Origin of the sequence: Methylobacterium sp. UNCCL125 (genome assembly GCF_900116795.1) — a bacterium.
Classification (GTDB): Bacteria; Pseudomonadota; Alphaproteobacteria; order Rhizobiales; family Beijerinckiaceae; genus Methylobacterium; species Methylobacterium fujisawaense.
Genome location: NZ_FPBW01000011.1, coordinates 165,862 through 210,301, shown reverse-complemented (window position 1 = coordinate 210,301; position 44,440 = coordinate 165,862). Strand labels below are relative to the sequence as shown.

Annotated in this window: 35 protein-coding genes and 1 tRNA gene (1 of these 36 cut by a window edge); 15 read left to right on the top strand and 21 right to left on the bottom strand. The window is 71.1% G+C overall.

The genetic code is table 11. The features are described 5' to 3' along the window. The first annotated feature begins 605 nt into the window (after window positions 1-605). Complete coding sequence (locus tag BM396_RS13555; protein WP_043388210.1) at window positions 606-1,544, top strand: LysR family transcriptional regulator; 939 nt, start codon at window positions 606-608, stop codon at window positions 1,542-1,544. 23 nt (window positions 1,545-1,567) lie between these two features. Here BM396_RS13555 and BM396_RS13550 read toward each other — a convergent pair whose 3' ends face one another. Then, on the bottom strand, window positions 1,568-3,052 hold the full coding sequence (locus BM396_RS13550; protein ID WP_081948867.1) for a DUF2252 domain-containing protein: 1,485 nt from the start codon (window positions 3,050-3,052) through the stop codon (window positions 1,568-1,570). Window positions 3,053-3,315: 263 nt separating this feature from the next. Between BM396_RS13550 and BM396_RS13545 the strand changes: the two genes are divergently transcribed. The 6 genes from BM396_RS13545 (at window position 3,316) to BM396_RS13520 (ending at window position 12,173) form a co-directional block, all read left to right on the top strand. After that, window positions 3,316-4,968, top strand: a complete 1,653-nt coding sequence (locus BM396_RS13545; RefSeq protein WP_043388211.1) for an acetolactate synthase large subunit — start codon at window positions 3,316-3,318, stop codon at window positions 4,966-4,968. 43 nt (window positions 4,969-5,011) lie between these two features. After that, entirely contained in the window at window positions 5,012-6,187 is a 1,176-nt protein-coding gene (locus tag BM396_RS13540) for an iron-containing alcohol dehydrogenase (protein WP_043388212.1), read from the top strand. Window positions 6,188-6,366: 179 nt separating this feature from the next. Continuing rightward, window positions 6,367-7,197, top strand: coding sequence for a poly(R)-hydroxyalkanoic acid synthase subunit PhaE (locus BM396_RS13535; RefSeq protein ID WP_043388213.1), 831 nt, complete (start codon window positions 6,367-6,369; stop codon window positions 7,195-7,197). Beyond that, window positions 7,190-8,320, top strand: a complete 1,131-nt coding sequence (gene phaC / locus BM396_RS13530; RefSeq protein ID WP_051976326.1) for a class III poly(R)-hydroxyalkanoic acid synthase subunit PhaC — start codon at window positions 7,190-7,192, stop codon at window positions 8,318-8,320. The genes BM396_RS13535 and phaC overlap by 8 nt, the downstream gene beginning before the upstream one ends. 375 nt (window positions 8,321-8,695) lie before the next feature. Next, on the top strand, window positions 8,696-10,708 hold the full coding sequence (locus tag BM396_RS13525; RefSeq protein ID WP_043387975.1) for an acyl CoA:acetate/3-ketoacid CoA transferase: 2,013 nt from the start codon (window positions 8,696-8,698) through the stop codon (window positions 10,706-10,708). Further along, window positions 10,701-12,173: an NAD-dependent succinate-semialdehyde dehydrogenase gene (locus BM396_RS13520; protein ID WP_051976304.1), complete on the top strand. Its 1,473-nt coding sequence runs from the start codon at window positions 10,701-10,703 to the stop codon at window positions 12,171-12,173. Before BM396_RS13525 ends, BM396_RS13520 begins: the two co-directional genes overlap by 8 nt. Before the next feature lie 77 nt (window positions 12,174-12,250). On the opposite strand, the gene BM396_RS32780 is transcribed toward BM396_RS13520, so the two are convergent. From BM396_RS32780 to pedF, 9 genes are all read right to left on the bottom strand, one after another. After that, complete coding sequence (locus BM396_RS32780; protein WP_043387974.1) at window positions 12,251-12,538, bottom strand: hypothetical protein; 288 nt, start codon at window positions 12,536-12,538, stop codon at window positions 12,251-12,253. Between the two features lie 66 nt (window positions 12,539-12,604). Continuing rightward, window positions 12,605-13,531 (bottom strand): efflux RND transporter periplasmic adaptor subunit, encoded by a 927-nt coding sequence (locus tag BM396_RS13510; RefSeq protein ID WP_043387973.1) that lies wholly within the window; start codon window positions 13,529-13,531, stop codon window positions 12,605-12,607. After that, a complete protein-coding gene (locus BM396_RS13505; protein ID WP_043355775.1) occupies window positions 13,528-13,737 on the bottom strand; it encodes a DUF1656 domain-containing protein in 210 nt (69 codons plus the stop codon). The genes BM396_RS13510 and BM396_RS13505 overlap by 4 nt, the downstream gene beginning before the upstream one ends. Further along, window positions 13,734-15,785 (bottom strand): FUSC family protein, encoded by a 2,052-nt coding sequence (locus BM396_RS13500; protein ID WP_043387971.1) that lies wholly within the window; start codon window positions 15,783-15,785, stop codon window positions 13,734-13,736. The genes BM396_RS13505 and BM396_RS13500 overlap by 4 nt, the downstream gene beginning before the upstream one ends. Then, on the bottom strand, window positions 15,782-16,273 hold the full coding sequence (locus tag BM396_RS13495; protein ID WP_081948821.1) for a MarR family winged helix-turn-helix transcriptional regulator: 492 nt from the start codon (window positions 16,271-16,273) through the stop codon (window positions 15,782-15,784). Before BM396_RS13495 ends, BM396_RS13500 begins: the two co-directional genes overlap by 4 nt. Window positions 16,274-16,664: 391 nt before the next feature. Continuing rightward, on the bottom strand, window positions 16,665-17,324 hold the full coding sequence (locus tag BM396_RS13490; protein ID WP_043353911.1) for a response regulator: 660 nt from the start codon (window positions 17,322-17,324) through the stop codon (window positions 16,665-16,667). A gap of 175 nt (window positions 17,325-17,499) precedes the next feature. Continuing rightward, a complete protein-coding gene (locus BM396_RS13485) occupies window positions 17,500-19,269 on the bottom strand; it encodes a PQQ-dependent methanol/ethanol family dehydrogenase (protein ID WP_043387970.1) in 1,770 nt (589 codons plus the stop codon). Between the two features lie 493 nt (window positions 19,270-19,762). Beyond that, entirely contained in the window at window positions 19,763-20,623 is an 861-nt protein-coding gene (locus BM396_RS13480; RefSeq protein ID WP_043387969.1) for a substrate-binding periplasmic protein, read from the bottom strand. Continuing rightward, complete coding sequence (gene pedF / locus BM396_RS13475; protein ID WP_236961383.1) at window positions 20,613-21,041, bottom strand: cytochrome c-550 PedF; 429 nt, start codon at window positions 21,039-21,041, stop codon at window positions 20,613-20,615. The genes BM396_RS13480 and pedF overlap by 11 nt, the downstream gene beginning before the upstream one ends. A gap of 218 nt (window positions 21,042-21,259) precedes the next feature. Between pedF and BM396_RS13470 the strand changes: the two genes are divergently transcribed. From BM396_RS13470 to BM396_RS13450, 5 genes are all read left to right on the top strand, one after another. Then, the gene (locus BM396_RS13470; RefSeq protein WP_043387968.1) at window positions 21,260-22,495 is read left to right on the top strand and encodes an ABC transporter substrate-binding protein; all 1,236 of its coding nucleotides are present in this window, start codon (window positions 21,260-21,262) and stop codon (window positions 22,493-22,495) included. Next, window positions 22,492-23,499: a YVTN family beta-propeller repeat protein gene (locus tag BM396_RS13465; protein ID WP_043387967.1), complete on the top strand. Its 1,008-nt coding sequence runs from the start codon at window positions 22,492-22,494 to the stop codon at window positions 23,497-23,499. Before BM396_RS13470 ends, BM396_RS13465 begins: the two co-directional genes overlap by 4 nt. Window positions 23,500-23,827: 328 nt before the next feature. After that, on the top strand, window positions 23,828-25,993 hold the full coding sequence (locus tag BM396_RS13460; protein ID WP_051975969.1) for a 4Fe-4S binding protein: 2,166 nt from the start codon (window positions 23,828-23,830) through the stop codon (window positions 25,991-25,993). Continuing rightward, window positions 25,990-26,967: an FAD:protein FMN transferase gene (locus BM396_RS13455; protein ID WP_043380821.1), complete on the top strand. Its 978-nt coding sequence runs from the start codon at window positions 25,990-25,992 to the stop codon at window positions 26,965-26,967. The genes BM396_RS13460 and BM396_RS13455 overlap by 4 nt, the downstream gene beginning before the upstream one ends. 144 nt (window positions 26,968-27,111) lie before the next feature. Beyond that, complete coding sequence (locus BM396_RS13450) at window positions 27,112-28,242, top strand: serine hydrolase domain-containing protein (protein ID WP_043380573.1); 1,131 nt, start codon at window positions 27,112-27,114, stop codon at window positions 28,240-28,242. 195 nt (window positions 28,243-28,437) lie between these two features. Here the strand turns inward: BM396_RS13450 and BM396_RS13445 are convergent, their stop codons facing one another. The 4 genes from BM396_RS13445 to rpoN all read right to left on the bottom strand — a co-directional run bounded on the left by BM396_RS13445 (window position 28,438) and on the right by rpoN (window position 34,757). After that, window positions 28,438-29,589, bottom strand: coding sequence for a M20 family metallopeptidase (locus tag BM396_RS13445; RefSeq protein WP_043380575.1), 1,152 nt, complete (start codon window positions 29,587-29,589; stop codon window positions 28,438-28,440). A 168-nt stretch (window positions 29,590-29,757) separates the two neighbouring features. Beyond that, window positions 29,758-31,584, bottom strand: a complete 1,827-nt coding sequence (glmS, locus tag BM396_RS13440; protein ID WP_043380577.1) for a glutamine--fructose-6-phosphate transaminase (isomerizing) — start codon at window positions 31,582-31,584, stop codon at window positions 29,758-29,760. Between the two features lie 147 nt (window positions 31,585-31,731). Then, window positions 31,732-33,108, bottom strand: a complete 1,377-nt coding sequence (glmU, locus tag BM396_RS13435) for a bifunctional UDP-N-acetylglucosamine diphosphorylase/glucosamine-1-phosphate N-acetyltransferase GlmU (protein ID WP_043380579.1) — start codon at window positions 33,106-33,108, stop codon at window positions 31,732-31,734. 74 nt (window positions 33,109-33,182) lie between these two features. Then, window positions 33,183-34,757, bottom strand: a complete 1,575-nt coding sequence (gene rpoN / locus BM396_RS13430) for an RNA polymerase factor sigma-54 (protein WP_043380582.1) — start codon at window positions 34,755-34,757, stop codon at window positions 33,183-33,185. A 427-nt stretch (window positions 34,758-35,184) separates the two neighbouring features. Between rpoN and BM396_RS13425 the strand changes: the two genes are divergently transcribed. Beyond that, window positions 35,185-35,904, top strand: a complete 720-nt coding sequence (locus tag BM396_RS13425; RefSeq protein WP_043380584.1) for a Crp/Fnr family transcriptional regulator — start codon at window positions 35,185-35,187, stop codon at window positions 35,902-35,904. A gap of 452 nt (window positions 35,905-36,356) precedes the next feature. Here the strand turns inward: BM396_RS13425 and BM396_RS13420 are convergent, their stop codons facing one another. From BM396_RS13420 to BM396_RS13395, 6 genes are all read right to left on the bottom strand, one after another. Then, window positions 36,357-36,728, bottom strand: a complete 372-nt coding sequence (locus tag BM396_RS13420; protein ID WP_043353125.1) for a hypothetical protein — start codon at window positions 36,726-36,728, stop codon at window positions 36,357-36,359. 4 nt (window positions 36,729-36,732) lie between these two features. Further along, entirely contained in the window at window positions 36,733-36,963 is a 231-nt protein-coding gene (locus tag BM396_RS13415; RefSeq protein WP_043353127.1) for a hypothetical protein, read from the bottom strand. Between the two features lie 119 nt (window positions 36,964-37,082). Continuing rightward, complete coding sequence (locus BM396_RS13410) at window positions 37,083-38,672, bottom strand: OpgD/OpgG family glucan biosynthesis protein (RefSeq protein WP_043380586.1); 1,590 nt, start codon at window positions 38,670-38,672, stop codon at window positions 37,083-37,085. 88 nt (window positions 38,673-38,760) lie between these two features. Continuing rightward, the gene (locus BM396_RS13405) at window positions 38,761-39,426 is read right to left on the bottom strand and encodes an SCO family protein (protein WP_043380589.1); all 666 of its coding nucleotides are present in this window, start codon (window positions 39,424-39,426) and stop codon (window positions 38,761-38,763) included. Window positions 39,427-39,680: 254 nt separating this feature from the next. Then, on the bottom strand, window positions 39,681-41,252 hold the full coding sequence (locus BM396_RS13400; RefSeq protein WP_043353146.1) for a putative bifunctional diguanylate cyclase/phosphodiesterase: 1,572 nt from the start codon (window positions 41,250-41,252) through the stop codon (window positions 39,681-39,683). A gap of 255 nt (window positions 41,253-41,507) precedes the next feature. After that, on the bottom strand, window positions 41,508-41,939 hold the full coding sequence (locus tag BM396_RS13395) for a helix-turn-helix domain-containing protein (protein ID WP_043353136.1): 432 nt from the start codon (window positions 41,937-41,939) through the stop codon (window positions 41,508-41,510). 560 nt (window positions 41,940-42,499) lie between these two features. On the opposite strand from BM396_RS13395, the gene BM396_RS32775 reads away from it, so the two are divergent. Further along, window positions 42,500-42,646 carry a hypothetical protein gene (locus tag BM396_RS32775; RefSeq protein WP_158713268.1) on the top strand — a complete coding sequence of 49 codons (147 nt, stop codon included), beginning with the start codon at window positions 42,500-42,502 and terminating at the stop codon, window positions 42,644-42,646. A 516-nt stretch (window positions 42,647-43,162) separates the two neighbouring features. Here BM396_RS32775 and BM396_RS13390 read toward each other — a convergent pair. Continuing rightward, window positions 43,163-43,239 (bottom strand) — tRNA-Pro (locus BM396_RS13390). Between the two features lie 152 nt (window positions 43,240-43,391). Between BM396_RS13390 and BM396_RS13385 the strand changes: the two genes are divergently transcribed. Continuing rightward, a protein-coding gene (locus tag BM396_RS13385; protein WP_043353138.1) for a glycosyltransferase family 4 protein crosses the window boundary here: on the top strand, window positions 43,392-44,440 show its 5' portion. 232 nt of this gene lie beyond the right edge of the window; the window shows 1,049 of its 1,281 coding nt (coding positions 1-1,049); the start codon lies at window positions 43,392-43,394; its stop codon lies off the right edge, out of view.

Genomic DNA, 44,440 nt, shown 5'->3' with positions numbered 1-44,440 from the left:
CCAGCGCCCCGGTCCTGCGACTCCCTGTTAGCGGTCTCGGGCGAGGCCCAGGCACGCCGTGCCCGCACCTCCGGAACCCGCATCAGCGCCGTGGCCTTCCAGCCGCCCCCCGCCTCGTAGTGGGCGGGTCCGCAGGTCGCTCAGGGTCGGCCCAGAGGCGGGTCGGCGCGGGGGCATTTCCTCGACCCCGCCGGGCAAACTGCCGCCCGGTCTCACGCCCGCTTCCGAGACACGCCCCGCACCGGTCCGCCGCCCGGGGCGATGGCGGCTGAAAGCCACCGACGCGGGCGCCGCCCCGCCCCCGGACCCGCCCGGTCAGCCACCGGGCGGGTCCCCGAAGGACGCCCCGGGATCGCTCCCGGGCCGCCGCGGACAGGTGCGGTCAGGAAGCACAAAATAGGAACATTGTCAAGGTGCGGGCGGCGTGGCGCGCGGGACAGGGCCTGTGCCCGAGCCGTCATTCCGGGGCGCCGCGGGCGCGCCGGAAATCCGGTGTCGCGGTCGGCGCGTCCGGATCCCGGGCTCCGCGCAGCAGCACCGGGATGACGGGGAAGCGGCCGCGTCTGCTATGTCGGCGGTCCGAATCCTCATCGATCGCGCCGCCCGTGGCCATTGACCATATCGATCTCAGCCGGATCGACCTGAACCTGCTGGTGGCCCTGGATGCGCTGCTCGACGAGCGCAGCGTCACGCGGGCGGCCGCACGGGTGGGGATCGGTCAGTCGGCGATGAGTTCGAGCCTCGCCCGCCTGCGCCGCCTGTTCGACGACGAACTCCTGACCCGGGCGCCGGACGGGATGCGGCCGACACCGCGCGCCCTCAAGATCGCCGAGCCGCTGCGGGCCACCCTCCGGCAGGTGCAGGCGCTGGTGCATCGGGAGGAGCGGTTCGACCCGGCCACCGTCGAGCGCAGCTTCACGGTGAGCTTGCCGGACAGCGTCGAAGCGCTGCTCGGGCCGCGGCTGATCGCGCAGCTCCGCCGGGACGCGCCCGGCATCCGGCTCCTGCTGCGCTCGGTCGACCGGACCCGGATCCTCGACGAACTCGACGCCGACCAGGTCGATCTCGCCATCGGCCTGTTCTCCGAGGGGCAGCTCCACCACAAGCAGCGCCTCCTCTACCGCGACAGCTACGTGGTGCTGTTCAACGCCGCGCTGATCGGCCTGGAGCCGCCGATCGGGCTGGACGACTACTTGCGCTTCCCCCACGTGCTGACATCCCTGCGCGAGACCGCCCACGGGGTGGTCGACGACGCCCTCGCGTTGATCGGCCGCTCGCGCATCCTGGCGGTGACGACCCCGCGCTTCCTCGTCGTCCCGTTCATGGTCCGGGCGGCGCCGGTGATCGCCACGATGCACGCCCGGCTCGCCACCTCCTTCGCCAACGCTCTCGCGCTCAGCGTCAGCCCCGTGCCGGTGCCCCTCGACGACGTGGCCGTGTCGATGCTGTGGCACGCCTCGTACGACCACGACCCGGCCCATCGCTGGCTCCGGGATCTGCTGGTCCGGCTGGCCCACGAACCGCCCGCCCCCGGCATCCTCTGAGTTCGGCGCTCACAGCTTGGCGCTCACAGGCAGGGATCGTCCGCGGTCTCCAGGCGGCCGCTCGCGATCGCCGCGCGGAACAGCGCGAAATCGGCCGCATTGCGCTCCGCATAGGCCGCGGCCCAGTCGGCGATCGCCGCGCAGAGGTCGTCGTGTTTGCCGCTGCCGCAATAGCCGGCGATCGCCGCCGCATCGCCGGTCCGCGCATGGGCGCGGGCGAGGAGCGTGCCGTAGGCGTACGAGAAGGTCAGGAGCGGCGCGCCGGACATCCGCGCCAGCGGGATCGCGCCCTTCAGATTCTTCATCTGCCGGACGTAGAACGGGCGGCCCGCGATGCTGGTCCAGCCGAGCAGCGGATCGCCCACCGCCTGGAGCAGGCGCTGGCCGTAGATCACGCGCTCGCCCTCGTGCCCGGAAAAGGGCGCCGGCACCCGCGGCAGGTACGGCGCGTGCGCCGGACGGACCGCCTCCTTGACCTGGAGGAAGAGTGCGTCCGCGTCGGAATTGCCGAACAGCAGCGCCAGGTAGGCGCGGGTCCCGACGCTGCCCACGCCGACGACCCGATGGGCGACATCGACCACGTGGTAACGGTCGAGCATGAAGCGCCGCTCCCGCGGCAGGGTCTCGGCGTAGCGCTCCAGACCGGTGACGACGCCCTCGCGGGTCGCCTCGTCCACGGGCGTCAAGATCGGCGGATCGGTTTGCAGGCGCCAGCTGCCGTCGGTGCGCCGCTCGGCGACCTGGGCGAGGAGGCTGCGGTTGTTCCGCCGCCGCGCCTTGTCGACGGCCCGCCGCACCACGGCCCGGGCCTCGGCATCCATCTGCAATCCGGCGATGTGCGGCGCGTCGGCACGCGTGGTCTGGTACCAGACGTCGAGGGAGCCCTGCGGCGCCAGGCGCCGCATCGTGTGCTGGTAGCCGGAGACCGCCTCCATGACGGAAGCGCGCCGCTCGGCCGCCGGCGCGCCCGCATCCGCGATGGCGACCGCGAGGCCGGCCGCGAGGCGCTTGAGATCCCATTCCCACGGGCCGATCGTGACCTCGTCGAAATCGTTGAGGTCGAGGACGACGTCGCGCTGCGGCGTACCGAACAGGCCGAAATTGTCCGTGTGCGCGTCGCCGTTCATCACCACGTCGATGCCGCTGCGCGGCCCGCGCGACAGGTCCCAGGCCATGACATGGGCGGCCCCGCGCAGGAACGCGAAGGGCGAGGACGCCATCCGGGCGACCCGCAAGGGGATCAGATGCGGCTGACGGCCCTTATGCGCGGCCTCGATCAGGGCGATCGGGTCGGGCCGGTCCGGACCGGGATCCAGCGTGGCTTGGCTCGCATGGGGCACCTCGGCGCGCAGCCGCTTGCCGGCCTTGCGGCGCTTGTCCCAGGCCTCGACGCCCACGCGGAGGTCGATCCGCGGAAACTCCGCGACCGGCGCGAGCACCGAGTCCATACCCGGGGCGTCGGAGACGCCGGTTTCCGGGGCAGTCCTGTCGCTCTCGATGCGATCCATCGATGTCCCATCGCGGCATGCAGGGCGGCCGCGGCCGTACGGGTCTCCCCCCCGAGCCGGGAGCGATTTCCATACGGTAGCATCGGCCCCGCTCTGTGACGTCCCGGGCCCGAACGGCCCTTGACCACTCTATAGGCGAGCCCTCTAACGAACCGAGTATTCGCGGGGCGTTTCCGGGTGCCGGGCCGTTCACAGCGTCGCGATCAGAGTTCCGGAAGTGGACGGGGCGTTCCGGGAACGCCGTTGCATCAGCGAGACTTCGCATGCCCAAGGGTTCAGATCTCCTTGTCGCCGCCCTCGAGAACGAGGGGGTCGACCGAATCTTCGGGATTCCCGGCGAGGAGAATCTCGACGTCGTCGAATCCCTGCGCAACTCCGAGATCGAGCTGATCCTGACCCGCCACGAGCAGGCGGCGAGCTTCATGGCCGCCACCCATGGCCGCCTCACCGGCCGCCCCGGCGTCTGCCTCTCGACCCTGGGTCCCGGCGCGCTGAACTTCTCCACCGGCGCCGCCTATGCCCATCTCGGCGCGATGCCGATGATCATCATCACCGGCCAGAAGGGCATCCTGTCGTCGCGGCAGGCCAAGTTCCAGATCGTCGACGTGATCAGCTCCATGAAGCCGATCACCAAGATGGCCCGGCAGATCGTCTCGGCCTCCTCGATCCCCACCATCGTGCGCGACGCCTTCCGGGTCGCCACCGAGGAGCGGCCGGGCCCGGTGCTGCTGGAGCTGCCCGAGGACATCGCGGCCGAGGAGGCCGAGGCCCACCTCGTGCCCTCGCACCCGATCGACATCCCGGTGGCCCATCCCACCGCTATCGCGCGCGCCGCCGCCATGATCCTGAAGGCCGAGCGCCCGCTGATCATGCTGGGCGCCGCCGCGAGCCGCCCCCGGGCCACCGGCGAACTCGGCGGCTTCGTGCAGCGGACCCAGATCCCGTTCTTCACCACCCAGATGGGCAAGGGCACGGTGGCGAGCGGCACGAACCTCTACATGGGCACGGCGGCGCTCTCCGAGCGCGACTACGTCCACGAGGCGATCGACCGGGCCGACCTGATCATCGCCATCGGCCACGACACGATCGAGAAGCCGCCCTTCTTCATGGGCCAGCACGACCAGAAGGTCCTGCACATCAGCTACATGCCGGCCAATGTCGAGCAGGTCTACTATCCCGACGCCGAGGTGGTGGGCGACCTCGGCCCCACCCTGAAGCTGCTCGCCGACCAACTCGACGGCAAGCTCCCCAACGCCGGCGCCCTGCTCCACCTGCGCGAGCACATCCTCAACCACATCGCCGACCGGGCCGGCGAGGACCGCTTCCCGGTGACGCCGCAGCGGCTCGTGCGCGACGTGCGCCGGGTGATCCCCGAGGACGGCATCGTCTGCCTCGACAACGGGATGTACAAGATCTGGTTCGCCCGGAACTACCGGACCTACGTCGCCAACACGCTGCTCCTCGACAACGCGCTGGCCACGATGGGCGCGGGCCTGCCCTCGGCCATGATGGCGGCGATGCTCTACCCGAACCGGCGCGTCATGGCGGTGTGCGGCGACGGCGGGTTCATGATGAACAGCCAGGAGATGGAGACCGCGGTCCGCCTCAAGCTCAACCTCGTGGTGCTGGTGCTGGACGACGCGGCCTACGGGATGATCCGCTGGAAGCAGGCGGTCGACAAGTTCGCCGATTACGGGATGACCTTCAGCAACCCGGACTTCGTGCTCTACGCCAAGTCGTACGGGGCCACCGGCCACCGGGTCGAGTCGGTCAACGACCTCGTGCCGACCCTCGACCGGGCCTTCGCGGCGGGCGGCGTCCACCTCGTGGCGGTCCCGATCGACTATTCCGAAAACACCCGCGTGCTGGTCGACGAGCTGCGCGCCAAGGTGAAGGATTTCGAGCCGGCCGAGTGAGGCTGGTGTCGCAGTTGGGTCGGGACCAAGACAGGGCAGCGCGATGAACCCGTTCACCTTCCAGACCACGCCGAACGTGCTGTTCGAGGCCGGCGCCTCCAGGAAGCTGCCCGAGATCGTCGGCCGCTTCGGGGCGAAGCGCGTCCTGCTGGTCACCGACAAGGGCGTGCGCGGCGCCGGGCTGACCCAGGCCGCCGAGGCGGCGTTGGCGGCGGCCGGCGTCACCCTCGACGTATACGAGGACGTGGTGGCCGATCCGCCCTCCACGGTGATCGAGGCGGCGGCCAAGCGCGCCCGGGAACTCGGGACCGACCTCGTCCTGTCGATCGGCGGTGGCTCGGCGCTCGATACCGCCAAGCTGGTCGCCTACCTCGCCAAGTCCGAGGAGCCGCTCGACGCGATCTACGGCGTCGGCCTCGCCACGGGCGACCGGCTTCCGCTGATCCTCGTTCCCACCACCGCCGGCACCGGCTCGGAGGTGACGCCGATCTCGATCGTCACGACGCCGACCACCGAGAAGAAGGGCGTCGTCGCCCCGAAACTCCTGCCCGACTGGGCGGTGCTCGACCCGGAGCTGACGCTCGGCCTGCCGTCGCACGTCACCGCGGCGACCGGCATAGACGCCATGGTCCACGCCATCGAGGCCTTCACCAGCAAGAACAAGAAGAACCCGATCTCCGACCAGCTCGCCAAGCAGGCGCTGGCGCTGCTCTCGGCCAACATCCGCATCGCCTGCACGGACGGGGCGAATCTCGAGGCGCGCTCCGGCATGCTGCTCGGCTCGATGCTCGCCGGCATGGCCTTCGCCAACGCGCCGGTGGCGGCGGTCCACGCCCTGGCCTACCCGGTCGGGGCGATCTTCCACGTGCCGCACGGGCTCTCGAACGCGCTCGTGCTGATGGGCGTGATGCGCTTCAACCTCTCGCACGCGGAGGCGCTCTACGCCGAGCTGGCGCCGATCCTCGATCCCGCGGCCGCGGATCTGCCGCCGTCCGAGGCCGCCAAGCGCTTCGTGGAGAGCCTCGACGCGATCTGCCGCGACTGCAAGGTTCCGGCGTCCCTCGCCGAGGTCGGCGTCGCCCGGCAGGATCTGGAGCGCATGGCCTCCGACGCGATGAAGCAGACGCGGCTCCTCGTGAACAACCCGCGCGAGGTCACCTACGACGACGCCTTCGCGATCTACGCCGAGGCGCTGGGCGAGGCACGCCCGGCGGCGTGAGGGCGGAAGCGGCGCTGGACTGCCGCTCGGCCAGTCCCGGCCACGCCGTCATCGCGAGCGCAGCGAAGCGACCCAGGGCAGCGCGCCCTCGCCAAGCGAGACGCTGCTGGATTGCTTCGCTCCGCTCGCAAGGACGGAGGCGACGTTTCAGCCCTAGGGCTGTGAGGAGAAACGCCAGCATGGACCAGTTCGACGCGTTCCGGGCGATGGGCGAGTTCTGGACCCGGGCGGGCACGGGCTTCTTCACGCAGGGTCTGGGGCCATCCGCGCCCGGCTTCGGCTGGCCGACCTTTCCGGCGCCCGATCTCGCCGGCATGGCTGCCGCCCAGTCCAAGCTCACCGAGGCCTGGACCGCCGCCAACACCCTCTCGCAGACACTCGCGACATCGCTCCAGGGCGGCCCCGGGGCGCCGGACCCGACCGCCGGGGCGGTGCTCGCCCGGATCTTCGATCCCCAGGCCTGGCTCGGCGGCTCGGGCGAGTTCGACGCCGCGCTGACCCGCATGGCCGAGGGCCCGCAGCTCGCCGACCTGTGGCAGACCGAGCGGCGCTACGCGGCCCTGTTCACCGCCTGGGCGACGCTGCGGCGAGCGCAGAGCGAGCATCAGGCCGTGATGCTGGACGCCTGGACCCGTGCCGCCGGCACCTTCGCCCAGGAGGCCAATGCCCGCGCCGAGCGCGGCGAGAGCTTCGCCTCCGCCCGGGAGATGATGACGCGCTGGATCGAGACCGCCAACGCGGTCCTGCTGGAGGTCCAGCGCTCGGACAAGTTCCTGGCCTCGCAGCGGGCGGTGCTGCGGGCCTCCACCGATCTGCGGCTCGCCCAGCAGGACGTCGCGGCCTTCCTGTCCGAGTTCTACGGCCAGCCGACCCGGGCCGAGCTCGACGACGTCCACAAGAGCCTCACCGAGCTGCGCCGCGAGGTGCGGGCGCTCCGCCGCGAGCGCCGGCAGGCCGGCAAGGTCGCGCAGGCGGGTGGTTCAGAGGTCGGGAAGGAAGCCCATGGCTGACCAGGAAAGCCCGAAGGGGCCGGCCGCTCCGCTGAATCTCACACCCGCCGCGTTGCTGGCCGAAGTCGGCACCCTCGGCCGCCGGATCAGCGAGGGGGCCAAGCTGTTCGCCGATGTCAGCGACGCCGACGTCGCGATCGCTACCACGCCGAAGGATCTGGTCTGGAGCCAGGACAAGGTCCGGCTCTACCGCTACCGGCCCCTCGCCGAGAGCAAAGGCCTGCCGCCGGTCCTGATCGTCTACGGCCTGATCGGCCGCTACACGATGGCCGACCTGCAGGAGGACCGCTCGCTGGTCCGCAACCTACTGAATCTCGGCCTCGACCTCTACGTGGTCGATTGGGGCAATCCCGGCCGGGCCGACCGCTACGTCACCATCGACGATTACGTGGACGGCTACCTCGCCGAGTGCGTCGCCGTCATCCAGGAGGCGGCGAAGCGCGACAGGATCAGCCTGCTCGGGATCTGCGAGGGCGGGGTCTTCACCACCTGCTACGCGGCGCTCTACCCCGAGACCGTCAACGCGATGGTGCTGACCATCACGCCGATCGACTTCCATGCCGACACGCGGGAGAACCGGGCCGGCCACGGCTTCATCAATGTCTGGACGCGCTCGCTGACGCCCGAGGACGTGGACCGGCTGATCGACGCGCAGGGCTCCCTGCCCGGCGCTTTCATGGGCTCGGTGTTCTCCATGATGACGCCGATGCGCACCCTGACGAAGTACAACCTCGACCTGCTCGACGCCCTCGACGACAAGAAGAAGTTTTTGAACTTCCTGCGCATGGAGAAGTGGATCGCCGACCGTCCGGACCATCCCGGCGAGGCGGCGAAGCAGTGGCTCAAGGATCTCTACCAGGACAACAAGCTGGTCCAGAGTGCCTTCGAGCTCGGCGGCCGGACGGTGGATCTGAAGGCCATCACATGCCCGGTGCTGAACGTCTTCGCCCAGGACGACCACATCATCCCACCCGCCACCTCGCAGGCGCTGAAGGACAAGATCGGCACCGCGGATTACACCGAGATGGGGCTGCCCGGCGGCCATGTCGGCGTGTTCGTCGGCGGCAAGGCCCAGAAGCTGCTTGGGTCGGGCATCGCCGACTGGCTCGGCCAGCGGGGGTAGGATGTCGGCCCGACGGTTCTCGATGAGCAGGACGCCCCTCCCCTCCCCCCACTGCGGGGGTGTCCGGTGGACACACCCATCGTGGGCGGCGCCGCGGCGGCGGGATCAAGCGCGGGCCCCCTCTCCCGTGCGGGAGAGGGACAGGGTGAGGGATCAGGTCCGTCCGATAAAGGCGCGACCTGACGGTGCTTCGACGGCGTGCTCCATCCTGACGCGTCCCGTCCCTCACCCCGACCCTCTCCCGCACGGGAGAGGGGGCGCCTCGCGATCTGCCGCGGAGGCCAGCGTTCAATCCGGGCCGATGGACATCGTCGCTTCCCGGAGAAGGGCGAGCGCAGCCGCTCCGGCCGCATCCCGGGCGCCGAGGATCACCCGATGGGCAGCCTGAAGAACAAGATCGTCAGCGCCGACGAGGCGGTCGCCATCCTGCAGGACGGCGACATGGTGGCGGTGTCGGGCTTCGTCGGCATCGGCACGCCCGACGAGCTGATCCTGGCGCTCGCCCGCCGCTTCGAATCCGGCGCCGGCCCGCACGGGCTCGGTCTGATGTTCGCCGCCGCCCCCGGCGACGGCAAGGAGCGCGGCCTCAATCGGCTGGCGCTCCCGGGCCTCGTCCGCCGCGTCGTCGGCGGCCACTGGGCCCTGGTGCCGAAGCTCGGCGCCATGGCGGTCGAGGGCCTGATCGAGGCCTACAACCTGCCGCTCGGCGTGGTCTCGCACCTCTACCGGGAGATCGCGGCCCACACGCCGGGCCACATCACCAAGGTCGGCCTGCGCACCTTCGTGGACCCGCGGCTGGAGGGCGGCAAGCTCAACGCCGTGACGCACGAGGACCTCGTCAGCGTGGTCGAGCTCGGCGGCGAATCCTGGCTCCACTACAAGGCGTTTCCCATCAACGTCGCGCTGATCCGCGGCACCACGGCCGATCCCGCCGGCAACATCACCATGGAGCGCGAGGCGCTCACCCTCGACAACCTCGCCGCCGCCATGGCGGCGAAGAACTCGGGCGGCTTCGTCATCGCGCAGGTGGAGCGGCTGGCCGAGGCCGGCTCGCTCAACCCGCGCGAGGTGCAGGTGCCCGGCGTGCTGGTCGATTGCGTGGTGCTCAGCCAGCCCGAGAACCACCGCCAGACCTACGGCACGCCCTACAACCACGCCTTCACGGGCCGCCAGCGGGTGCCCCTCGACCGGATCGCCCCCATGGCGCTCGATGCCCGCAAGGTCATCGCCCGGCGCTGCGCCTTCGAGTTGCCGCCGGGCGGCGTGGTCAATCTCGGCATCGGCATGCCGGAGGGCGTCGCGGCGGTCGCCGCCGAGGAGCGGGTGCTGAAATACCTGACGCTCACCGCCGAGCCCGGCGTGATCGGCGGCCTGCCGCAGGGCGGGCTCGATTTCGGCGCCGCCCTGAACCCGGCCGCGGTGCTGCACCAGAACCAGCAGTTCGATTTCTACGACGGCGGCGGCCTCGACCTCGCCTGCCTGGGCCTCGCGCAGTGCGACGCCGAAGGCAACGTCAACGTCAGCCGCTTCGGCAAGCGGCTCGCGGGCGCGGGCGGCTTCATCAACATCTCGCAGAACGCCAAGAGCCTCGTCTTCGCCGGCACCTTCACGGCCGACGGGCTCAAGGTCGCGGTGGAGGATGGCGGCATCCGGATCCTCACCGAGGGCCGCTCCCGGAAGTTCATCGCCGCGGTGGAGCAGGTGACCTTCTCGGGGGCCTACGCGGCCGAGCGCGGCCAGCCGGTGCTCTACGTGACCGAGCGCTGCGTCTTCCGGCGGACGCGGGCCGGCATGGAGCTCGTGGAGGTCGCGCCGGGCATCGACGTCGCGCGGGACATCCTGGGCCAGATGGGTTTCGCGCCCATCGTGCAGGACCCGAAACCGATGGATCCGCGCCTGTTCCGCGAGGCCGTGATGGCCCTGGAGCCCTGGCTGCTGGGCCTCTCGCTGTCGGAGCGGATCAGCTACGACCCGGAGCGCAACATCCTGTTCTCGAACCTGGAAGGTTTCCAGGTGCGGACCATCGACGATGTCGAGCTGGTGCGCCGGGAATACGAGCGCGCCTGCCAGGAGATCGGCCGCAAGGTCCACCTGATCGCCAATTACGACGGGTTCGAGATCGACCCGACGGTGAGCGACGCCTATTTCTCGGCGATCGCCTATCTCGAGAACCGCTATTACGAGACCGCGTCGCGGTACACCACGAGCGCGTTCCTGCGATTGAAACTCGGCGCCTCGTTGGCGAGCCGCGATCTGGCTCCCCATGTCTTCGAGACCAAAGCCGAGGCGCAGGCGCGGAACACCGCCCAGAGCGTGCCCCTCAAGCCGCGCCCCGGCCTGTCCCAGCCCGACAGATCGCAGCCGCCGAAGGAACCGTTGGATGCCTGAGTTCGAGACCCCCGCCCTGACGGACCGCGCCCTGCTGGTCGATGCCTGCCTGATCGGCGGCACATGGTCGAAGGCCGGCTCCGGCAGCATCGACGTCACCAACCCGGCGACCGGCGCCCTGATCGCCCGGGTGCCGAATGCCGGAGCCGCTGAGACGGCCCAGGCGATCAAGGCCGCCCACGCGGCCTACCCGGCCTGGCGCGCCAAGACCGCCAACGAGCGCGCCGTGCTGCTGCGCAAGCTCGCGGCGCTCGTCACCGAGCATCAGGAGGACCTCGCCCAGATCCTCACGGCCGAGCAGGGCAAGTCGCTGACCGAGTCCCGCGGCGAGGTCGCCATGTCGGCGGCCTACGTGCTGTGGTTCGCGGAAGAAGCGCGCCGCGTCTACGGCGACGTGGTCCCCTCCCCCTGGGGCGACCGCAAGATCCTCGTCACCAAGGAGCCGGTGGGCGTGGTGGCGGCGATCACGCCGTGGAACTTCCCGTCCTCGATGATCGCCCGCAAGATCGCCCCGGCGCTGGCCGCCGGCTGCCCGATCGTGATCAAGCCCGCCTCGCAGACCCCGCTCTCGGGCCTCGCCTGGGGCGTCCTGTGCGAGCGCGCCGGCTTCCCGGCCGGTGTAGTGAGCATTCTCACCGGCTCGGCCCGCGCCATCGGCGCCGAGATGACCGGCAATCCGCTCGTCAAGAAGATCACGTTCACGGGCTCCACCGAGGTCGGCAAGGTGCTGCTGGAGCAGGCCGCCCACACGGTGAAGAAGGTCTCGATGGAGCTGGGCGGCAACGCACCCTTCATCGTGTTCGACGACGCCGACCTCGACAAGGCGGTGGCCGGCGCGATGCTCGCCAAGTACCGCAATTCCGGCCAGACCTGCATCTGCACCAACCGCTTCCTGGTGCAGGACGGGATCTACGACGCCTTCGCCGAGAAGATGGCCGAGGCGGCCAACCGCCTGAAGGTCGGCAACGGCGTCGAGGACGGCGTCGCCCAGGGGCCGCTGATCGACATGGCCGCGGTGGAGAAGACCGAGGCGCATATCCGCGACGCGCTCGAGAAGGGCGGCCGGGTGATCGCGGGCGGCCACCGGCACGCGCTCGGCGGCCAGTTCTTCGAGCCCACCGTGATCACCGGCGCCACGCCCGCCATGGCGGTGGCCCGGGAGGAGACCTTCGGACCGCTGGCGCCGCTGTTCCGGTTCCGCGACGAGGCCGAGGCGATCCGCATGGCCAACGACACCGAGTACGGGCTCGCCTGCTACTTCTACACCCGCGACCTCGGCCGCACCTTCCGGGTGGCGGAGGCGCTGGAATACGGCATGGTCGGGATCAACGAGGGGATCATCACCACCGAGGTGGCGCCCTTCGGCGGCGTGAAGGAATCCGGCCTCGGCCGCGAGGGCTCGTATCAGGGTATCGAGGATTACCTGAACACCAAGTACCTCTGCGTGGGCGGCCTCGGCGCGTAGGGCCGCGTCCCAGGTCGACTCGGATCGGGGCCTGATTGGTTCTCCCTCCCCTGCGGAGGAGGGAGAACCGGTGCGTCTTACTTCCCGCTCGGCGCCGCGCCGCTGCCCGTGGCGCCGTTGCCCGAGCTGCTGCCGGCGGGCGCGCCCGGGGTGCTGACGCGCGGGCCGCCGCTGGTGCCGGGCGCCATGCCGGTGCCGGTGGAGCCGGTGCTCTCCATGGAGCCGGCTCCCGTCCCGGTGCCACCCACCGCGCCGGACTTGTTGACGTTGCCCTGGTTGGCGCCGCCGGTCTGGGGGGCCTGAGCCAGCGCCGCGCCGGACGTGGCGAGCACGAGGGATGTGGCGAGGGCGAGGATCGTCTTCATGGGGACTCCTGACAATGGTGGGTCGTGTCAGGGCAACCCCGCGGCGCCGGGAATGTTCGGTCGCCTTTAGCGGGCGAGCGCCTCCCGCCACGCCGTCCAGGGCCAGCGCAGGGCCTCCCCGCCCGCCGACGGCGCGATCGACACCGTCGCGGTCCGGCCGCTGACCAGCCGCGGGTCCGCCGGGCCGCCGTCGAGGGTGATCCGCACGGGGATGCGCTGGGCCAGCCGCACCCACGAGAAGGTCGGGTTGACGTTCGCCAGCAGGTTGGTGGCGTCGCTGCGACCGGTCTCGCCGATGCCCCCCGCGATGCTCGCCACGCGGCCCGTGAGCACGCCGTCCTCGCCCATCAGCTGGACGTTGACCGGCGCGCCGACGCGGATGCGCGGCAGCTTGGTCTCCTCGAAGTAGCCCTCGATCCGGACGGTGTCGCGGTCGATCAGCGCCATGACCCCGCGGCCCGTGGTGACGTAGGCGCCCGGACGCAGCTCCATGTTGGTGATCCGGCCGTTGACCGAGGCCCGCACCGCCGAGCGTTCCAGGTTGAGCTTGGCGAGGTCGCGGTCGGCCAGGGCCTGCTCGTAGGCCGCCTGGGCGGACAGGTCGGCGGCCTTGGTGGCCTCGACCTTCTGCTGCGAGACGGCCGCGTCGGAGAGCTTGCTGTAGCGGGCATAGTCGGCGGCGGTCTGCTCGGCGGTGGCCTTGCGGCCCTCCACCATCGCCTCCGCCTGCCGCAGCCCGATGCGGAACCGGTCCGGATCGATGCGGAACAGGACGTCGCCCTTCCGCACGACCTGATTGTCCTCCACCAGCACCTCGGTGACGAGGCCGGACACGTCGGGGGCCACCGCCACGACGTCGGCGCGCACGCGCCCGTCCCGGGTCCAGGGGGCATCCATGTAGTAGTCCCACAGGCCGAGGCCGACGATCAGCGCCGCGGCGACCATGCCGAGGGTGACCAGGAGGCGGCCGAGGACGGAGAACAGGGCGGTCATTGCAGGGTCCGGTGGGCGAGGGTCACGACGCCGCCGAGCAGGACGACGTAGAGGGCGAGGTCGAAGAGCGGCCGGTGCCAGACGAGGCGGTAGAAGCCGGTCGCCGACAGGAGACGGCGGAGCGGCAGGCTGAGCGCGAAGGCGATGGCCATCCAGAGCGCGAGGCCCGGCACGAACACGCCGTAGAGGTCGATCTCGCCCATCATGCCGCCATCTCCCGGTCGTCCCGCGCGGGGGGCGCCGCCCGGTAGGCCGGCGCGTCGGGGAAGAGCCCGCGGCGCAGGCCGGTGAGTCCGATCAGGGCGGCCCGCCGCTCCGGCGCGGGGGCCGCATCCGCGACGGCGGCGAGCCCGTCGTCCAGCGCCGCCAGGAGCGCCGAATCGGGCCGTCCGGTCCGGCCGCGGAGTTGGCGCGCCGCCAGCGCGAGGGCCCGGTCGACGGCGGTCCGGGGCGGACCCGTCAGCCGCCGGCGCACCCGACGGACCTCCACGAGGTTGATGCCCACCCGGACATCGGCCAGCAGGTCGCCCACGGAAGCCGACGTCTCAGCCGGCAGCGTCGCCAGCCGCGGGGCGATCAGCCCGATGCGGTCGAGCATCAGGGCGGCGAGTTCGAGGCCGTGGCCGGTGCCGCGCCCGTCCGCGGCGGCTGCGAGGCTCTGCCGGTTGATCCGCACGAGCCGCCGGGCGCTCCAGCCGGCGCCCACCGAGCGGATCAGCCGGGTGACCACCGCGCCGACCCACATGCCCACCACCGAGGCGATCACCCCGTTGGCGAAGGGCGCGAAGTCGCCGCTGTAGCCGTTCTGGAGGGCGAGCAGCGTCGCGCCGTTCAGCGCCGCGCCCATGCCCATCGGGGCGGTGCGCGGCTGCGTCATCATCAGGCCGCACAGGATCAGGGCCGGCGCGAGCGCCAGGGCTAGCATCTCGAAGGAGGTGGCGAGGGGCAGCACGGCGAACAGGTAGAGGCCCGCGCCGAGGGCGCCGACGAGCGCCGAGTTGGTGAAGCTCAGGATCTGCGGCGCGGGATCGTCCTGCGCGGCGAACAGGCAGCAGGCGACCGCGCCCATCATCGGCGCCGCGGATCCGTCGGGCCAGCCGGTGGCGATCCAGATCGCACAGCAGACCAGCAGGCCCACGAACACCCCGAAGGCCGAGAACGCCGCCAGCCCATGGTCGCGGTGGCGGATGGACCGGACCCGGGCCGTGTAGGCGAAGGCGAGCGGCGCCCGCGGCGGCGTCCCGGCTGCAAGGTGGCCACGGAGTGCCCGCAGGTCCTGCCGCAGGTCGATGACGTCGCGCAGGCGTGCCGCGAGGCTCGCGAGCAGCAGCGTGGTCCAGTCCGGATTCCGGCCGAGGGTCGGCTCGAACCCGTCGATCCGGCCGCGCAGATGCGCGGCGCGCTCCGGATCATCCGCCTCGTCGGCGAGCCAGACGGCGAGGTCCGACAGGAACGACCGGACCCGCGCCGGCAGCGCGCCCGCCCGCTCCAAGGTCTCGACGCGATCCGCCACGGCGGCGACGATCGGCAGGACCATCAGCATGTGCTGCCGGAGCGGCGCGAAGGCCTCCGCGGCGCGCTCTGCACCCGTCGCTTCGTTGCGCAGGGCGAGGCCGAGGGCATCGAGGCCGAGGGCGTCCGAGGCGAGGCGCAGGCGCCGGCCCTGGCTCGTCCCGGAAGCCTCCGGTGCCCGGGCCGCCGCGAGGGCACCCTGGATCCACGCACGGGCTTCCGCCAGCCAGAGATTCAGACGCCCGACGATCAGGGGGGCCGCCGATTGCGGCAGGATCAGCGTGGCGGCGAGGCTGGCGCAGAGGATCCCCAGGGAGATCTCCTCGGCCCGCGCCACGGCGGTGTCGAAGATCGCCCCGGGATCCTCGACGGCGGGGAAGCCGATCAGCGCCGCCGTGTAGCCGGCGAGCATCGGCAGGTAGCTCGCCGGGGTACGATCGAGGAGCGAGACGTAGAGGCAGAGCGCGACCCAGAGGGCCACCGCGAGGCTCAGCAGGATCGGCTCGTTGACGAGGTTCGGCACCAGCACGACGCTCACCGCCGCGCCGAGCACCGTGCCGCCGACGCGGTAGACGGCCTTCGCGCGCGTCGCGCCCGAGAGGACCTGGCTGGTGATGTAGACGGTGCCCACCGCCCAGTAGGGCCGCGGCAGGTCGATCCAGAGCGCGAGGAACAGGGCGAGCATCGCCGCCGCGTAGGTCTTCAGCGCGAACGCCCAGTCGCGCCATCCGGGAAGGGTCACGACGCCGGCTCCAGCTCGGGGGCGGCCGCGGCGGCCTCCCGCCCGTAGCGCTGGAGCGCCGCGAAGACCCGCAGGCTCGCTTCGAGATCGGCGTCGTCGACCTCAGCGAAGACCCGCGCGCGCAGGGTCGAGAGCGCCGCCTCGATCTCCTCGAAGACCTGCCGTCCGCGCGGGGTCAGACCCAGCACCTTGGCGCGGCGGTCGGAGGGATCCTCGCGGCGGACCACCAGCCCGGCGACGGCGAGCTGGTCGAGGAGGCGGACCAGCGAGGGGCCTTCGATGCCGACGGCCTCCGCCAGGACGTTCTGGCGCGGTTCCTCTTCCATCCGACCGATGATGATCAGCGGGTGCGCGGTGGCGTCGGACAGGCCATGCGCCTCCGCGACATTGTTGGCGGCGCGCCGCCAGTGGCGTCCCGTCGTCAGCAACGCGTGCGTGATGGCCTGCTGCAGCCGCTCGCGCGTCCTGGGATCGTCGATGTCGGTCACGGTCTGATCCCCCGCCGCGAGGACCCGGCGAAGACGCCGGATCAATCAGTTCACATACTGATAGATAGCATCATATCGATTTGGACAGGGTGACATCGTGGTCGGTCAGGGTTGCGGGCAACGAATGGGCACGTCCCTCGTCGCGAGAGTGTGCAGCGTCAGCGGAATGCAGCTCAGGGTCCGGCACGCACGTGTGCGGAACGGTGAGCGGGCCAGTCCATCCCGCCCCTTCATCCTGAGGTGCCCGCGTCAGCGGGGCTCGAAGGCGGGCTTCGGGGATCGCGCGGCTGGCTGGAGCCCGCCTTCGAGGCCTCCGTTGCGCTCCGGCACCTCAGGATGAGGTGGAGCGGGGGGCGCCGATCAAGGGCGTCGCGGTCTCGCAGCCGCGCCGTCAGGCCGGATGCGTGTTGTGGATCTGGTCGAAGTCCAGCGACGCCGTATCGATCACGATCTGCGTCCGGCTGATGACCTCGAGCTTGCGCAGGATTTCCGAGACGTGCGCCTTCACGGTCGAGTCACCGACCTGCAGTTCGTGAGCGATCTGCTTGTTGAGCTTGCCCTGCCGGATCATCATCAGCACCCGCAATTGCTGCGGTGTCAGCCGGGCGAGGCGCTCGGGGAGCGGCGCCTTCTTGCTCCGTGGTGCGGGCGTTGTGGCCTCGGCGAGACCCGGCGGCAGGAACAGCGCCCCGCGCATCACCTCGGTGATCGCCCGGGTGAGCGTCGCCTTGTCCATGGCCTTCGGGACGAAGCCCGCCGCGCCGTGCTGCAGCGCCTCGCGCACGATGCGCGGATCCTCGTGGCCGGAGACGATCAGGATCGGGATCCGCGGAAAGCTCGCCCGGATGGTGATCAACCCGTCGAAGCCGGTCACGCCCCGCATGGAGAGGTCGAGGAGCGTCAGGTCGATGCTGCGATTCGCGGCGAGCACCGCGCAGGCCGCCTCGATCCCGTCCGCCTCGTGAAGGACCGCGTCCGGATGCGCGAGGCGGATCGTGGCCGCCAGGGCGTCACGGAACAGCGGGTGGTCGTCGACGATGAGGAGATTCACGCAGACCTCGGTCCTTCGCTCGAGATCCTCACAGGATCCGCCGAACCCGCGGGCGGGAGGTCCGAAGGGTGATCGATGCGGCCCCGGGGCGCAAGCGGGTGTTGAGACGAACGCCGCGCCCCGAGGCCCAGGCGTGCCGGCCCGGGAAGGCCGACACGCTTTCGGTTGCGCGCCGTCAGCGCGCCGCCACCGTCTTCGGCAGCTTGAACGCCCAGAAGCTGCCGCCCTGGTTGATGCCGGCCGTGGACTTGGCGACCTCGCCGCCCCAGAGCGGCACCGCGCCGCCCCAGCCGGCCGCGACGCCGACCCACTGCTCGCCGTCCTGCTCCCAGGTGATCGGCGAGGAGACCACGCCGGTGCCGACCTGGAACTTCCACACCTCCTCGCCGGTCTTGGCGTCGAAGGCCTTCAGGAAGCCCTCCGGGGTACCGGTGAAGACGAGGTTGCCCGCGGTGGTGAGCACGCCGGCCCAGAGCGGGGCCTTGTTCTTGTACTCCCAGACGACCTTGCCGGAGGCCGGGTCGATCGCCTTGAGCGAGCCGATATGGTCGTCGAAGACCGGCTTGATGGTGAAGCCGGCGCCGAGATAGGCGGCGCCCTTCTTGTAGTTCACCGGCTCGTTCCAGATATCCATGCCCCACTCGTTGGACGGCACGTAGAACAGCTTGGTGTCGGGGCTGTAGCCGATCGGCATCCAGTTCTTGCCGCCGAGGAAGCTCGGCACCGCGAAGACCGACTTGCCCTTCTTGTCGTCGCCCTGGGCCTTGCTCGGGTCGCCGGGCCGGTTCTCCTCGTTGTAGATCGGGCGGCCGTTCTCATCGATGCCCTTGGCCCAGTTGATCTTCTCGACGAACGGCGTCGCCGAGATGAACTTCCCGTTGGTGCGGTCGAGGACGTAGAAGAAGCCGTTGCGGTCGGCGGTGGCGCCGGCCTTGATGGTCTTGCCGCCCTTGTTCAGGTCGAACGGCACGAACTCGTTGACGCCGTCGAAGTCCCAGCCGTCGTGCGGGGTGGTCTGGAAGCCCCAGACGATCTCGCCGTTGTCGGGGTTGAGGGCGAGGCGCGAGGAGGTCCACTTGTTGTCGCCCGGCCGCAGCCAGGAGTTCCACGGGCCCGGGTTGCCGGTGCCGAAGTAGATCAGGTTGGTCTCGGGGTCGTAGGTGCCGCCGAGCCACGTGGCGCCGCCGCCGAACTTCCACATGTCGCCCGGCCAGCTCTCGTTGACCTTGCCGGTCATGGTCGAGGGTTTGCCGTTGAGCTCGCCCATGTGGCCCTCGATCACGGGGCGCTTCCAGACCACCTCGCCGGTCTCGGCGTCGCGGGCCTCGATCCGCCCGATCACGCCGAACTCGCCGCCCGACACGCCGGTGATGATCTTGCCCTTCACGATGATCGGGGCGGCCGTGTAGCTGTAGCCGGCCTTGAAGTCGTCGATGTCCTTGCGCCAGACGACCTTGCCGGTCTTGGTGTTCAGGGCGACGAGCTTGGCGTCGAGCGTGCCGAAATAGACGTTGTCCTTGTAGAGGGCGGCGCCGCGGTTCACCACGTCGCAGCAGGGCAGGATGCCCTCCGGCAGGCGGGCATCGTATTCCCACTTCTTCTCGCCGGTGCGGGAATCGATCGCGTACATGCGCGAATACGAGCCCGTGACGTAGATGATGCCGTCCTTGACCAGCGCCTGGCTCTCCTGGCCGCGCTGCTTCTCGCCGCCGAACGAGAACGACCACGCCGGCACGAGGCTCTTGATGTTGTCGCGGTTGAGGGTCTTCAGCGGGCTGAACCGCTGGGCCTGCGGCCCGAGGCCGTAGGTGACGACGTCGCCGGGCGTCTTGGCGTCGTTGATGATGTCCTGCTCGCTCACCCCCTGGGCCATGGCCGGCAGGGCACCGCCCGCCACGAGGGCGGCGACGCCCACCGCGGCGAGGAACCGGGTCCGCATTCTCATGACGTCTCCTCCGTGATCGTCTCCGGTCCCTGCGGCCGGAGCTTTCGGGTTTCGGCGCGATCCGCACGAGTCGCGGGGCGCCCCCTTGGAGAACGACGCTATCGCTGTTCTCAGGAAAGTCTTATTGGCCATTGGTCCAATAAGACCATCGGTTCAATGGCCGATAAGAAAGTATTCGGTGAACCAAGAACAGCTGCCGCCCCGGCGCGCCGCGCCGGTCGGGGACGGAATGCACGGCCGGGTCCGTTCGACGCGCCGGTCTCGAACGGGCCGTTCGAGAGACGCCGATATCCGGCCCACGACCTCATCCTGAGGCGCCGGAGCACAGTGTAGGCCTCGAAGGAGATCTCCAGCTGGTCACGCCATCCCTGCAGATCTCCTTCGAAGCTGCTGCGCAGCACCTCAGGATGCCGTTGAGACTTGGAGATCCGGCTTCGGACCGTGATTTCTCCTTCCCTTCATCGTCCTCCGCCGGAGAGCGGCTCAGCGCCGCTCAGTACCCCTTCGGCGGCGTGTAGGTGACGCCGTAGGTCTCGCAGATCGCCTTGAGGCCGCCGTCCGCGTTCAGCGCCGTGATCGCGTCCCCGACCGCGTAGGCGAGGTCGCGGGAATCGGTGCGCACCGCGCCGCCGATCTCCCAGCGGGTCTTCACCAGCCCGGTCGAGGGGATCGTGGCGATCGGGTTGTCGTCCTTCGGGGCCTTCGCGGCGAACAGGGCGGCCTCGATCGCCGCGCGGGTGCCCGCCAGGATCGGCGCCTCGCCGGCGAGATAGGCCGTCGCGGCCTCCTCGAAGCTCTTGTAATGCTTCAGGTTCGGGCGGAAGCGGCCGCCCTGCGCGGTCAGCAGCATCAGGTCGGCGGCGCTGGTGCCTTCCAGGGCGACGGTCCTGTCGCCGATGTCGTCGAGCCGGTCGAAGCTCTCCAGGGCGTCCTTCCGGTACGCGAAGGCGATCTCCTGCTCGACATACGGGGCGGTGAAGAACACCTGCTCGTTGCGCAGGGCGAGCTGCCGGTCGGTCGGCACGTGCAGCATCAGGTCGGCGAGGGGCGTGCCGGCGAGATCGCCCCGCCACAGGTTCAGGCGCAGGTCGCCATCCACGTTCTCGCCGGCATCGACCACGCGCAGGTCGAGCTTCACCTTCAGCCTGTCGGCGATGGCTTGCGCGAGATCGGCATCGATACCCCGGGCCTTGCCCGTCCCCGCGTCGGAGAACGGCGCGTTGTCGCCGTAGACCGCCACCCGCAGGGTACCGTCCGCCACGACCTGATCGAGCGGGCGCGCGGCCGCCTCCGGCTGGAACCGGAGAGCCAGAAGCAATCCGCAGGCGAGGAGGAGCCGCGCGCTACTCCTCATGCTTCGACTCGATGTAGCTGCGGATCGCCCAGAGGCCTTCCTGCGAGATCACCCCGTCGAAGGCCGGCATCTTGGTCACGCCGTTGATGACGGCGCCGTGCTTCATGCGCTCGACGAAGTATTCGTCGCCCTCCTTGCCCTGCGGCAGGTAGCGCAGGTCCGGGGCGAGGCCGCCGGAGATCATCTCCAGGCCGTGGCAGCGGGCGCAGTTCTGGTTGAAGCCCGAGGCGCCGATCGCGATGGCGTGCTTGTCGCCCTTGTAGGGGTTCTCGGCGACCCACTCGGTGCCGAGCGGCTTCAGGCCGTCGGTGTTGACCGGCTGGGGCTGGACGTCGCCGTGTCCGAGGGCGCTGCCGGCGGCGAGGGCCAACCCCAGCGCCGCGAGCATGCCGCCCGCCGCCGTCTTCATGGTGCGCATCCGCCGCCTCCCCTCGTTGTTGGACGAGGGTTAGCAAGGTTCGGGCAGCGGACCCATTATGCTTTGGTACGGATCTATAGGCTGATCGCCATCCACGACTTGTGTTGCACTGCATCATGATTGATGGGTGCACCTTGGTCCAATATCGGCGGGCACAACTCCGCTTCTAGACTCCGGCTCAACGACAAGGGACGCGGGGCTGGAGGAAACGGGCGGGGATGGTGTCCTCCGGTGCGCGACGGGCCAGGAAACGCGGAGGGCCGCAGGCCGCCCTGCGGCTGGCCGTCGTCCTGGCGGCTCTCGCGCCGGTCTCGCCCGGGCGGGCCGCGCCCGCGCCGGCGGGTCCGCCCCTGACGATCCAGTACCTGGAGCGGCGGGTCGAGCGGCCGGTGCCGCTGAACAACGAGGATCCGATCCCCGCCGATGAGGGGGCGAAGGGCGCGGAACTCGGCCTGAAGGATTCGAACGCCACGGGCCGCTTCCTCGGCCTGAGCTTCGGCCTCGACGCGAAGGTGGTCGAGCCGGGCGACGACATCCGCCAGGCCTTCCGGGATCTCGCCGACCGCCGCTTCGTGGTGCTCAACGCGCCGGCCGCCGACGTCCTCGCCCTCGCCGACCTGCCGGAGGCGAAGGGCAGCGTGCTCCTCAACATCGGCGCCCCGGACACGCGCCTGCGCGACGCCGATTGCCGGCGGAACCTGCTCCACGTCCTGCCGTCCCGCGCCATGCTGGCCGACGCGCTGGTGCAGTTCCTCGCCTTCAAGCGCTGGTCCCGGATCCTGCTGGTGACCGGGCCGGCGCCGGGTGATGCGCTCTACGCCGAGGCGCTGAGGCGCAGCGCCCGGAAGTTCGGCGCGCGGATCGTCGCCGAGTCGCGCTACGACCCGCAGGGCGGCGACGTCCGCGACACGGCTTTGCGCGAGTTCGCCCTGCCGACCCGCGGGCCCGAGCACGACGTGGTCGCGGTGGCCGACGAGGCGGGCGCGTTCGGCGCGAGCCTGAACTACAACACCGCCTCCCCCCGCCCCCTGGTCGGCACCCAGGGCCTTGCGCCGGCCGCCTGGGGGCGCCCCGTCGAAGCCTGGGCCGCCGTGCAGCTCCAGGGCCGGTTCCGGAAGCTCGCCGGCCGCGCCATGCGGCCCGTCGACTGGGCCGGCTGGATGGCGGTGCATGCGGTCGGCGAGGCGGCCGTGAAGGCGCGCAGCGCCGATCCCGCGACGGTCCGCGCCGCCCTGACGGCGCCCGGCTTCGAGATCGGCGGCTTCAAGGGGCGCCCCCTGAGCTTCCGTGCCTGGGACGGGCAGCTGCGCCAGCCGGTCTTCCTGCTCTGGCCCGGGGCCGTGACCGCGACGGCGCCGATCGAGGGCTTCCTCCACCACCGCACGGAACTCGACACCCTCGGCCTCGACGAGCCCGAGAGTGCCTGCCGCGCCTTCTCGGGGACACCAGGATGAGCCGGCTCGCCGCCCTTGCGCTGCTCCTCTGCCTCGCAGGTCCCACGCGGGCCGAGGAGATCTTCGTCTCGAACGAGCGCGACAACACCGTCTCGGTGATCGACGGCGACAGCCTGGAGGTGCTGCGCACCTTTCCGGTCGGCCGTCGGCCCCGCGGGCTGACCTTCTCGCAGGATGGGCAGGCCCTCTACGTCTGCGCCAGCGATTCCGATGCCGTGCAGGTGATCGATCCGGATACCGGCGAGGTGCGGCACAACCTGCCCTCCGGCGAGGATCCGGAGCAGTTCGCCCTGGCGCCGGACGGGCGCACCCTGTTCATCGCCAACGAGGAGAACGCCACCACCACGGTGGTCGACGCGCAGAGCCGCAAGGTGCTGGCGCAGATCGATGTCGGCATCGAGCCGGAAGGCGTGGCGGTGAGCCCGGACGGCCGCACCGCCGTCACGACCTCCGAGACCACCAACATGGTCCACTGGATCGATACCAAGAGCCTGGCGGCGGTGGACGCCACGCCGGTCGGCCAGCGGCCGCGCTTCGCCGCCTTCACGGCGGACGGGGCCCGGCTCTGGGCATCCTCGGAGATCGGCGGCACCGTGTCGGTGATCGACGTCGCCACCCGCCAGGTGATGCGGACGATCGAATTCGCCGTGAAGGGGATCGCGGCCGACCGGATCCAGCCGGTGGGCATCCAGCTTTCGAAGGACGGGCGCCACGCCTTCGTGGCTCTGGGGCCGTCCGACCGGGTCGCGGTGGTGGACACCGCGACCTATGCGGTCGAGAGCTACATCCTGGTCGGCCGCCGGGTCTGGCAGCTCGCCCTGAACGCGGCCGGCACGCGGCTCTTCGCCACCAACGGCGTCTCCGGCGACGTGACGGTGATCGACGCCGCGACGTTCAAGCCGATCAAGACCGTGAAGGTCGGCCGCTTCCCCTGGGGCGCGGCGGCGCGGCCGATGATGCCCGCGCAGGCGCCGGACGGGCGCGCCGCCGGTGCGGTGCCGTGAATCTTCCGCGATTGCGCATGGCCGCATCACCCGCTCCCGTGAGGGCGATCGGATCCACGCATCGGCAGCGGCGACGCGGCTACGGGACGGTGCGCGGGTCCCCTCTCCCGTGCGGGAGAGGGACAGGGTGAGGGACGTGCGGCATCCGGATAAGGCGCAGCGGACCCGCACGTCGACGGCGTGCTCCATATTGGACGTTCCGATCCCTCACCCCAGCCCTCTCCCGCACGGGAGAGGGGGCCCGTCGCGCTCTGCCGCCAGCGGCCGTGTTCAATCCGGATGCGTGACCGACGCTGCCAGGGGCGGAGGCAGGCGGAAGGCCCGGCGGATGCGGTGCGGAGCGTCTCCGCAGCCGCCCGCGCCTCGGGCCGCGGTGGGTGGTGGCCGGGGCGCGGGCCTGCTCCTGCGCGCCGCATTGCTGCTTCTCGCTGTCCTGCTCGCGCACCCCGCCGCCGCCGGCCAGCTCGATCGGGCCGCCCTCGAACGACACTTCCCGCCTCCGCTGGTCGTCGGCGAGAAGGACGACAGGCTCCCGGTCTGGCCCATCCTGAAGCAGCAGGCCGGGTCCTACGAGGTCTTCGCCTACGCCTTCGAATCCGTCGATCTCGCGCCGATCCCCGGCTTCGGCGGCACGCCTCCCGACCTGCTGATCGCGCTCGCCCCCGACGGCACCTTCCGGGACGTGACGGTGCTCTCGCATCACGAGCCGGTCTTCCTCGAAGGCCTAGGCCCGGAGCCGCTCTTCGCCTTCGTCGAGCAGTATGCGGGCCTCTCGGCCCGGCAGGCGATCCGGGTCGGCCGGCCGAACGCACGGGCCGCCGGCGCCGCGCCCCAGACCACGGTGGACGGCATCTCCATGGCCACCGCCTCGACCCGGGTGATCAACCAGTCGATCCTCGCCTCGGCCCTGGCGGTCGCCCGCGCGAAACTCGGCTTCGGGGCGGCCAATGTCGGGCTGAAGGTCGAGGCCAAGCCCGATCTCTACAAGCCCCTGGCCCTGGCCGACCTCCTCGCCCGCGGCTGGGTGAGGCGGCTGACGGTGACGAACGCCGATGCCGCGTCGGCCTTCAGGGGCACGGGCGTGGCGGACCCGTCCGAGGGACCGCCCGATGCCGCCCTGACCGACCTGTACGTCGCCGCCCTGGACCCGCCCGCGATCGGCCGCAACCTGCTGGGGCCGACCCGCTACGACGCGCTGATGCACGAACTCGGCCCCGGCAACCACGCTGTGATGGTGATCAGCGGCGGACCGGAGGACGCGCCCGAGAACCCGGTCGGCGACCGGTTCGTCCTGGGCGCCGTTCCCGAAAGGCTGGCGATCAGCCAGGGCGGCCTGATCGTGAATGCCCGCGACATGGCGGTGGAGCGCCGCGGGGCCGGCCTCGCCGAGGGCCTGCCGCCCGGACCCTGGACGATCCTGCGGATCGACCAGGCCGCCGGGTTCGACCCGTCCGCGCCGTGGGTGCTGACCGAGACGATCGTCCGCGAGCGCGGCCAGATCCTGTCCGAGAAGATCGCCCGGACTTTCACGGTCGAGACCGCCCTCCCCGCCGACCTGTTCACCCGGATCCGGCCGGATGACGGGCCGAGCTGGACCGACCCCTGGCGGGCCCGGGCGCCCGAACTCGCGTTGATCGGGCTAATGCTCGCCGTGCTGGTGCCGGTCCTGAGCCGACAGCGCGCGCTGGTGGCGGACCGGCGCCGCTTCGCCCTCTTCCGCCTCGCCTTCCTGGCGCTGACCCTCGGCTTCGTCGGCTGGTTCGCGCAGGCGCAGCTGTCGATCGTGACCCTCGTCGGCCTCGTGCGGGCCGCCACGGTGACCCACGACCTTGCCTTCCTGCTCTACGATCCGCCCTCGCTGGTGCTCTGGGCCTTCGCGCTGGTTGCCCTGGTCGCCTGGGGGCGCGGCACGTTCTGCGGCTGGCTCTGCCCCTTCGGCGCGCTCCAGGAATTCGTCGGGCTGCTGGCCCGGCCGCTGCGCATCCGCCCGGTCGCGGTGCCGCCCGGCCTCGACCGGGCACTGCGGTCGCTGAAATACGTCGTCCTCGCCGGCATCCTCGGCGCGGCCGCGGCGGGGTCGCCCCTCGCCGACACCTTGTCCGAGGTCGAGCCGTTCAAGACCGCCATCACCCTGTATTTCGTCCGGGCATGGCCGTTCGTCGCCTACGCGGCCGGGCTGCTGGTCCTCAACCTGTTCGTCTTCAAGGGCTTCTGCCGCTACCTGTGCCCGCTCGGCGCCGGCCTCGCCCTCCTCGGGCGGGTCCGGATCCTCGACTGGATCCCGCGCCGGGCGGAGTGCGGCTCGCCCTGCCAGCTCTGCAAGGTCCGCTGCCGCTACGGTGCCATCGCGCCCTCCGGCCGCGTCGATTACGCCGAGTGCTTCCAGTGCATGGAGTGCGTGACGATCATCCACGATCCCGGGCAGTGCGTGCCGCAGGTGGTGGCGCGCAAGCGGGGCCGCCGCGCCGCGCCCCGGCCGGTGACCGTCGGATGAGCGCGCCGGTCCGCTTCGCGCCCGGCCGGCGCCGGCTGCTCGTCGGGGCCGCGGGGCTGGCCGCGCTCGGCGGCGTCGCGGCGTTCCGCGCCTCCGCGGCGTCAAGGGGGCTGGCGCTGCGCACCCGCGCCGGCCTCGCCTTCGGCACCACCGTAGCGTTGACCGCCGCGGGGCCCGACCCATCCGCCATCGAGGCGGCGCTGAGCGACGGGTTCGCGGCGATGCGCGCCGTGGAGGACGCCGCCAGCCTGTTCCGGTCCGACAGCGCCCTGGCGCGGCTGAATCGCGATGGCGTTCTCGAGGCCCCCGACCCGCACCTCGTCGTCCTGCTGCGGTTCGCCCTCGCCCTCGCGGCCGAGACCGGCGGCGCTTTCGACCCGACAGTCCAGCCGCTCTGGCCGGTCTGGGCCCAGGCCGCCGCCCGCGGCGAGCGCCCCGGGGTTGAAGCCCTGCGCGCGGCCCTGGCGCGGGTCGGCTGGCGGCGGGTGCAGGTGGGGACGGACCGCGTCGTCCTGGAGCCCGGGACGGCCCTGACCCTGAACGCCCTGGTCCAGGGCTATGCCGCCGACCAGGTCATGGCGGCGCTCCGGGCGCGCGGGATCGCGGACGCCTTCGTGGATACCGGCGAGTTCGGCGCCGCCGGCGCGCATCCCGACGGCACGCCCTGGCGCCTCGGGCTGGCCGATCCCCGCCATCCCGGCGCGGTCGCCGCCGTCATCGCCCCGTTCACGGGCTTCGCCGCGACCTCGGGCGACTACAACATGAGCTTCTCGGACGACCGCGCCGACCATCACATCTTCGATCCGGCCACCGGCCGGTCGCCGCGCGCCCTGTCGTCCGTGACGGTGACCGCGCCGACGGGGCTCGCCGCCGACGGGCTGTCGACGGCCTGCATGGTCCTCGGCCGCGCGCGCGGCGCGGGCCTCGTCGCGGCCCGTCCGGGCTGCGCCGTGCGCTTCACCGGCAAGGGCTGACACATCCGGCTCCGGTGCGCGGGGCGAGGCCCGAACCGCGCCACACGCTCTGCCCCCGCGGGGGCGATGGCTCTACGGATGGTCCGATCCGCGGCGCAGGCCCTGCATGCGTCCGCACCGGAGAGGACCGTCGGGAGAACGCGCGTGACCGAAGCGACCGGGCCGTACTGGCCGACGCAGGACTGGGCGGAGCAGGACCCGGGTGCGGCGGGGCTCGATGCCGGGCGGCTCGCGGACGCGGTCGCCTTCGCGGAGGCCCACGAGAGCGCGTGGCCGCGCAGCCTGTACTATCCCGACGGGCGCTACGTCGGGATCGTCGAGTGGAACGAGACGGGGCCCTGGAGCGCCATCGACGGGCCGGTGCGTCCGCGGGGCGGCCCGGCTGGCGTGATCCTGAAGGGCGGCCGGCGCGTCGCCGCCTGGGGGGACACCGCCCGCCCGGACATGACCTTCTCGATCGCCAAGAGCTACCTCGCGGTGCTGGCCGGCCTCGCCCACGACGACGGACTGATCCCCGACGTCGACGCGCCGGTGCGGGACAGCGTCCCCGACCCGCTGCTCGACGGCCCGCACAATGGCGCGATCACGTGGCGCCACCTCCTGCAGCAATCGAGCGAGTGGCAGGGCACGCTGTTCGGCAAGTCCGATCAGGTCGACCATTTCCGGCAGATCGGCCCCGGCGCCGACAACAGCCGCAAGGGCGAGGCCCGCGCGCTGCGGCGCCCGGGCACCTACTACGAGTACAACGACGTCCGGGTGAACCTGCTGTCGTACGGCCTGATGCGCCGCTTCGGTCGGGCCCTCCCGGAGGTGCTCCGCGAGCGGATCATGGATCCGATCGGCGCCTCCCGCGACTGGGCGTGGCACGGCTACGACACGGCCTGGGTCGAGGTCGCGGGCGCGCGGGTCCAGTCGGTCCCCGGCGGCGGCCACTGGGGCGGCGGCCTGTTCATCGGGGCCGACGACCATGCCCGCTTCGGCCTCCTCGTCGCCCGCGGCGGCGCCTGGAACGGGCGGCAGCTCCTCTCGGAGCGCTGGATCCGCGCCATGCTGACGCCGTCCCCGACGCTGGACAGCTACGGCTACCTCTGGTGGCTGAACCGCGGCGCGGCCGCCAGGCCGCAACTGCCGGCCTCGGCCTTCAGCGCCCTCGGGGCGGGCAACAACGTGATCTGGTGCGATCCCGAGCACGACCTCGTCGCGGTCCTGCGCTGGATCGACAAGGCGGCCCTCGACGGGTTCCTGCTGCGCCTCGTGGCGGCCCTGCGCCCGTAGGCGCGCCGGCGGCGCTAGCGGCCCCGGACGTGATCGACGAAGCTCCTGAGCACCGGCCGCATCTGGCGGCCGGCCGCGATATCCTGGCCGCCGCCTGCGCCTCGAACGGACAGGCGCGTCCGGCGCCGCGGCGTCCGCCCGGAGACGGCGACCGCCGCGGCGCGGCCGGGCTGGCGACGGTCGGCCTCTGAATCGTCAGAGCGCCGCGATGGTCTCGGCCATCGCGCGCGCCCGCGGCACGAGGCTTCCCACCTCCAGGTACTCCTCGGGCGAGTGGGCCTTGCCGCCCACCGGGCCCACCGCGCAGAGGGTGGGACAGCCGACGCTGGCGGTGAAGCCCGAATCGGCGCAGCCGCCGGCGAACTCGCCGGTGACGGGATGGCCGCCCTGCGCGCTCACCCGGGCATAGGTCTCGAACAGCGCCCGCGAGGCCTCGTCCTGCACGAGCGGCAGGAACTCGCCCTTGATGGTGAGATGCGCGGTGGTGTCCGGCACCGTCGATCCGGCCACGATCGCGGCGATCCGGCCCATGGCCGCCTCGCGGTCGGGTGGGGTCACGTAGCGCAGGTCGATCTCGCAGGTCGCCCGGGGCGCCACGGTGTTCACCGACTGGCCGCCGGCGATCAGGCCGACATTCACCGTGGTGCCGCGGTCGAGGTCGGTGAGGGCGTGGAACGCGACGGTCTTGTGGGCGAGCTCCAGGATGGCGCTGCGCCCGTCGGCGTAGTTGCCGCCGGAATGGGCCGCCTTGCCGAGCACCTCGAGATGCATGAACACCCCGCCCTTGCGGCCGGTGACGACGTTGCCGGTCGGCCGCCCCGGCTCGGAATTCAGCACCGCGCGGGCGCCCCTGGCGGTCTCCTCGATGATCGGGCGGCAGGCCGGCGAGCCGATCTCCTCGTCGCTGGTGAACAGGCCGACGAGCGGCACCGGGGCGCCGCCGGCCCGGTGGTAAGCGGCGAGCACGAAGGCGTTCATCACGAGGCCCGCCTTCATGTCGGCGACGCCGGGCCCGTAGGCGCGGCCGTCGGCGACCCGGAACGGCCGCCGCGTCGGCTCCCCTTTCGGGAAGACGGTGTCGCGATGGCCCATGAGAACGACCGGCCGGTTGCCGCCGCCGGACCCGGCCACGCTCGCCTTCACCGCGTCGCCGTAGCCCTCCACCGGGATCGTCGTGACCGGGATGCCGTGGCCGGCGAGGAACTCCGCGATGCGGATGCCGACCGCGTCGACGCCCGGCTTGTCGTAGGAGCCGGAATCGATGTTCACCAGCTCCTCGAGGAGCGACAGCATCGCGCCCTCCTGCCCGTCGAGCCACTGGAGAACGTCGGCGTCGCGTGCGGTCATGGATCGATCCTGGGCAAGGGTGATGGGACCCGGTCGCCGCGCCCGCCAGCGTGCGCGGTGTGTTGCGGGCCGGCTTCGAGCGAGCCCCGGTTTCCCGCGGCGAAGGTGCCTCGCCGGGTAAGCAAGGACGGCGCCGCGCATCCGTAGCCCGGACGGGGGGCGGTGCGCCTACTCGACCGTGACCGACTTGGCGAGGTTCCGGGGCTGGTCGACGTCTTTCCCCATGAACACCGCCGTGTGGTAGGCGAGCAACTGGATCGGCACCGCGTACACGATCGGCGCCACGGTGGCGTTGACCGCCGGCATGGTGAAGGTCGCCAGCGTGTCGAGGCCGTGCTCGGCCGCGCCCTTCGCGTCGCCGATCAGCACGATGCGGCCGCCGCGCGCGGCCACCTCCTGCATGTTCGAGACGGTCTTCTCGAACACCGCGTCGTGCGGGGCGATCACGATCACCGGCACGCTCTCGTCGATCAGGGCGATCGGGCCGTGCTTCAGCTCGCCCGCCGCGTAGCCCTCCGCGTGGATGTAGCTGATCTCCTTCAGCTTCAGCGCGCCCTCCAGCGCCATCGGGTAGCTGGTGCCGCGGCCGAGATAGAGCACGTCCCGCGCCTTGGAGACCTCCCGGGCCAGGCCCTCGATCGCCGCCTCGTGGGTCAGCGCCTCCGCCATCAGGCCCGGCGCCTTGATCAGCGCGTCGACCAGCCGACGCTCGCCCGCCGCGTCGAGGGTGCCGCGGGCGCGGCCCGCCGCGATGGCGAGGCACAGCAGCACGGTGAGCTGGCACGAGAACGCCTTGGTGGAGGCGACGCCGATCTCCGGCCCGGCCAGCGTCGGCATCACCACGGAGGATTCCCGCGCGATGGTCGAGGTCGGCACGTTGACGACGCTCAGCGTGTGCTGGCCCTGGCTCTTGGCATAGCGCAGGGAGGCCAGGGTGTCGGCGGTCTCGCCCGATTGCGAGATCACCAGCGTCAGCCCGTCCTTCTCCAGGGGCGCCTCGCGGTAGCGGGCCTCGGAGGCGACGTCGATCTCCACCGGCAGGCGGGCCACCTGCTCGAACCAGTACCGGGCGACGAGGCCGGCGTAGAAGGCGGTGCCGCAGGCGGTGATGTAGACGCGGCTGAGCTTGGCGAAGTCGAAGGGCAGCGACTCGGGCAGCACGACCCGGCCCTGCGCCATGTCGACGTAGTGGGCGAGCGTGCGGCCCACGACCTCGGGCTGCTCGTGGATCTCCTTGGCCATGAAGTGGCGGTACTCGCCCTTGTCGATCCGGTAGGCCTGCGTGGCGATCTTTTGCCGGGGCCGCTCCACCGTGGCGCCCGAGGCGTCCCGGATCTCGGCGCCCGCCCGGTTCAGGATCGCCCAGTCGCCCTCGTCGAGATAGGTGATGGCGTCCGTGAAGGGGGCGAGCGCAAGGGCGTCGGAGCCGAGATAGGTCTCGCCCTGGCCGAAGCCAACCGCCAGCGGCGCGCCGTGGCGGGCGCCGATCAGCAGGTTCTCCTCGCCGGCGAAGATGAAGGCCAGCGCGAAGGCGCCGCGCAGCCGCGGCAGGGCGGCGGCCACGGCCTCGACCGGGCCCATCTGCCGGTCCATGTTGCGGCTGACGAGCTGGGCGACGACCTCGGTGTCGGTCTCGGTCTCGAACACGACGCCGTCGGCCTCGAGCTCCTGCTTCAGCTCGCGGAAATTCTCGATGATGCCGTTATGGACGACGGCCAGACGCGCGGTGGCGTGGGGGTGGGCGTTGGTCTCGTTGGGCCGGCCGTGGGTCGCCCAGCGGGTGTGGCCGATGCCGAGCGTGCCGGTGAGCGGCTCCTCAGCGAGCTTGGCCTCCAGGTTGACGAGCTTGCCCGAGGCCCGGCGGCGCGCCAGCCGGCCGTGCTCCAGGGTGGCGATGCCGGCGGAGTCGTAGCCGCGGTATTCGAGCCGGCGCAGGGCCTCGATCACCTGTCCCGCCACCGCGTCGCGCCCGACGATGCCGACGATGCCGCACATGGGTGTGTCTCTCGCTGTCGTGCCCGGCTGGCCGCGCGAGGGTCTTGCGCAAGGTCCAGGCCGCCCCGCTTCATGCGGGGCCAAACGCGACTTGTACCGGATCGGGGCGGCGCAGGGCCAGCCCCGGCCCGTTCGGTCCGTCGGGCCTCAGCTCTTCCCGCGTCGCGCCTTCTCGGCCTGCAGCGCCGCGCGCTTCTTCCCGGCCCAGCCCGGTTTCACCGCCTGCCGGCCGCGGGCCACCGCCATGGCGTCCGCCGGCACGTCGTCGGTGATCACCGAGCCCGAAGCCACGTAGGCGCCCTCCCCCACCGTGACGGGGGCCACCAGCGCCGAGTTCGAGCCGATGAACGCGCCCGCGCCGATCGTGGTCTTGTGCTTGAGGACGCCGTCGTAATTGCAGGTGATCGTGCCGGCGCCGATATTGGCCTTGGCCCCAATCTCCGCGTCGCCGAGATAGGTGAGATGCGCGGCCTTGGCGCCGGCACCCATCCGGGCGTTCTTCAGCTCCACGAAATTGCCGAGCTCCGCGCCGGCCTCCAGCACGGCGTGTGCGCGCAACCGGACGAACGGCCCGATCTTCACCCCCGCCTCCAGGCTGGTCTCGGTGAGATGCGCGAAGGCGCGCACGGTGCACCCGTCCGCCACCCGCACGCCCGGCCCGAACACCACGTTCGGCTCCACGATCACGTCGCGCCCCAGCACCGTGTCGTGGCTGAGGAACACCGTCTCGGGGGCGATCAGCGTGGCGCCGCCCAGCATGGCGGTGCGACGCAGCTGCGCCTGGAAGGCGGCTTCCGCAACACTGAGCTGCACCCGGTCGTTGACGCCCTGCGCCTCGGCCTCGTCCACCGGCACGACCGTGACCGGAAGCCCGTCGGCCACCGCCAGCGCCACCGCGTCGGGCAGGTAGTACTCGCCGGCCGCGTTGTCGTTGCCGATGCGGGCGAGCAGCGCCAGGGCGTGCCGTCCGGCGAGCGCCATCAGCCCGGCATTGCACAGGGTCACGGCCCGCTCTGCGGCGCTGGCGTCCTTCTCCTCGCGGATCGCCAGGACGCGGTCGCCCTCGGTCAGAACACGTCCGTAGCCGGTGGGCGTCGCCGTCTCGAAGGCCAACACCGCCACCGCGGCGCCGTCGGCCAGGGGCGCCCGGAGGCGCAGGAAGGTCTCGGCCGAGACGAGGGGCGTGTCGCCGAAGGCGATCACCACGTCGTCGTCGGGCTCGGCCAGGATCTCCCGGGCGGCCAGGACCGCGTGGGCGGTGCCGAGGCGCTCGGCCTGCGGGAAGACCCGGGCGCCGGGGGCCGCCCGCGCGATCTCGGCGGCGACGTCGTCGCGGCCGGGCTCGGCCACCACGGCGATCCGGCCCGCCCCCGCCGCCTGTACGGCGGCCAGGACATGGCCGAGCATGCTGCGCCCGGCGATCCGATGCAGGACCTTCGGCAGGTCCGAGCGCATCCGCGTGCCCTTCCCGGCCGCGAGCACGATGGCGGTGAGGCTGCGCGGGGGCGTTCCGGTCGAGGTCATCGCAGGTCCAGGCGTCGAGCAAACGGCACGACGGATGGGCCGGACGCGCGCCCGGCGCAACCCCATCCGGGCGATCAGCGCAGCGCCAGGGCGGCGTGCTGGCCCGAACCGTGGGCGAAATGCTCGCGGCGGCGCTCGATCGAGCTCGGGATCCGCAGGGATTCCCGGTATTTCGCCACCGTGCGTCGGGCGATGTCGACGCCCTCCCCGCGCAGCTTCTGCACCAGCGCGTCGTCGGACAGCACGTCGTCCGGCGTCTCGCCGTCGACCAGCTGCTTGATGCGGTGGCGCACCGCCTCGGAGGAATGCGCGGCCGCGCCGGCCGCACCGGGGATCGCCGCGGTGAAGAAGTACTTCATCTCCAGGGTCCCCCGGCTCGTGCCGATGGCCTTGTTGGAGGTGACTCGCGAGACGGTCGATTCGTGCATGCCGATCGCCTCCGCCACGGTCTTGAGGTTCAGGGGCCGCAGGTGGGAGACGCCGTGGACGAAGAACCCGTCCTGCTGGCGGACGATCTCGGTGGCGACCTTGAGGATGGTGCGGGCCCGCTGCTCCAGCGAACGGGTCAGCCAGTTGGCGTTCTGCAGGGCCTCGGACAGGAAGGCCTTGTCGCCCTCCGCGGCGGCATTGCGCGAGACGCGGGCGTAGTAGCTCTGGTTCACCAGGACCCGGGGGAGCGCCTCGCTGTTGAGCTCGACCAGCCAGGACCCGTCCGGCGCGGCGCGCACGAACACGTCCGGAACCAGAACCTCGACGGCGCTCGATCCGAAGGCGCGGCCCGGCTTCGGATCCAGGCGGCGGATCTCGCCCAGCATGTCGACGAGGTCCTCGTCGTCGACGCCGCAGAGCCGGCGCAAAGCCGCGAAATCGCGCTTGGCGACGAGGTCCAGACGCGAGACCAGCGCCTGCATCGCCGGGTCGAACCGGTCGCGCTCGCGCAGCTGGATCGCGAGGCATTCGGCGAGGTCGCGGGCCGCGATGCCGGGCGGATCGAAGGTCTGCACCAGCGCCAGCATCCGGCCGACGAGGGCGGGGTCGGCGCCGAGCCGCTCGGCCACGTCCTCCACGGTCTCGCGCAGGTAGCCGGCCTCGTCGACGGCGTCGATCAGGAAGCCGCCGATCAGCCGCTCGGCGGGATCGCGGGTCGCGAGATCGAGCTGGCCCGCGAGGTGATCGCGCAGCGAGGTCTCGGCCGTGAGGGTCGCCTCGAAATCGGGCGCCTCGGCGTCGAAGCTTCCCCCGGTGCTGCCGTAGGGCGGCGGCGTCAGCGAAAGCATGTCGCCCCCACCCGCCTCGCGCGCCTGGACCGGCGTCTCGTCCGGGAAGACGTTGTCGAGGCGCGTGTCGAAATCGCTCTCGATCTCGCCGCGGCTCGGGTTAAGGTCGGCGGACAGCCATGATTCGGGTTCCGTGACCTCCAGGCCGTCGGAGGAGGCATCGTCCGAATGGCCGCTCGATTCGGAGGTCTCGCCGGGGCCGGGCAGTTCCGGCTCGGCGCGCTCCAGCAGCGGATTGCGTTCCAGCTCGGCCTCGACATAGGCCGCGAGATCGAGCTGCGACAATTGCAGGAGTTTGATCGCTTGCAGAAGCTGCGGCGTCATCACCAGGGCCTGGCCCTGACGCACTTCCAGCCGTTGCACCAAACTCATGTGAGGCCTCGATGCCCTTCCGGCGCGGTTCGCCAGCCTGAGCCACGCTGCTCACGGCATGGTTCTTGCTTACTCCGCCAGGCCTTCTCTAGCCCGATCCGTGGCGCGGGTCAAAGCGCGGCCTTGCACAGGCGTGTTGGCAACTGCACTGCAGTTCCGGGGGTGTGGCGCTCCCGCTCCATCGCCAGGAGGCCACGGTCAGTCTGAGAGCAGGTCTCGGGGGCCGCTGTGTTCCCCTTTATCCCGGCGTGTCTGCCGAGATGTCCGACTAAGCTGCGCGTTGCTTTGTTCGGTTGCGGACGGTTCCGCGACGGGATGCGATATCCGCTCGCTATTGTCCGATGATCCGAGCATGGCTCCCTGGGCACAATGGCTCGCGGACTTGAGCTGGCGTGCCAATGCCGAATTCTGCGTACGCTTGCGGCCGATGCGACACCAAAACCGTCTTCTGGCTGCCCTATCCGAGGCGGATGGCGCGCTGCTCGGACCGCATCTCGAGGCGATCGACCTCCCATTGGGCCATGTGCTCGTCGAACCGGCGGCCGAGATCTCGTACGCGATCTTCATCGACACCGGCCTGTGTTCCATGGTGTCGACGCTCGACCAGGGCGGGCGCATCGAGGTGGGCCTGGTGGGCCGCGACGGCATGGCGACGCCGGCGCTGCTGCTGGGGACGGACACGATCCCGTACCAACTTTTCATGCAGGTTGCCGGTCACGGGCACCGGATCGCGGTGCCGGCGCTGCGCGACGCGGTGAAAGCCAGCGCTTCGCTGCGCACTCTTTTTCTGCGCTACGTCCAGACCTTCCTGGTTCAGGTGGCCCAGACCGCCATCGCCAACGCAGGGGCGCCTGCCGAGGAAAGGCTCGCGCGGTGGCTGCTGATGTATCACGACCGTCAGGACGGCGACGACCTGTCCGTGACGCATGAGTTCCTGTCGATCATGCTGGGTGTGCGTCGCCCGACCGTCACGGTGGCGATCCACACGCTGGAGGGGGCCGGCCTGATCCGGGCTCGGCGCGGGCGGATCCGGGTCCTGAGCCGTGCCCGCCTGGAGGAGGCTGCCGGCCAAACCTACGGGCCGGCCGAAACCGAATACGAGCGCCTGATCGGCCCGCTGCGGCGGTCTGAGGATTCGCCGGCGTAAGGCACCTCTGCGCCGACGAGGCCGGTTCATCGGTGATCCCGACCGTATCCGAACGCCAGGTCTGCGGCGTGCCGACGCGCCGGTCACGTCCCCATCGGAAAGAGGCCGGCGCGTCGGACCGGCGTGGACGGGCCACACAGCCGCCGGCCTCAGACCGGTCCATGCCCCTCGGACCTCCAGACGCGCTTGCACGGGACGCCGCCAGGGCCGGCTGTCCCGCACCGCGGAAGGGCCGCGATTCGGCGATCGTCACCAGGCCTGTCGCGCGGCGGCGGCAGTGCCGGGCGAAACCGGGCAGGCCCGGCTCCGCCTCAGGGCTGACCGGCCGGCCGTCGGGGAGGACGGCGCGGTGCAGGCGACGCGGGCCCGGAAGCCCGCCCGCTGGCATCCTCTTCCGCGTTGACCCGCCCGCGCGCCGGATCGACTTTGATGTCGACGGGCGAGACCCGGCTCTACCAGCCGCAGTTCGGGACCGGCGGCTGGGCCTTGGCCATCGCCGACTTCTCGATCGGCACCATCGCGCCCCAGGCGTATTTCTGGGCGTGGGGCGTGACGTTGGCGAAGAGGCAGCCGAGCTGGAAGTGCGTCGCGCCCATCTCGCCCGAGAAGCCCATGCAGTCCAGGAACGTCCAGGTCTTGGGCACCGGGGTCATGGAGCGCCAGCGCGGCATCGCCACGGGCGAGCAGACCTTGACGGCCCCGGTGCCGTCATCGGCGTTGAGCGCATCGCCCGGGCTCTGTGCCGCGCCGGGCCGGACGCCCGGGCCGAGCAGCAGGGCCGCCGCGACGAGTGTCCGGCGGGTGATCAGGGCAAATCGGCTCATCGGGTCAGCGCATCGTCCACCACAGGGCCGCGAGGATCGCGAAGCCGAGGACGTTGTAGAGGATTGCCCAGATCCAGACACCCAGCACGGCGCGGCTCGGCTGGCGGGGTCTCGGCCGGCCGGGGCGCAGGCGATGGCGGTCCTCCGGCGTCGGCCAGATCGCTGCTCTGGGCGCCTTGAGGAGCCGCGTCAGCGCCTCCGGAAGATGCGGGCCGGGCGGTCCCTCGCCGGTCATGACGGTCTCGGATGCGGCGGGGGGCCTGTGCGGGGCGAAGCGGCACGCAGACGGACATGGGCGCAGGCCCTGCGGCCCTCAAGACCCACGCGCCGCATCCCGCATCCGCCGCGCCCGGCTCACAGCACCGTGCCGGGCGCCTGCGGGTCGTACCGGTAGGCCCAGGTTTCGGAGAGCAGCCGGTCTCCGGACTTGAGCTGCAGACGCATCTCCACGGGCTCCGGGCCCTCGGCATAGACCTTGAAGAAGACCCGCCAGGGGCTCGGCTTGCCGTAGGGCGCCCAGGTGGCGCCGACCTCCTCGGCGCTGCCGCGCGACAGGGTCAACGCCACCGTGGCCGTCTCGGGATTGAGGCCCGACAGGGCCGCACCCGCGAATTCCAGCACGAATTGCCGCACGAGATTGGCGCGGCCCGGGCGCCGGTCCCCGTCCGCGAGCCACGCGGCCTTGGTGGCCCGTGTGGCGACGCAGCGGGCGAGATCGGTGGCGACCGGTTCCTCCACGGTCCAGCGCAGCCGGTAGGCGAAGCTGCGGTCGGATCCGGCCTGAGGCGGGTCGTCCGGTACCCAGAGGGCGACGATGTTGTCGTCGGTTTCCTGATGGGTCGGGATCTCCACGAGCTGGACGCTGCCCCGGCCCCAGTCGCCCTGCGGCTCGACCCAGATGTCGGGCCTGTTCTCCTCGAAGCCGTCGTCGATGTAATTCTCGTACGCGCGGTCGCGCTGGAGCAGGCCGAAGCCCTTTGGAGCGCGGTCCGCGAAGGCGCTGACGCTGAGGCGGTGCGGGTTGTTGAGCGGCCGCCAGATCAGCTCGCCGGCCCCGGTCTGCATCAGCAGACCGTCGGAATCATGCACCTCGGGCCGCCAGTCGCTCGCGAGGAAGCGGCTCATGCCCTCCGAGTACCAGAGCATCGAGGTCAGGGGCGCCATGCCGAACCGCTCCACCGACTTGCGCATGTAGACCGTGCAGGCGACGTCGATGACGACATGCGGCTCCTTCCGGGCGACGAAGCGGTAGGCGCCCGTCAAGCTCGGACCTTCGAGGAGCGCCAGCACGGTCACGGCGCCGTCCGCGGCCGGGCTCACGTAGAAGCGCGTGAAGACCGGAAATTCCTCGGTTCGGCCCGGTGCCGGCGCGGTGTCGATGGCGATGCCCCGGGCCGAGGCGCCGTACTGCGCGCCGTCTCCGGCGGCGCGGAAGTAGGAGGCCCCCAGAAAAGCCAGCCAGTCGCCGTCGTCGCCGGGCTGTCCGGCGGGCGCCTTCTGGAAGCGGAACCCCGCGAAGCCCGCCCCGTCCGGGACGTCCTTGGCCGGGTTGCCGGCCGGATAGGTGAACAGGTCGTGGGCGTAGAGCACCTCGCGCGCCTGTCCGCCCTCCAGGGCATAGACCTTCACGGGGTGGCGGAAGAAGTTGCCGAGGTGGAAGAACGTCACCGGGTACGGGCTCTCGGCGAACAGCGCGTGGCCCGGCGGGTAGCGGATCTCCTGGAGCGGTCCGTAGGTCAGGGCGTCGAGGGCGGCCGAGGCCGGGGCTTCGGGCGGCGGCGCATAGGGCCGGTCCCGCAGCGTCCGGGCGAGAGCGTTCAGCCGGTCGAGATCCATGGGTTCCGGCGGCGCGAGGCGCGGCCCCCCGGAGGCGGCCCTGGCGAGGCCGGGGAACGGCGCGAGAGCGAGGAGCCCGATGGCAGTCAGGACGCGGCGCGTGATCAAGCTGGGACCCCCGGATTCGGCCGGGCCTCGCGACCCGCGCCGCCCTCTAGCCACGCGGGCGCCACGGCGCAATTTCCCGGGCTGCAGCTCAGCTCCGCGGGCCGCAGCTGCCGGTGCTGCCGTCGGTGGCCCAGAGATTGGCGCCGCCCCCCGGCGGGCATTGGCCCGGCAGCGCCAGGGTGATCAGCTTGGCGAAGGCGCTGGCCTCGTCCTCGCCGTAGCCGATCTCGCCGACCATGCGGCCGGTCTTGTCGAACAGCGCCACGGTGGCGGAATGCTCCATCGTGTAGTCGCCGTCCTTGGTCGGCACGCGCTTGTAGGCGACGTGATAGGCGTCGGCCATGCGGGCGACCTGCTCGGGCGTGCCGACGAAGCCGCGGATGCGCGGATCGAAGGAGGCGAGATAGTCCCGCAGGGTGTCGGGCGTGTCGCGCTGCGGGTCCAGGGTGACGAAGACGACGTTGAGGCGATCCGCATCGCGGCCCATCCGGCCGAGGGCGGTCGACAGGGTGGCGAGCGTCGTCGGGCAGACATCCGGGCAGTGGGTGAAGCCGAAGAACAGGACGGCCGGTTTGCCGCGGAGGTCGGCCTCGGTCACCGGGCGGCCCTCGAGATCCGCCATCGTGAACGGGCCGCCCACCTTTCGGGGATGGCTGAACCGCGAGCCCTGCTGCAGGACGATCGCCCCGGTTCCGGTGGCGACCACGGCGACGAGGGCGGCGGAGGCGATGAGTGCGAGGGGGCTCGGTGCCATGCTGTGACCTGCGACGGCGCGTCGATGCTGCCCATATGGGGTTCGTGTCGACCGGCGTGAGGCCGCGGCGCGCCGTGCCGCGCCAGTCTTACGTCCGGGCCGAGCCGGTTGGCCAGGCTCCGGTCGGCCACCCGGAGCGGCGCGAGGCCGCGCGTCGCAGCGGCCGGAGCGCCGCCCCGAAACCTGTCCGTCCCGCGGACCACCCGCTCGGGCCAGCCGACGGGAGGCCGCGACGCTCGGCCGGCCAACTGCCCTTACGAGGCCTGCGCCAGAGGCCGAAGCGGGAGCGCGGATTGCGCGGTGGCCAGGATCTCGTCCATCTCGGATTTCGGCATGGCGTGACCGAACAGGTAGCCCTGGCCGAATTGGCAGCCCTGGTCGGACAGCCAGTCGAAACTCGCGTCCGTCTCGATCCCTTCGGCGGTGGTGGAGAGGCCGAGGCTCGCCCCGAGCTTGATGATGGCATCGACCAGCTTGGCCCGCTCATCGCTCATCGTGATCGCGTCGACGTAGCTGCGGTCGATCTTCAGCTTGTCGAACTTCAATTCACGCAGGTGGTACAGGCTCGAATAGCCGGTGCCGAAATCGTCCAGCGCGATGCGCACCCCGAGCTCACGCAGCGACAGCAGGGTCATCCGGGTCGCTTCCAGGTCCTGGATCAGGGCGCTCTCGGTGATCTCGACTTCGAGGCGCTGCGGTGGGAAGCCGGTCTCGGTCAGGATCCCCAGGATCCGCTGGGCGAGCCACGCGTCTTGGAACTGCTGCGGAGCGATGTTGACCGCCAGGATCAGGTGGGGCGGCCAAGCCCGGGCATCCAGGCAGGCGCGACGGATCAGGTTGTAGCTGAGATCGCCGATCATCCCGGTCTCCTCCGCCACCGGGATGAACTCGCTGGGGGCGACCAGTCCGCGCGTCGGATGGCGCCAGCGCGCCAGCACCTCGACGCCGACGATCTCCCGCTCGGGCAAGGACACCACCGGCTGGTAGAAGGGTTCGATCGCCCCGGTCTCGATGGCGCTGCGGAGCTCCGTCTCCATGCGGGCCCGGGCGCGCAGCTCCGCGTCCATGGCGCTGCGGAAGAACCGGAATTTGCCGCGCCCGTCCTTCTTGCCCTGGTACATCGCGAGGTCGGCCGCATGCAGCACCGCGTCGGCATCCCCATGGTCGGCCGATACCGCGGCGACCCCGACCGTCGCGCCGACCTTGAGGTCGTTCTGGTTCCACGTCACCGGCTCGGCGATCCGCACGATGACAGTCTGGGCGAGGCGCCTCAGCCCCTCGCTTTCGTAGCGCAGCGGGACCAGCATGGCGAATTCGTCGCCGCCCAGCCGAGCCGCGAGGCCGCCCGGCGGGACGAGCTGCTGGAGACGCTCGGCCACGGCGCACAGGACGGCGTTGCCCGCAGCATGGCCGTAGAGATCGTTGACCGGCTTGAACCGGTCGAGATCGATCAGCAGCACCGCCGAATCCCCGGTAGCCGAGGCATGCGCGCGCTCCACGGCATCGATGAAGCGGCGACGGTTCGCGAGGCCCGTCAGCCCGTCATGTCGAGCGATCGCTTCGGCCTGCGCGGCGGCGGCGGCGCGTTCGAGCATCAGCCGGCGGAGGATGATCGACTTGCGGATGCTGGCGCCGCATTGGGCGACGCCCATGCAGGCGGCCAGCAGCAGGAGGTCGGTGAGGTTGTAGGCGGCAACGAGACCGTTGAGGTAGTCGAAGGTCCCGAGGGTGACGCCGACGAACCAGATCCCGACGCCGATGACGAGCAGGCACAGGGTCTCGTAAAGCTCGCCGCGACCCCACGTGGTCGGCGTCTCGATCGGCATGTTCTGGACCCGGTTCCCGAAACGATCTTGAAGCATGCTGTCCGCTAAGGCGGCGTAAATGTCATGTCCAATGTGGTCGGCTATTTACATCGTTGCGCGCGAAGGTCTTGGTTTAATTTGAATTAAGGCGCGCATCTCTATCGCGCCTGTCAAATCATGCCGTCGGCAGGGTCGCCGCCATCTCTGGATCCCGCTGGCGGCCCGAACGGCGATCGTCCGGACGTTTCGCCGGTTCGGGGTGTTGGACCGGCGCCCTCACTCCCGGGCCGCAGCTTCCGCGCGCTGCGCACTCGCGCGGCTCTCCTGAAGGGCGGCGGCCGCCTTGACGATCGACAGAATGCCGCTGCGGGTCGTCTCGTCGGGGATGCTGGTGAAGGCCAGGACCAGTTCGAGCACCTTCGGATCATCGAACAGGGCCGCAGGTCCGGCCTTATCCCGTCCGCTCTCCTGCAGATCGGCGAAGAAGGTATCCACCGGCACCTTCAGCAGGTCGGCGATGGCCTGGAGACGGCCGGCACCGATGCGGTTGCGGCCCTTCTCGTACTTCTGAACCTGCTGGAAGCTGACGCCGATCGCTTGGCCGAGATTCGTCTGGCTCAGCCCCTGCGCCACCCGGAGCGCCGCGATGCGTCCGCCGATCGTGCGGTCGGCGTCGGTGGCGGATTTGGGCTTCGGGGAGGATGACATGGATGAGAGCTTTCGGCGTGGTGGATTGATCGCGAGTTAACTCGCCGTGGCGGCGAAAAACACAACCGAGAAATGCTTAGTGCACCAACAAGTTGCGCGTGCCAAGTCTGCGTGGGACGCATACCTTGGCCATTGGCCGGGCGCGGCTGGGCCATTCGTCGCGCGCACGCCGCGTTGTCGGCTCCAATGAATAGCGGTTTAGATCAGCCTCGAAACGCTATCGACCGAGACTCTGAGTCTATTCGGGCGACGATTTAGCGGAAATCGGAAGCGATGAAGAGTACTGAGGTGTTGAATTGCGTAGGACCGGGCTGATCAGGCGCGGAAACTGCCGGCGACGTAGCCGGGATGGTGCCGACCGTGCCGTCTCAGGACTTTAATGGTGCGGCAGGAGGATCATGAGCCCGCTGAAGCCGCGCTCAAGGACCGTGCCGGTGTCGGGATTTTCCCTATGTGGCGGGGTGAACACTTTAAATTTGAGATAAAGAAATCTATGAAATGATGTATTCATTGACCGACCCCAGCGGTAGGTTCGCCGTCCATTCACAGCGCCCGCGTCGATGACCGACTCTCTGACCACCCTCTCGGAGACTGCCGATTCCGTCCTGCGGGCCGATGCGATGGCCGAGACCTCGGCCCTGCGCGCCCATATCCGGCGAATCCTGCGAAAACTCGCTGCGGCCAAGTCGACGCGGCGGATCGGCTGAGTGCGTCCCGGGTGCCCGCCTGGGCGCCGGCGCGTGCGCCCTGCGACCCTCTGCCTCAACCCTGCAGGCGGGGCGCGGAGGCTGACCGGAGCGGGGATGTCGCGTCGCGACCCTCACGGCTCGCGTCCCGTTGAATCCGGGCCGCCCAACCCGTGACGAGGGTTCGGTCGTGCGGCCCGGCGGTCACCGGGATAAACAATCCTCGGTTGAGCAGATGTTTAAGCGTCCGTTTACCCTGCGGCTCGAGAGTTCCGAACTCAGTCGGAGCTTAATGAGCAGCCATGCTTGATGTCGCCTTCTGGTGGTGCGTAGCCGTGGCGATGACCGGATCGGTCGGCTTGGTCGGCATTGCCCTCGTCGCCGGACGCACGGTCCGATCGCAGCCGCGCGGCGTTCCGCTCTCCCGGAGCGAGCCGCTCGTCCTGCGTCACTTCGGTCGGGCTTGATGGAGGGAGCCTGCGGGCACGGCGGCCGCTACAGAAGGTCCGCGACCGGCTGAGCGTCGCAGAAGAAAAATGGTCGGAGTGGCCGGACTTGAACCGACGACCCCCTGTCCCCCAGACAGGTGCGCTACCGGGCTGCGCTACACTCCGACGCCGCTTAGGCTCGCGGCTCTTAGCCTCCGCGCAGCGCCCGCGCAACCCCTTCCGGCATCCGGGTTCCGCGCCGCGAGGCCGGCAGATGCTGGCACTTGCGGATCAGGACCGCTACGGGGAGCCCCCGCCCCGACGATTGCCAGAGGATCATGACGGACCGACCGATCGCCTTCGATCTCACGCGCCTCGTCACGCGCCTGCGTCACGCCAGCCCGTCCGGGATCGACCGCGTCGACCTCGCCTACGCCCGCGCCTTCCTCGGCTCGGCCGAGACAGGTGTCGGCGTCGTCTCCACAGCCGTCGGACCGCGCATTCTCGATCGCGCGCAGGCTCTGGAGATCGTCGAGGCGGTGGCGGCCGGCTGGGTCGAGGACCGGGACGCCGCCTCGGACCCGGTCTATCGGCGGCTCGCCGCCCTCTGCGGGGATCCGGCCGCGGGACCGGCAGCCCTCTCGGAGACGCCGGCCAACACCGCCGACCGGCGGCGGATCCAGGCGCGGAAGACGCTCGACATCGCCCTGCGCGGCCGGTCGGTCGCCACGCTGCCCCGGGATGCGCTCTACCTCCACACGTCGCATCTGCGCCTCGACGATCCGCGGCGGTTCGACTGGCTCTACACGCGGCGGGACGTGCGGGCCGCCTTCTTCGTCCACGATCTGATCCCGATCACCCATCCCGAATACGGCCGGTCCGGCGAGGCCGACCGCCACCGGGCGCGCCTGCGCACGATCGGCCGGCACGCCGCCGCGATCCTGGTGAATTCGGAGGATACCGGCCGGCGCACCCTCGCGCATCTCGCCGCCGAGGGGTTCGGCCGGCCGCCGGTGGCCGTGGGCCATCTCGGGGTCGAGCCCGCCTTCGGGCGCACGGGACCGCGGTTCAGGCCGGACCGGCCGACCTTCCTGGTCTGCGGCACCATCGAATCGCGCAAGAACCACCTGCTGCTGTTCCAGATCTGGCGGCACTTGGCCGAGCGGCACGGGGCTGCCACACCCCGGCTCATCGTCGTCGGGCGCCGGGGCTGGGAGGCCGAGAGCGCGATCGACATGCTCGAACGCTGCCCTGGCGTGCAGGCCCATGTCATCGAGGCGTCGGGATTGTCCACGCACGGGCTGGCCGCGCTGATGCGCAGCTGCACGGGATTGCTGATGCCGTCCTTCACGGAGGGCTACGGCATCCCCGTGGTCGAGGCCGCGGC

Excerpts from the sequence above, each read along its gene's own strand:
- BM396_RS13550 (WP_081948867.1), bottom strand. The coding sequence starts at position 3,052 with ATGGATCGCATCGAGAGCGACAGGACTGCCCCGGAAACCGGCGTCTCC.
- BM396_RS13545 (WP_043388211.1), top strand. The coding sequence starts at position 3,316 with ATGCCCAAGGGTTCAGATCTCCTTGTCGCCGCCCTCGAGAACGAGGGG.
- BM396_RS13540 (WP_043388212.1), top strand. The coding sequence starts at position 5,012 with ATGAACCCGTTCACCTTCCAGACCACGCCGAACGTGCTGTTCGAGGCC.
- BM396_RS13535 (WP_043388213.1), top strand. The coding sequence starts at position 6,367 with ATGGACCAGTTCGACGCGTTCCGGGCGATGGGCGAGTTCTGGACCCGG.
- phaC (WP_051976326.1), top strand. The coding sequence starts at position 7,190 with ATGGCTGACCAGGAAAGCCCGAAGGGGCCGGCCGCTCCGCTGAATCTC.
- BM396_RS13525 (WP_043387975.1), top strand. The coding sequence starts at position 8,696 with ATGGGCAGCCTGAAGAACAAGATCGTCAGCGCCGACGAGGCGGTCGCC.
- BM396_RS13520 (WP_051976304.1), top strand. The coding sequence starts at position 10,701 with ATGCCTGAGTTCGAGACCCCCGCCCTGACGGACCGCGCCCTGCTGGTC.
- BM396_RS32780 (WP_043387974.1), bottom strand. The coding sequence starts at position 12,538 with ATGAAGACGATCCTCGCCCTCGCCACATCCCTCGTGCTCGCCACGTCC.
- BM396_RS13510 (WP_043387973.1), bottom strand. The coding sequence starts at position 13,531 with ATGACCGCCCTGTTCTCCGTCCTCGGCCGCCTCCTGGTCACCCTCGGC.
- BM396_RS13505 (WP_043355775.1), bottom strand. The coding sequence starts at position 13,737 with ATGATGGGCGAGATCGACCTCTACGGCGTGTTCGTGCCGGGCCTCGCG.
- BM396_RS13485 (WP_043387970.1), bottom strand. The coding sequence starts at position 19,269 with ATGAGAATGCGGACCCGGTTCCTCGCCGCGGTGGGCGTCGCCGCCCTC.
- BM396_RS13480 (WP_043387969.1), bottom strand. The coding sequence starts at position 20,623 with ATGAGGAGTAGCGCGCGGCTCCTCCTCGCCTGCGGATTGCTTCTGGCT.
- pedF (WP_236961383.1), bottom strand. The coding sequence starts at position 21,041 with ATGCGCACCATGAAGACGGCGGCGGGCGGCATGCTCGCGGCGCTGGGG.
- BM396_RS13470 (WP_043387968.1), top strand. The coding sequence starts at position 21,260 with ATGGTGTCCTCCGGTGCGCGACGGGCCAGGAAACGCGGAGGGCCGCAG.
- BM396_RS13465 (WP_043387967.1), top strand. The coding sequence starts at position 22,492 with ATGAGCCGGCTCGCCGCCCTTGCGCTGCTCCTCTGCCTCGCAGGTCCC.
- BM396_RS13460 (WP_051975969.1), top strand. The coding sequence starts at position 23,828 with ATGCGGTGCGGAGCGTCTCCGCAGCCGCCCGCGCCTCGGGCCGCGGTG.
- BM396_RS13455 (WP_043380821.1), top strand. The coding sequence starts at position 25,990 with ATGAGCGCGCCGGTCCGCTTCGCGCCCGGCCGGCGCCGGCTGCTCGTC.
- BM396_RS13445 (WP_043380575.1), bottom strand. The coding sequence starts at position 29,589 with ATGACCGCACGCGACGCCGACGTTCTCCAGTGGCTCGACGGGCAGGAG.
- glmS (WP_043380577.1), bottom strand. The coding sequence starts at position 31,584 with ATGTGCGGCATCGTCGGCATCGTCGGGCGCGACGCGGTGGCGGGACAG.
- glmU (WP_043380579.1), bottom strand. The coding sequence starts at position 33,108 with ATGACCTCGACCGGAACGCCCCCGCGCAGCCTCACCGCCATCGTGCTC.
- rpoN (WP_043380582.1), bottom strand. The coding sequence starts at position 34,757 with ATGAGTTTGGTGCAACGGCTGGAAGTGCGTCAGGGCCAGGCCCTGGTG.
- BM396_RS13425 (WP_043380584.1), top strand. The coding sequence starts at position 35,185 with ATGCGACACCAAAACCGTCTTCTGGCTGCCCTATCCGAGGCGGATGGC.
- BM396_RS13420 (WP_043353125.1), bottom strand. The coding sequence starts at position 36,728 with ATGAGCCGATTTGCCCTGATCACCCGCCGGACACTCGTCGCGGCGGCC.
- BM396_RS13415 (WP_043353127.1), bottom strand. The coding sequence starts at position 36,963 with ATGACCGGCGAGGGACCGCCCGGCCCGCATCTTCCGGAGGCGCTGACG.
- BM396_RS13405 (WP_043380589.1), bottom strand. The coding sequence starts at position 39,426 with ATGGCACCGAGCCCCCTCGCACTCATCGCCTCCGCCGCCCTCGTCGCC.
- BM396_RS13400 (WP_043353146.1), bottom strand. The coding sequence starts at position 41,252 with ATGCCGATCGAGACGCCGACCACGTGGGGTCGCGGCGAGCTTTACGAG.
- BM396_RS13395 (WP_043353136.1), bottom strand. The coding sequence starts at position 41,939 with ATGTCATCCTCCCCGAAGCCCAAATCCGCCACCGACGCCGACCGCACG.
- BM396_RS32775 (WP_158713268.1), top strand. The coding sequence starts at position 42,500 with ATGACCGACTCTCTGACCACCCTCTCGGAGACTGCCGATTCCGTCCTG.